Here is a 57,671-nt window from a genome sequence, read left to right as displayed (position 1 = left end):
ATTAAATTAGGCCCTTAAACCTGTGATGTCCCGAGGAACAAACCGCGCCCATGAGCTACATCGAAGCGACCGATACCGCATTGCGTAAGACCGGCCAGATCAAGCTGCACGGCGCTGCCGGTTTTGCCGGGATGCGCAAGGCCGGCCGGCTGGTGTCCAAATGCCTCGATGAGCTCACCGACATCGTCAAGCCGGGCATCCCGACCTCGCGCATCGACGAATTCGTCCGCGACTTCGCCTTCAGCCATGGCGCCTATCCCGCCACGCTGATGTATCGCGGCTACCGCTATTCCACCTGCACCTCGATCAACCATGTGGTCTGCCATGGCATGCCCGGCGACCGCCCGATGAAGGAAGGCGACATCATCAATATCGACGTCACCTTCATCGTCGACGGCTGGTATGGCGACTCGAGCCGCATGTATGCGATCGGCGCCATCTCGCGCAAAGCGGAGCGGCTGATCGAGGTCACCTATGAATCGATGATGCGCGGTATCGCCGCGGTCCGCCCCGGTGCCACCACCGGCGACATCGGGCATGCGATCCAGAGCTTTGTCGAGCCGCAGGGCATGAGCGTGGTGCGCGATTTCTGCGGCCACGGTCTCGGCCGGCTGTTCCACGATGAGCCGAACATCATCCATGTCGGCCGGCCCGGCGAAGGCGTGTTGCTCAAGCCCGGCATGTTCTTCACGATCGAGCCGATGATCAATCTCGGCAAGCCGCATGTGAAGATCCTCTCGGACGGCTGGACCGCAGTGACCCGCGACCGCTCGCTCTCGGCGCAATTCGAGCACTCGGTTGGCGTGACCAATGACGGCGTCGAGATCTTCACGCTGTCCGAGCGCCATGGCGAGAAGCCGTTGGTCCAGGTCTGACCGGCCACACGGATTCGTCAAACCGCCGGTCCGATTGTTGCCATTCCGCGCTGCTGGAGTGTTGAAGCTCCATTGCCGAGGGAGGCACGCTTGAACGACGCAACACGCCGGAGATTTCTCGGCCTCGCCTCTGCCGGGGCAGCGAGCCTGCTGCCGTCCGCCCCCGGGCGCGCCGATGCGCCGGCTATGGCCGAGCCGGGCGCCGGCGACGCCTGCATCCTGACCCCGCAATCGGAAGAGGGCCCCTATTATCTCGATCCCAAGCTGGTGCGCGCCGATATTACCGAAGGTCGGCCCGGGGTGCCGCTGTCGTTTCGGTTGCGCGTGATCGAGGCCGGCGCCTGCACGCCGATCGCCGGCGCGCGGGTCGACATCTGGCACTGCGACGCGCGGGGACTTTATTCGGCCTTTCGCGACCAGGGCGACGGCCACAATATCGACCAGACCGGCAAGACATTTCTGCGCGGCACTCAGCGCGCCGATCAATCCGGCTGGGCTGCATTCAACACGATCTATCCCGGCTGGTATGCCGGCCGCGCCACCCATGTCCACTTCAAGGTGTTTCTCGAGGACAGGACGGTGTTGACCGGACAGACGTTCTTTCCGGAAGCATTGAACGAATTCATCTACAACAATGTCCCCGACTACACCGGACGGCCGAAACAGCGGCTGGTGATCAACGTCAATGACCGCGTGGCGACGGAGGCTGATCCGGACCACCGCGCCTACTGCGCAGTGAAAGAAGAGCGTGACCGCTATGTCGCGATGCTGACGCTCGCCGTCGACCGCAATGGCAAGCCAAACGCCGAGATCATGCCGAGCGGCCCGCCATCGCGCGCGCCGTGGATCAAGGATCGGCTGGCCGCCCTGGTGCCAGGATTGAAGCGCAGCCCATTCTGACGCACAATTCGGCCTCGGCGCGCCCGGACGTCGGAAGACAGATTCCTCTGTCAGTTCACATTGCGATGCCGCTCACGTGACAGAGTGACGCCTCGACTCGCCAGCCGGCGGCAATTGTGTAGTTGCCCCGCGGGTCGTTGGAGCGCCACATTCTGCCCGTCGCCGGTTACAGCAGTAGCTATCCGCCCCCCGATCGAAATTCTTCGGTAGCCCGAATTGCCGAGCTTCGTGGCACTCGGGCCACGTGCGTTCTGCGTTTCGGGCGCAGCACGTTGCACGGGATCATCCGCCTGGCAATCACGGAGCCGATCCATCGTGCCGTACAATTTCCTGCTCATATCCTGGGGAACTTCAGGCAACCTGAATCCGCTGCTTACCGCCGGCCGTCAGCTCCGCCAGCACGGTCATGATGTAAGGGTCATGGCCGATCCCGCGATGCGCGACGAGGTCGTGGCCGCCGGTTTTGATTTCGTGACTTGGCGTCGAGGGCCCACCGGGCTTGCGGCCGATCCCACCGATTTCAGCGACATGGCGGATTGGCTTCGCCGCGCGCTGTTCAATCCCGCCGCCGCCTATGCCGCCGACGTCAGAGACGAACTCAGCAGATCTGCGACCGACGCCGTGCTCTGCCTCGACGTTCTGTTCGGTGCAGTGATCGGCGCCGATGCAGCCGGCGTCCCGGTCGCGATGCTGTCGCCTCACATCAGCATTCGCCCCCTGGCAGGCGTGCCGACCGCCACCAGCGGCCTTCAGGCGCCGAGAACGGCCGCACAGCGGGCCGAGGTCCAGGCGGCCAATGAGCAATTCGCGAACTTCATGAACGGCTTCCTGCCGGAGCTGAACGCAGCCTGCGCCAGGCTCGGCGTGCCCGGCGTGTCGCATGTGCTGGACATCTTCGACCGGCCCGCGCGGGTGTTGATGGGCGTGAGCGAGGCCTTCGATTTCAAAGCCGATTGGCTGCCGGACAATGTTCGCTATATCGGGCCGCTGCTCGACCAGCCGAGCTGGTCCGAGCCGTGGCAGGCACCATGGCGATCTGAGCGACCGCGGGTGTTGGTGGCGTGCAGCACCGGCGCACAGGGTCAGGGCGAACTGGTTCAACGCGTCCTCGACGCGGTGAGCGCGCTCGACATTGAGGTTGTCGCCACCGCCGGCCCCAATCTGGCGGTCCACACGCTCAGCGCTCCGGACAATGTGCATCTGTTGCGCAGCGCTCCTCACAACGCCGTCATGCCCGAGGTCTCGGCTGTGATCACTCAAGGTGGACATGGCACCGTCAACCGCGCCCTGATCAATGGGCGGCCGCTGCTGGTGCTCCCGATGGGCCGCGACCAGGGCGGCAATGCCGCCCGTATCGAAGCCAATGGCGCCGGTCTTCGGCTGCCGCCGACCGCCTCGGCGGCGGAGATTGCCACCGCGGTCAGCCGCCTGATCGAGGAGCCGCACTTCCGCGCAGCCGCAACCCAGCTGGGCAACGCCATCAAGGCCGACATCGATGACGGCCGACTGGTGCAGGAGATGATGGCGGTCGTGCAAGCGCAGGCGGGGCAGCGATCGGCAGCAGCCCGCACCAGACGCGGCGAGAGCCGTCGCGTCGCGTTCTAGCGAACGAAATTGGCTTGGCGGGATCGGCCGAGGGCAAGCGCGCCACCTGCCCGCCATGACCAACACTTCCCGGTTGCAAAAACCGGTGATCACGGCACATTTGGGCCATGGATGACAAAAGCACCCAGCCCAAGACGCCGCCGGCGGCGCAGGAGCCGCCGCACTATCACGGCCACCGGCAGCGGCTGCGCGAGCGCTTCCATGCCGCGGGTCCCGACGCACTGAGCGACTATGAGCTGCTCGAGATGATCCTGTTCGCGGCGCAGCCGCGGCGCGACATGAAGCCGCTTGCAAAAGCGCTGTTGAAGAAGTTCGGCTCGTTCGCCGAGGTGATCCACGCACCCGAACTGCTGCTCCGCGAGGTCGACGGCGTCGGCGACGCCGTGGTCACCCAGCTCAAGCTGATCGCGGCCGCTGCAAGCCGGATCGCCAAGGGCGAGCTGAAGCAGCGTCACGCGCTGTCATCATGGCAGGACGTCATCACCTATTGCCGCACCAGCATGGCCTTTGCGGAGAAGGAGCAGTTCCGGCTCTTGTTTCTCGACAAGCGCAACCAGCTGATCGCCGACGAGGTGCAGCAGACGGGCACGGTCGATCATACCCCTGTCTATCCACGTGAGGTCATCAAGCGCGCGCTCGAACTTTCCGCGACCGCAATCATCCTGGTGCACAACCATCCCAGCGGCGATCCGAGCCCGTCGCAGGCCGACATCCGTATGACCAAGGCGATCGTCGACATTGCCAAGCCGCTCGGGATCACCGTGCACGACCACATCATCGTCGGCAAAAACGGACACGCGAGTCTGAAAGGCTTGCAGCTGATCTAGGATTGCAACGACGCGATCCGGTCGAGCTGTGCGAGGTCATGGAAGACGAGCATGCCATCGCTGAGCGTGAGCAGGCCTCGATCGCGAAACGAGGTCAGCACCCGACTGACATGAACGGGCGTAAGCCCCACCGCGTCCGCTACATGCTGCTGCCGCAGCGGAAATGGATATCGTCGGTCGACGGCCAGAGCCTGCTGACTCACCCGTCGCATTAGGCTGAGCAGCAGATGCGCGATGCGCCCCTCCGCGGCATGCTGACCAAGGACGGTTACAAGCTCGTAGGCGGTGCGGACATCCTCCGTAAGCATTTGGAGCAGCGTCTGCGCCGCGATCTCATAAGAACGGCATTTTTCGCGCAGTTCTCCTGCCGAGAAGCTGCACAGCTGGATGTCTGTCAAGGCCTTCGCGGAGTAGCTCGGGTGGGACGCCTCCGCCTGCGAAAGCAAAGTCTCGCTGAAAACGACGTCGCCGGGGAACAGAAACTTGAGGATCTGTCTGCCACCGTTTGAGAGCTGGACGTGGCGGAATGCCCATCCGCTACAGAGCACGAGCAATTCGTCTCCTGATTTGCTGCGGGGCCGGATTTCGCGTCCAGCAGCGACTGTGAAGAAGATCTGACCAAGTGCGCTCAAGTCGCCTTGGTTACTACAAGTGGAAAAGAGAGCTCCGCAAAATCCAACGTCGTTACAAGGACAGCCGACGCATCTCGGCGACAGCATTTTATGTGATCGTGCGGTCACCACTCATACGGTTCCATGAGCGTGCCGCTTCGTATGACGATCGACACGCCATCAATCTAAGCCCAATGGATTTCGATAACAATTATCAACGTCACCCTGCGAAACGTTAAGAACGCTCCGTTACATATGACGCCAACAGTTTAAGTCAATTGCCAGAGATTCTTCGCGGCAAGGCATCTGCACTTCATGAACAGCAGTCGCTCCGTGGCTTGATTGGCGCGAGACGCCGGCGGGTTCAAAAGCACGATCGCACCACGTGTCGACACAGTCAGGGTCAGTCCGACTGCAGTCTGGAGGACATTCTTGATGTTTGCCTTGAAGCCAAAGGGAGAGGCCGAAGCTCAGTTGTCGGCAATCGGTCGTTCGCAGGCCGTGATCGAGTTTGATTTGAGCGGTATGATCATAGCCGCCAACAAGAACTTCCTTGATGCATTCGGGTACCGCTTGGAGGACGTAAAGGGCAAGCACCATTCCATGTTTGTGCCCGTCGACGACCGCGATACGCCCGAGTATCGCGCGCTCTGGGCGTCCTTGAATCGGGGTGAGTTTCGCGCTGGCGAGTTCCGCCGACTCGGCAAAGACGGCAGAGAAGTCTGGATCGAGGCCTCTTACAATCCAGTGCTGGACAGCAGCGGCAAGCCGTTCAAGGTGGTCAAGCTCGCCACGGATATAAGCGCGAAGAAGCTGCAGAATCTAAAGGACACGGGAAAGATCGCCGCGATCGACCGTTCGCAAGCGGTGATCGAATTCAACATGGACGGCACGATCGTCACGGCGAACGACAATTTCCTGAACACGATGGGCTACGCCTTGCACGAAATTGTAGGCAAGCATCACGTCATGTTCGTCGACCCCTCCGAACGCAGCAGCGCCGCGTACCGGGAATTCTGGGCCGCGTTGAATCGCGGGGAATATCAGACTGCCGAGTACAAACGGATCGGCAAGGGCGGCAAGGAGGTCTGGATTCTCGCCTCCTACAATCCGGTCCTGGACGAGAAGGGCAAGCCGTTCGCCGTGGTGAAGTTCGCCACCGACGTCACCGCGCAAAAGCTGAAGAACGCCGATCTCGCGGGCCAGATCGATGCCATCGGCAAGTCGCAGGCCGTGATCGAGTTCAACATGGACGGAACGATCATCACGGCGAACGCAAACTTCCTGAACACGCTGGGCTACGCCCTGAATGAGATTCAGGGCAAGCATCACAGCATGTTTGTCGAGCCGGCGGAGCGCGACGGCTCGGCCTATCGCGAGTTCTGGGCCCGGCTCGATCGCGGGGAATATCAGGCGGCCGAATACAAACGGATCGGAAAGGGCGGCAAGGAGGTCTACATCCAGGCCTCCTACAATCCTATTCTCGATCTGAACGGCAAGCCGTTCAAGGTCGTGAAATATGCCACCGATGTCACCAGGCAGGTTCTGGTCCGGATGGGCAACGAACGCGTCCGCAGCATGATGGATTCGGTTGCGGCCGGCGCCGAGGAGCTCAACACGTCCGTGCGGGAAATCTCCGAAGCCATGACCAAGTCACGGGAGACGGCCTCCGGGGCCGTCGAACGCGTCGCCTCGGCAGATGCGCGGGCACAACGGCTTTCCGAAGCCGCTCAGGCGATGAGCGGCATCGTCGACCTCATCAACAACATCACCGGCCAGATCAACCTGCTTGCGCTCAACGCCACGATCGAGTCGGCCCGTGCGGGCGAGGCCGGACGGGGCTTTGCGGTGGTTGCCTCGGAGGTCAAGAGCCTCGCCAACCAGGCCAAGCAGGCCACCGACAAGATCGGCCAGGAGATCGGAAGCCTCAACGTCATATCAGGCGACGTGGTCACCGCTCTCGGTGAGATCAAGCAGGCCATCGATCATGTGAGCGAGTACGTCACCTCGACCGCCGCTGCGGTGGAAGAACAGAGTACGGTCACCAGCGAGATGTCCACCAGCATGCAACGCGCTGCGGCGGAGGCTGCCAAGATCGCAGCCGGTTGACGATCCGTCGCAGGCCGCATTGCACGGGCCGTCATCGCGATCAACTCGCAATTGCAGAACGACTCCAATCCGCGCCCGGTCCGACAGGTCAGTTGTCAGCGGCGCGCATCGCCGCTATACAATTTGAAGATGTATTTATGAATTTTGTCCGGCGGCGACGCGCCCCGTGGATTGACGTGCGCGCCCGAAGACGAGGTATTTGCCATGCGCCGCAGCGCTTCATTTGACGCTTTCGCTTTCTCGGCCCTGATCTTATCCAGCCTGTCAGTATTTGCGGGGCCGCTGCTCGCCGGCGAGCTACCTGCACCGCCCGTCCTTGCGGCCAAGAAGGGGCCGCTCGAGATCCTGCTGGTTGCGCGCGAGCAGCAGTTGAAGGAGTTGCCGGGTTCTCCGGTCGGCTGGGTCTACGAAGCGTGCCTGCAAAAGGACGCCGGGAAAAATGCTCGGCGGTGCCCCGGTCCGAACGTCACCAGTGACAATCGAACGACGTGCCCGACTGCCGCCGATGCTGCGGTCAGTCCTTACGGCGGTGTCCGGTTGCAGCTTGCGCGAACGCAGCGGCTGAAAATCCGCTTCGTGAATTGCTTGCCGGCGGTCACGAACAACGTGCCTCCCGGCGAGTTCAAGCATGTCGGTGAGAACGGCGAGACTTTGTTGCAATACAATCCGACCAATCTGCATACCCATGGGCTCATCGTCGAGCCACGTCGGGCTGACGATCCGGGTGACAGCTACGGCGATTATATCTTCGTGCTCGGAATCAATCCGGCCAATCACCCGCCGCGCGAACTCGCCCACAGGGCGGCCGCATCAGACGCGTCAATGCATCATGGCGGCGACCATGCCAGCCAATTCGACATCACCCCGGACGGCGTGATCAATTACGACATCGACCTCATCAACCATCCCGAGGGCTTGTTCTGGTTTCATCCGCATGCCCATGGACTGGCGCTCAACCAGATCACAGCCGGCCTTGCCGGCATCATCACGGTCGGCGATATCTCGCAATATCGCTGCGGCGCCAAGCCCTGCGACGCGGACAAGGTGAAGGTTCGCCATCTGGTGTTCAAGGATACCCAGCTCCGCGCCGACGGCACGTTGAAGCTGCAGGAAGACACGCAGTTCTGTGGCAGCCTCGATCCGCAGTCCACCGCGGTGCTCGGCAAGGGCTTCTGCAGTGGCGCCCAGCAGCCGACCGATTATAGCGGCGGCAAATGGTTCTTCACGATCAACGGTGCCATCGATCCCACGCTGTCGGTCGACCCGTCCGGCGAGATCTGGCGGATCGCAAATACATCGGGCAGCGCAACCTATCTGCTTGGATTGCAGGATGACGCCAGCAGTCGCGACCTTCAGTTTCAGATCCTGTCGATCGACGGCGTCAGCACCGATATCAGCCCGCAGATGCCGGCCGCGCGGCTGCAGTCGCTGTTTGCCGGCAAGCTGAGGATCGCCGAATGCAGCACGTCGGCTGAGACGCCGACGGTCGGCACGCAGAGCAAGCCGGTGTGTGCCGATCGGATCCGAATGATGCCGAGCTCGCGGGTCGATGTGTGGGTCTCGCGCAAGAGCACGGGTATCGGCACCGGGACAGCCAGCGCGGCCTTGCGGACATTCAACTTCAATACCGGCGACAAGGGCGACACCTGGCCCGGTGTCGAGCTCGCCCATGTTGATTTTGCGCCGGCCATGGCCAGCAAAAGCCCCTCGCCCTATCTCGGGATCGAGGGACAGGCAAAGACGATGTTTGCCCCCGCAGGCGCGTTGGGACAGACCGCGAAGACCCGCGTCAGCGGGATCGAGGAGCCGATGCCGATTTCACATCTGGCTGAGCCACCCGGCGGCACGTCACAGAAGGCGGCGTTCGCAGCACGCCTGGCCGAACTCAGCATGCCCCGAAAATATGGACCATGTTCGGCCCTTGCAGCCGATCGGGTGCGGCAAGTGGTGTTCGGGCTCCCGAACGAAGATCCGAACAGCGCGTCCTTTGGATTGGGCTATCGCGAGGCCGCGAAAGATCAGCCGTTGGCGCCGCCGGCCGACGATCTCAAGATCAAGGTGTTCGATCACGCCGCGCCTCCGACCGTGTGCCTGCCGCTGGGAGACCACGGCAAGGGCGTGACCGAGCGTTGGGAGCTCATCAATATCGCCGGCGAGGATCATAATTTCCACGTCCACCAGAGCCGCTTCGCCGTGATCGCAACGCAGCCGCCGGGCCAGACTGATCAGCCCGCAAACTCTGGCGCGTCCCCATCTGCCGGGCCGGCGGTCCTGCACGACAATGTCCCGCTGCCGAGCGGCGCCGGCTGCGACGGCACCGTCAAGGCCTGGAAGGAGGGCAGCTGCCGGCCGAGCCGCGTGATCGTCGAGATCACCTTCAAAGAGGCTGGCGACTTCGTCTTCCACTGCCACATTCTCGAGCATGAGGATGGGGGCATGATGGCCAAGATCAGCGTCGTGCCGCCATCGCACTGAAGCGCGCGGCCGAAGACGGAGTCAGCGCGAGCGATTTGAACCAGGCACGCTCCTGCCGCAACCTAGCTTCCGTGGCGCGAATCGCGCACGGAGATCTCGGATGCAAGTTAAGTTGATCGGTCTGGCCTTGATCCTGAACCTGGGTGCGGCACTCGCAGCAGTCTCGGCTTCGGCCGAGACCGCGAACCCGAACGACTGTCTTGGCGTCGACTGGGATGACAAGCGCCCGCTCACGGTGGCAAAGGTCATCGCGCAGCCGCGGGTCAACTTCATCAAGTCTCCTTATGACGACGACTTCAAGGCGACGACCTGCCCTGCCGCCACGGAGGCGTGCCGGAGGACGGCCTATCTCGTCACCAATGATCTCGTGCTGGTCGGCAAGACCTCCGGCGATTTCACCTGCGTCATCTATCAATCGCCAACAGCGAAAAAGCAGATCTGGGCCAGAGGCTGGCTGCCAAGCGCGGCGCTGAGCAGGGTCGAGCCGATGACCGCGCCGGCGCCGTCGGAGTGGCTCGGCAGTTGGGAGCACCCTGGCGGCGGCATGACGATCGCCAAGGGCGAGGGCGGCAAGTTGAAGATCGACGGCGAGCAGGTCGTGCCGGCCGGACGAGACTTCCACAACGGCGCCATCGAAGCGATCGCCACACCGAAAGACGGCACCATTGCGTTCGTAAACGACGGCAGCACACCGTTTGAGCGCCCCAACGAAGGGGACGAATGCCGCGTCCGCATGCAGCGGATCGGCCCCTGGCTACTGGTCGAGGACAATAATGATTGCGGCGGCTCCGGCGTCACCTTCAGCGGCCTCTATCACCGCAAATAGCCGCCCAGCCAGCACCTCTGAGAGCGGAGCGCTCCATCCGCTACAGGTGTAACCATCTCAGCCGCTCTCGTCATCACGTCGAAACTTCGCGTGCTCATCACCTTGAGCTTCGCAAGCGCCGTCGCGGTGCAGGCGCGACTTGAGGAGGACGAGATGGTTGCAGCACAGTCCATGACGGCGCGCAGGCTTGATGCGCGCGGATCGACCGAAACCACTTCCCACGACGCGGCGCAGCTGCTCGCAGCCATCCGCGATCTCGCACCAAGCTTCGCCGCACGCTCCGATGAAATCGAATCGGCACGTCGGGTTCCTGGCGACATCATCGACAGCCTCAGACGAATTGGCCTGTTCAAATCGCTGGTCCCGCGCAGCCATGGCGGCCTGGAGCTGAGCGTTCCCGACGTCGTCACTGCGATCGAGCTCCTATCGGCGGCGGACAGTTCGGTCGGCTGGGTTGCCATGATCGCCACAGGCTCGCAGCTGTTCTGCACGCGCCTTGCGCCGGAGATCTACGGCCGTGTCTTTGCGGACGGCGCCGATCCGATGGTGGTTGGCGTCGGGACGCCGGCGGGCCGCGCGGAAATGACGGACGGCGGGTTCCGCGTCAGTGGCCGCTGGCCTTTTTCCAGCGGCTGTCAGAATGCACAATGGATCGTCGGTCACTGCGTGATCACCCGAGATGGCGAGCCGGTCATGACCGATCATGGTCCGCTGACCCGATTCGTGATCCTGCCTGCAGAGCGCTGGCGGATCGAAGAGACGTGGCAGGCCTCGGGCTTGACCGGCACCGGCAGCCATCATGTCGTGCTCGAACATGCCCTGGTACCGGCTGAAATGGTCTTTGATGCGCTGACCGGGCCGTCGAATGTGGCCGGACCGTTCGAAGCTGCGCTGGCACCTTTCGTTTCCAGTCTGCACGGAGCGGTCGCTGTCGGCATCGCGTCCGCTGCTGTCGAGGATCTTGCCGCGCTTGCCAAACAGGGCCGGCGCCAGCTGTTCGCAAACGCCGACCTGAAAGATGCGCCTGTGTTCCAGCACGCCTTCGGCAGGCTCGGCGCATCACTGCGTGCGGCGCGGGCGTTGCTGCGGGTCCAGGTCGTCGATCAATGGGTCCGCGCGCTGGCGGGACAATTGGACGCCGAGGCCGACTTCGTGGAAGGCCTTCAGGGCAGCGCCTGGATCCACGCCACCTGCAGCGACGTCGTCAGCGGCTGTTACACGCTGGGAGGTGCGAGCGTCATTTTCAGCAGCTCACCCCTGCAGCGCCGTCTGCGCGACATCCACGCCGCGCGTCAGCACGTCTTCGCCCAGGAGCGATTCTATACGCAGGCCGGCGCGATTGCGCTCGGCTTCCCGCCGGTCAATCCGTTCTTCGGTCACTGATCTTGGGGCCACTGATTTTGGGTCACTGACCGCAGCAGGCGGAGCATGCGTTCGCGAGCTCCGCCTGACACACCTCACTCTGAGCCGCGAAAAATCAGACGCGCGAGGAGACTTGATCAGTAGCAGTAGCGCGGATGGACACGGACCCAGGCGCCGTCACCGCGCTGCAGATAGCAGCCATTGTGATAGTAGTAATAGCCGGCGCGACGGCGCTCGCCTTCCGCTGCAATCGCAGCTCCAGTGCCGGCGCCAAGCACGGCGCCGATGGCAGCGCCGCGGCCGCCGCCAAGAGCGCCACCGATGATTGCGCCGCCGGCGCCACCGAGGATGGCGCCTCCCAGCGCATCCTGTGCCGCGGCCTCATGAAGCGGCGCGGCGAGTGCGAGCCCCAGCACAGCCAGAGTCCCGAAGCGACTTGCGATTGATCGGATCATGTTACCCCTCCATTTTCATTCGGCTTGCGGCTTGCTACACTGCCCATGGCCGCGGTTCTTTGGCGCAGATCAAGGCAGGTTCAAGGCACCCGCCGCAAGCCGCGGCTCGATCATCATTGCCGCAGCATCATCAGCGGATTGGCACTGTCGGGAACCAGGCGCCACTGCGCATTGTCGTCGGCCTCGAAGCGCCAGGCCTCGCCGCGATCCGACATCAGGATCATCTGGCCATGCTCTAGTCGCCATTGCGTCGGCGCAAAAGCCGTGACGCTGGCATCGCATTTCGGCTTGAGAAACACCTGGAAATTATCGTTGCCGGCGTCGTTGTTGGTGAGGGTGAGGCCGCAGATCGTGTCGCCGTTGCCGCGGACCATCGCCCAGTCACCGATCATCTGATCCATCGACTTTGCCAGCGAACGGGCCGCAGCGAGATTCTGCAGGATGTAGACACCCTCGCCCTGCCGCAGCCCTTCGAAAATACCGGTCTCGACCTCGGTGAAGTCGATCACGGCTTCACCGGTCGCATCCTGCAGCCGCACGATGTCGAGCCCCTTTACGTTCCAGCCCACGATATCCTTGGTGAAGGGTAGCGCCGCGGCGCAATTCGGCTCGAGTTCGAGCTTCAGCCCGCGCGGCGAGGAATCAGGCTTCATCGTCACAACGCAGGTCTTGCTGCGATCGGTGGTCGCAAGCTCCCATTGTCCCACCATCGCCTTCTTCAGGCTGGCGGCATCCTGCGCCGCGACGGGCGCGGCCGCCGCGCAGCCGACCAGCAGCGCGACCGACAACAGGAGATGACGAATCATCAGCGACCTTTCACGGGCGTTTCCGCAACGGGCGTCAGCGGCGGCTTGCCGGCAAACCAGGCCGTCAGATTGTCGACCACGAGCTGATCCATCGCGTTGCGGGTTACGATGGCGGCCGAGCCGATGTGTGGCAGCAGCACGACATTTTGCATGCTCTTCAGTTCGTCCGGAACGTTCGGCTCCTTCTCGAACACATCGAGGCCTGCAGCCAGGATGCCGCCGGACTTCAAGGCCGCGATCAGCGCCTGCTCGTCGATCACAGAACCGCGTGCGACGTTGACGACGACGCCACGCGGACCCAGCGCCTGCAGCACCTCGGCATTGATCATCTTGTTGGTGCCGGCGCCGCCGGGCACGATGACGACCAGCGTGTCCACGGCCTTCGCCATTTCGATCAGGTCCGGATAGTGCTGATAGGCGACGCCGGCCGCCGGCCTGCGCGAGTGATAGACCACCGGCACCTTGGACGCGTCAAGCCGGCGCGCGATCGCCTGGCCGATGCGGCCCATGCCGATCATGCCTACGGTGCGGTCGCGCAGCGAGCCGACGGACAGCGGATAGGGCTGCGTCTGCCACTGGCCGGACCGGACGTAGCGATCGGCCTTGATGAATTCGCGCAAGGTGGCGATGAGCAGGCCAAGCGCGACGTCCGCGACCTCCTCGCTCAGCACGTCGGGGGTGTTGGTGACGATAATCCCGTTCTGGCCGGCATGCGCCGCGGCGATGTTGTCGTAGCCGACGCCGAAGCTCGCGATGATCTCGAGCTCCGGAAAGCGCGCCATGACCGCAGCATCGGCCGCGACCGTATGGAAAGTCATGGCGATGCCGCGGATCGATTCCATGACGCTGGCCGGCAGCCGTTCGAGATCGCCGCGCGTCTCGGCGAAGTGCAGATTGAAATTGTCCGGAAAGCCCTTTTCGAGGATCGGCCGCAGCGGCCCGTAGATCAGCAAATCGATCTTGTCAGACGAAACAGCCGCCATCAGGTGTCCTTTCCAAGCGCGCTTTCATGCCAGCGCCGCAACACGAGGTACGAAAATAACGCCAGCACGGCGTAGATGACAATCCCGGCCACCGACAACAGCAACAGCGCGGCGAACATGCGGGGTATGTTGAGACGATAGCCGGATTCCGCAATGCGATAAGCCAGTCCCGAGCCGGCGCCGGCGCTGCCCGCCGCGATTTCCGCGACCACGGCGCCGATCAGCGACAGGCCGCCGGCAATGCGCAGACCACCGAGGATATAGGGCAACGCCGCGGGCAGCTTCAGATAACGCAAGGTCTGCAGCTTCGAGGCACGATAGAGCTGGAACAGGCCGAGCAGATTGCGATCGACCGACTTCAGGCCCAGCGCCGTGTTCGACAACACCGGAAAGAAGCCGACGATCCAGGCGCAGACGACCACTGCCGTCTGCTGCGGCAGATAGATCAGAAGCAAGGGCGCAATCGCAATGACGGGTGTGACCTGCAGCACGATGGCATAGGGGAACAAAGCGTATTCCAGCCATTTCGACTGGTTGAACACCAGCGCCAGCGCGACGCCGCCGAACGCCGCGGCGACAAAGCCTTCCGCGGTCGTGATCAGCGTGGTGAGCAGCGATTGCGACAGTACGTCCCAATCAGAAAACAGCGTCTCCAGCACCAGCACCGGGCCAGGCAGGACGTAAGGCGGGATGGCGTTGAGTTGCACCACCAGTTCCCACACGCCAAGACCGGCCGCCAGCACCAGCACCGGCAGCACAAGTCTGAGCGCCGGCCGCGTTTCCGGTCGCGCAGGGACGGAAACTTTCTGGCGACCCGACGTGCTCACAGGGCCGACGCTCCCGCATAGGCCGGCGCCAGCGCATCCGACACGCGGCGGCAATAATCGGCATAGGCGATCGAGGTCCGGAACGCTTCGCCACGCGGCTCTTCGGTCTCGACGCGGATCTCCGCGCTCAAGCGCCCTGGTCGCGCCGTCATCACCAGCACGCGTTGGGAGAGATAGACGGACTCGAAAACCGAATGAGTGACGAAGATGACGGTCATGCGCAAGCTGCGCCACAGCTCCAACAGATCGTTGTTGAGGCGGAAGCGGGTGATCTCGTCGAGCGCCGCGAACGGCTCGTCCATCAGGAGGATGTCCGGGCTCGTCACCAGCGCGCGCGCCAGCGATACCCGCATCTTCATGCCGCCGGACAGTTCACGCGGAAAGCGCTCGGCAAAATCGGACAGGCCGACCTGCGCCAGCGCCGCATCGATCTTGGTTTGCGCCTCGGCCGCAGGTATGTGCGCCAGCTTCAGCGGCAATCCGACATTCTCACGCACGCTGGTCCAGGGCATCAGGGTCGGCTCCTGGAACACGAAGCCGATGCGGTGATCCGAGCGCGACACGCCTGTGCTCTGCGCCACGGCAATACTGCCGCTGGTCGGCGCAGCCAGCCCGGCGATCAATCGCAGCACTGTCGACTTGCCGCAGCCTGAGGGCCCAAGCAGCGAAATGAACTCGCCCCGCGCGACATCAAGGTCGAGCGGTCCCACCGCCGTCACGCCGCTGTCATAGATCTTGGTGACGCCATCGAGCGTCACGGCCGCATCGGGCGCAGCACTGGACAGATCGGACAAAACGGAATCGACCATGTCTGGTTCGGCTTCTTGCGCCCGTCAGTTCTTCGGCCGCAGATCAAGTCCGACGCCCTTGTTCACAAAGCGCAGCGTATAGGACTTGCGATAGTCGATACTGGGCTTGACCACGCCGGCCCGCACCATCTTGTCGAAGAAGCTGGTGACGCGCTCGTCGCTCATCGCGCCGATTCCATCGCGCAAGGAATCTCCGGAATCGACGATCCCATATTCCTTCATCTTGGCCACCGAATAGGCCAGGAGATCGTCGGTCATCTCGGGGTTGAGCTTCTTGATCATCGCATTCCCAGCGGAATTGTCGCCGTAGATATAATGATACCAGCCGACGATCGAGGCGTCGACGAAGCGCTGCACCAGATCAGGCTTCTTCTCGATCAGGTCGCGGCGGGTCTCGATCAGGGTCGAATAGGTATTGAAACCGTAGTCGGCGAGCAGGATCACGCCGGGCTTGAAGCCGGCGGCGCGCTCGACCGCGAACGGCTCGGACGTCACATAGCCCTGCATCGCGCTTTGCGGCGTGGCGACGAAGGGCTGGGAGTTGAACGTGTAGGGACGGACATTCTTTTCGGAGAAGCCGTATTCGCTCTTGAGCCATTGATAATAGCTCGAGATCCCCTCCTTGGAGACGAACAGGGTCAGCGGCTTCAGGTCTTCGAGCTTGGCGACCTTCTGCTCCGGGTGGGTCAGGAACACCTGCGGATCCTTCTGGAACATCGCCGCGACCGACACGACGGGCACGTTGTTGGCGACCGCATCGAACGACATCAGCGTGTTCGCGGCCATGAAGAAATCGAGCTTGCCCGCGATCAAAAGCATGCGATTGTTATCGTTAGGCCCACCCGGCACGATGGTGACGTCGAGCCCATATTGCTTGTAGGTGCCGTCGGCGAGCGCCTGGAAGAAGCCGCCATGCTCGGCTTCGGCCACCCAATTGGTGCCGAACGACACCTTGTCGAGCGTCTGGGCGCTCGCAGGCGCAAACGCGACGGTAACGGCCAGCCAAGCCGCCGTTAACATTCGCAACAGAAGCGCCTGCGTCATGATTGGACTCCCGCTCATTCTGGCCCATGATGGTTGGAGAGATTACTAACCCGACCTCCGGCCGAAAGAAACCACGCTTGCGATGACCATCCCGCCCCGCGACTGGACCTCCATTTGCTGGCCCGAGCTCGACACGTCCGATGCAGGCGGCTGGATCGCCGTGCTGCCGCTGGCGGCCACCGAGCAGCATGGGCCGCATCTGCCTCTCGGCACCGATGTGCTGATTGCGGAGGCCTATCTCGCTGCGGTCCGCGCGCTCCTGCCCGACCATCTGCCGGTGACATTTCTGCCGGTGCAGCCGATCGGGATTTCGACCGAGCATGTCGATTTCCCGGGTACGCTGACCTTGCCGACTGAGGTCGCGCTGAAAAGCTGGTTCGCCATCAGCGAAAGCGTGGCGCGGGCCGGCATCAGGAAGCTCGTGATCGTCACCAGCCATGGTGGCAACAGCGCCGCGATGACCCTGGTGGCGCAGGATCTCCGTGCCACCTTCGGCATGCTTGTCGTCACCACGTCGTGGTCGCGCTTCGGCACGCCGGGCGGCCTGTTTGCCGAGGACGAATTGCGCCACGGCATTCATGGCGGTGCGGTCGAAACCTCGATCATGCTGGCGCGCTACCCGGATCTTGTGCGCATGGACGCGGCAGCCAATTTTGCATCCGCAGGCGCCGAGATGGAATCCCGCTATCGCTGGCTGTCGACGCAACGGCCGGCGCCGCTGGCGTGGCAGACACAGGATCTCAATGCGAGCGGTGCCGTAGGCGACGCGACGCAAGCAAGCGCTGAGAAGGGCGAGCGGCTGATCGCCCACGGCGCACATGCGTTCTGCGAGCTGCTCGAGGACGTCGATAAATTCGACGTGAAGACGCTCGGCAATGGCCCTGGCGCGCGTCGCTGAATCGATCATAACGCTCTGCGCGTTAACGCTATTTTAGTAGCGCGTAGCTCTCCGAAACATCGATTCGAACCGCTTTCGAAAAGGCCCCGTCCAACTTGGCAAGCGGCCACGACAGGCCGCCGCAAATCCAAGAGGAGCCTTCACCGTGTCCATCAAGACCAAGCTTGCCGCCATTACCCTTGCTGCGCTCGCCGTCACCGGGAGCATCGCCGCGACCGCCACGCCCGCCGAAGCCCATGGCTTCCATCATCACTGGGGCTGGGGCGTCGGGGCCGGCCTGATTGGCGCGGCTGTCGTCGGCAGCGCGATCGCCGCCGAAGATGGCTACTACTACACCGGCTACCGCCACTGCCGCTGGGTGCCGCAGTATGATGCGTTCGGCCGCTACATCGGCCGGGTCCGCGCCTGCGCCTACTGAGCCGCATCCGCTCCGCTGACGCATGCGCTGGCATGCGTGCGAGAACCGATTCAGGCGTTCGATGCGCGCTGCCCCTCATCCGCGCAAGCGCGTGTCGCACCAACCCGCCCGGTCCCATCCCAACCGGGCGGGTTCAGTTTATGCGGCTATGGCATGAGCGCCATGTTGCACGGACGTCACAGAACCATGCCAACCACGCACCTGCGGCGTTCTGCGTGTTGAACTTGCGAATTATTCGCAATAACAGTTTCAAGCGCGCGTGGCGTGGTGCTGGGATCGGATGTGCATATCCGGCAGAGAAACGAGCGGGACTCGTTTTCCTGGTGACAGGGTACGGGCAAATCAGCTGTGACTGAAATCGCTATTTTAATGCCCGCCCTGATGCATCGCTTGGACCAGTCCGCTCAATGATCCGTTGGCCCACAAGGGACTTCACCATGGCTTGTGCCGCGCTCGGCACAATCATGCTGGCGGATTCGGCGCTTGCCGCCGATCTGCCGCTGAAGGCCAGAGCAGCGGCGCTCAAGACCGCCTATGACTGGACCGGCTTCTATGTCGGCGGTCAATTCGGCTATGGCGGCGGCAGACTCGGGGCAGGTAGCAATCCCATTCCCTTGCAGGGCGCGCTGCTTCCGCACAGCACGACCGGCCTGATCGGCGGCTATCAGGTCGGCTACAATCATGAGCTGGCCAATCGGATTGTCCTTGGTGTCGAAGCGGACGCGACATTCCCGAGCCCGATCGACCAAACCGCGGTTGCGCGGTTCGCGCCGACCCCGTTCAACACGACCATCGATTACGTCGGTACGCTGCGCGGCCGCCTCGGCTACGCTTTCGACCGCTGGATGCCTTATGTGACCGGCGGCTTCGCCTGGGGCCACCCGCATGTCGACATCAACGACGGCAGTGGCGCGGTCGTCTCACACTATCAAGCCGGCTGGACGGCAGGTGTCGGCCTCGAATTCGCGGTGAGCGGCAATTGGACCGCCAAGCTCGAATATGACTATGTCGACCTGGCGCGCCGCAGCTATGATCTCTCGGGCTTCCGCCTGGCGCCGGTCACGGTCGACCCGCAGCTGCACCTCGTCAAGCTCGGCCTGAACTATCAATTCGGTGACAGCCTTTGGTCGCCGAAGGCTTCCACGACCCCCAAGCTGCCAGAGTCCGACAACTGGAACGTCCACGCACAGACGACCTTCCTGCCGCAGGGTTATCCCAGCTTCTCATCGCCCTATAGCGGCGCGAACAGCCTGCCCGGCCGCGGCCAGGTGCAGGCGACCTGGACCACGACCGCGTTCGTCGGCGCGCGGCTCTGGGACGGCGGCGAGTTCTATTTGAACCCGGAGCTAGCGCAGGGTTTCGGCCTCAACGGAACGCTCGGCATTGCCGGCTTCCCCAATGGCGAGGCGCAGAAGGCCGGAGCGGCCTATCCGCGCATCCGCGCGCAGCGCTATTACTTCAAGCAGACCTTCGGCCTCGGTGGCGAGCAGGAGGAGGTCGCCGATGGTCCCAATCAGCTGCCCGGCAAGCGCGACATCGACCGCGTGACCGTGATCGTCGGCCGCTTTGCCGTCGGTGATTTCTTCGACAACAACGCCTATGCCCACGACCCGCGCGCCGATTTCATGAACTGGGCGCTGTGGGAATCTGCCGCCTATGACTTCCCGGCCGATCTGCCGGGCTATACCCGCGGCGCCGTGGTCGAGCTCAACCGCAAGGACTGGGCGATCCGCGGCGCCGTGCTGCAGGTGCCGACACAGCCGAACAGCGACAAGCTCAGCCTCAAGGGCGGCGGCGCCGTCGTGGAGTTCGAGGAGCGCCACAACATCTTCAGCCAGCCCGGCAAACTGCGCATCGGTGCGTTCGGCAATCAGGGCATCACCGGCAACTATCGCCAGGCGCTGGCGATCGAGGCGGCCGACCCGACGCTCGACATCAACAACGTCATGGCGAGCATCCGTCACGTCAATCCGAAATACGGCTTCTACGCCAATCTCGAGCAGCAGGTCGTTCCAGATGTCGGCGTGTTCGCGCGGCTGAGCTGGAACGACGGCCAGAACGAGATCCTGTCATTCACCGATATCGATCGCAGCGCCTCCGGCGGCGTCTCGATCAAGGGCAGCTTCTGGGGCCGCGCGAACGATACGGTCGGCATCGGCGGCGCCGTCAACGGGCTGTCATCGGCGCATCGCGACTTCCTCGCCGCCGGCGGCACCGGACTGCTGATCGGCGATGGCCGGCTCAATTATCGGCCTGAGCAGATTTTCGAGGCCTATTACGCCTATCAGGTCACCAAGAACTTCACCGCCACGGCCGACTACCAGTTCATCGCCAACCCCGCCTACAACGCCGATCGCGGGCCGGTGTCGATCTTCTCCGCCCGCCTGCACGCGGAATTCTGATCCGATCGCGACTTGGCCGCGGATGAGCCAGCCCGCGCAGTCTTCGGTCCCGGGCATTTGGGAGCGAAGCGGCGTCTGCGATCTTATATAAGGGAGCTCGTATCCATTCCTGCCCTCCGGCGCAACACAGGCCCATATGCTCTCGGTTGAACTTGCGATCGTCCTCGTCCTGATCGTTGTAAACGGCCTGCTGTCGATGTCGGAGCTGGCGATCGTCTCATCGCGCCCGGCGCGGCTGGCCCTGCTGGCCGAAAAAGGCGTCGGAGGTGCGCGCAGCGCGCTCGCGCTGGCCTCCGACCCCGGCAAGTTCCTGTCCACTGTCCAGATCGGCATCACGCTGGTCGGCGTGCTCTCGGGCGCTTTTTCGGGAGCGACGCTCGGCCAGCGCCTGACGCAATGGCTGCTGGATCTCGGCCTCTCGCCTTCGATTGCCGACTTCGCCGGGGTCGGCCTCGTCGTGACCGCAATCACCTATGCGACGTTGATCGTCGGCGAACTGGTGCCGAAGCAGCTCGCGTTGCGCGACCCCGAAGCCGTGGCTGTCAAGGTCGCGCCTTCGATGCAGCTGCTCGCGAAGATCTCGCTGCCGCTGGTCATGCTGCTCGATATCTCCGGCAAACTGATCCTCCGCCTGCTGGGCCGGGGCGGCGACGCCGAAGGCAAGGTGTCGGAAGAAGAGATCCATCACCTGGTGCGGGAGGCGGAAACTGCTGGTGTGCTCGAGCCCGGCGAGAAGGAGATGATTGCCGGCGTGATGCGGCTTGGCGACCGCCCCGTGGGCGCGATCATGACGCCGCGCCCCGAAGTCGACGTCATCGATCTCAACGACGATCCCAAGGCGATCCGCGAGCTACTGGCGAAAAGCCCGCATTCGCGGCTGCCGGTCTCCGACGGCGAACGCGATCGCCCGATCGGCGTGCTGCAGGCCAAGGATTTGCTCGCCGCCTATCTGCGCGACGAAACACCCGATCTGCGCAGCCTGGTGCGCGAGGTGCCGATCATTCCTTCCAGCGTCGATGCCCGTGACGTGATCGCGATCCTGAAGGGCTCGCCGGTGCATATGGGACTGGTGCATGACGAATACGGTGCGTTCGAAGGTGTCGTGAGCGCGGCCGACATTCTGGAATCGATCGTCGGCGCGTTCACCTCCGAAGCGGGACCACCGGAACCCGCCTATGTCCGCCGCGCCGACGACTCCTATTTGATCTCGGGCTGGATGCCGCTCGACGAATTCGCCGACCTGCTGTCGATCGAGATCCCGCCGCATCGCTTCTATCACACCGTGGCCGGCCTCGTGCTGCAGCATTTCGGCAGCGTTCCAGACGTTGGACAGAGCTTCGATCTCAATGGCTGGCGCTTCGAGATCGTCGACCTCGACGGCCGCCGCATCGACAAGATCCTGGCGATGCGGCTGGCGCAGGACGAGGACGCCGGACCGGCGGGCTGAAGCGCGCGCCGCGCCTACTCCGCCGGCTCGACCTTCAGCACGCCGCGCCGGATCTGATCCTCCTCGATCGATTCAAACAGCGCCTTGAAATTGCCCTCGCCGAAGCCGTCGTCGCCCTTGCGCTGGATGAACTCGAAGAAGATCGGCCCGATCGCGTTTGCCGAGAAGATCTGCAGGAGCACCTTGGTGTGGCCGCCGTCCACCACGCCTTCGCCGTCGATCAGGATGCCATTCTTCTGCAGGCGCGCGAGATCCTCGCCATGCTTCGGCAGACGCGCGTCGATCTTCTCGAAATAAGTATCGGGCGGTGACGGCATGAACGGCAGGCCGGCTGCGCGCAGATCTTCGACCGTGCCATAGATATCACGCGCACCACAGGCGATGTGCTGGATGCCCTCGCCGTGGTAGAGCTTCAGATATTCCTCGATCTGCCCGGAATCGCCGGCATCCTCGTTGATCGGAATCCGGATCTTGCCGTCAGGACTGGTCAGCGCGCGCGAGAACAGGCCGGACGCGCGGCCCTCGATGTCGAAGAAACGGATCTGGCGGAAGTTGAACAGCTTCTCATAGAAGCCCGCCCACACATCCATGCGGCCGCGATGCACGTTGTGAGTGAGGTGATCGATATAATAGAGGCCTGATCCCGCTGGCTGCGGGTTGCGCGCGCCGAGCCAGTCGAATTCGAGATCGTAAGCCGAGCCCTTGGCGCCGTAGCGATCGACGAAATACAAGAGGCTTCCACCGATGCCCTTGATGGCGGGCACGTCGAGCGTCTTCTGACGAGACGGCAGATCGGCCGGCTCGGCGCCGAGCGAGATCGCGCGCGCATAGGTTGCCTCAGCGTCGACCACCCGGAACGCCATCGACGGCGCGCATGGACCGTGTTCGGCGACGAAGCTATGGCCGTGGCTCCCCGGCTCCTCGTTGACGAGGTAGTTGATATCGCCCTGGCGGTAGAGCGTGATCGCCTTGGTCTTGTGCAGCGCGACCGCGGAAAATCCCATCAGCGCGAACAGCGCGTGCAGCTTTTCCGGCTCCGGATGCGCATACTCGACGAACTCGAATCCATCCGTGCCCATCGGATTGTCGGCTGAGACGGTGGCGGGCGGCGCATCATGCGGAAACGGACCCATCGGCGATTCTCCCAGATCATGTCCGTCGATCCTCGCTCATGCGGCCTGCACGGGGCATGCAAATGATTGCCATTTCCGGCCGGATGTGCACGATCCGTGCATCGAATATGGATTTCATGCATGATTTCAGTCGACGCCTTCGACCTCAAGATCCTGGCCGCCCTGCAGGACGACGGCCGCCTCACCAACCAGGAGCTGGCCGACATCGCCGGCCTCTCCGCCTCGCAATGCTCGCGACGGCGGATGCGGCTGGAGGAGGAGGGCGTGATTGCGGGCTACCGTGCCGAGCTCGCCGGCGCTGCGCTCGGCTTCGAGCTGATCGCCTTCATCCAGATCACGCTGGCTACGCATTCGCCCGACAATGCCAAGAAATTCCGCGCACTGGTCACCCGCGTCGAAGAGATCCAGGAAGCCTATGCGCTCACAGGGGACGCGGATTACCTGCTCAAGGCCGTGCTGCGCGACCTCAAGAGCCTGTCGGACATCGTCAACAATGTGCTGATGCCGCATCAGAGCGTGGCGCATGTGCGCTCATCGATCGTGCTCGACCGGCTGAAGGAAAGCGCGAAACTGCCGCTGCGGTCGATCGCGCGTTGACCGCGCGCATCCGCGGCAAGCTACTTCCTTCGTCATTCCGGGCTCACTCGCTTCGCGAGTGCCCCGGAATGAAGCGTCTATTGGCGTTTATTCTGCCGCCAGAATCGTCCCCTCGACCTTGCCGAAGCCGATGCGATAACCGCTGCCTTGGCACCAGCCGCGAATGGCGAGCGAGTCGCCATCCTCCAGGAAGGAGCGCTTAACACCGTCCGCAAGCTCGACCGGCTCCGTTCCGTTCCAGCTCAGCTCCAGCAGGCTCCCACGCTGATGCGTCTCGGGACCGGAAATCGTGCCGGACCCCAGGAGATCACCAACGCTCATCGCGCATCCGGATGAGGCATGGTGCATCAGCTGCTGGACACTCGACCAGTACATGTATTTGAAATTTGTCCGGGAGATCGTCTGCGCTGCATCCGCGCCATGCGCACGCAACGACACATCGAGCTCGATGTCGTAGTTCTGGACGCCCTTCTGCTGCAGATAAGCCAGCGGCACCGGCTGCTGCTCCGGACCCCGCACGCGAAACGGCTCCAGCGCCTCTCGGGTGACGACCCACGGGCTGATCGACGTCGCAAAGGCCTTGGCCTGGAATGGCCCGAGCGGCACATACTCCCATTGCTGGATATCGCGCGCGCTCCAGTCGTTGAGCAGCACGAAACCGAAGATCATGGTCTCGGCCTGCGCCTCGGTCAGCATCTCGCCCATTGCCGAGGGTTGACCGATGACGACGCCCATCTCCAGCTCGAAGTCGAGCCGCTGACACGGACCGAAGCTCGGCGTGTCCACATTCAGCGGCTTCAATTGACCGCGCGGCCGCCGCACCTCGGTGCCCGACACCACAACGGTCGAGGCGCGGCCGTTATAACCGATCGGCATGTGCAGCCAGTTCGGCTGCAGCGCATTGTCCTTGCCGCGGAACATGACGCCGACATTGGTGGCGTGCTCTTTCGATGAGTAGAAGTCGGTGTAACCTGCGACGCGAAACGGGAGGTGCAGCGTCACGTCGGCCCGCGGCAGCAGCGCGCGGCTGCGCAGCGCCTTGTTGTCGCGGAGCTCCGGATTGTCATGGCGCAACAGCTCACTGATGCGGGCGCGGGTCTTCGACCAGATGTGTGGTCCGAGCGCCATGAAGGTGTTGAGCGAGGCTTGCGCGAACACCTCGTAGGCCAGTGCGAGATCGAGCAAGCCCTCGCTTTCGAGCACGGCGAGGTCGACGACGACATCGCCGATCGCGACGCCGACACGGAGTTGCGGCGAATCGGTTGCGGAGAACACACCATAAGGCAGGTTCTGGATCGGAAAGTCGGAAGCCGGATCGACCGGGATGAAGGAGCGGAGCGAGGGATCGTTGGGGTGGGGCAATATCTTTATCCTATCGACACTCTCTCCTCCGTCATTCCGGGATGGCCCGACAGGGCCAGGCCCGGAATCCATACTCACGATTGTGGTTATGGATTCCGGGGCTCGCCGCGGACGCGGCGCCCCGGAATGACGGCGAGAGTTCTAATTACGGCCTATTCGGATCGAACCGCTTCTCCAGGCCGTTCCAGCAGTCGGCATAATCCTGCTGCATCGTCCCTGACTCCGCGGCGTGCTTGGTGATCCGTTGCGGAAAGCGCGTCTCGAACATGAAGGCCATGGTGCCCGTCAGCTTGACCGGCTTGAGTTCGCCATTGCTGGCATGGTCGAACGCCTCGCGATCCGGCCCATGCGGCAGCATGCAATTGTGCAGGCTCATGCCGCCAGGCACGAAGCCCTGCGGCTTGGCGTCATAGACGCCGTAGATGAGGCCCATGAACTCCGACATGATGTTCATGTGGTACCAGGGCGGACGGAAGGTATTGTCCGCCACCATCCAGCGCTCCGGGAAGATGACGAAGTCGATGTTGGCCGTACCCGCCGTCTCCGATGGCGAGGTCAGCACGGTGAAGATCGACGGATCGGGATGATCGAAGCCGATCGCGCCGACCGGCGAGAAGGTGCGCAGATCATATTTGTACGGTGCATAGTTGCCGTGCCAGGCCACCACGTCGATCGGCGAATAGGGCAGGTCAGTCTTGAACAGCGCCCCGCCCCATTTGACGTAGAGCTCGGTCGGCGTGTCCTTGTCCTCATAGGACGCCACGGGTGTCAGGAAGTCGCGCGCGTTGGCGAGGCAATTGGCCCCGATCGGTCCGCGCTCCGGCAGAGTGAAGGCGCCACCATAGTTCTCACAGAGATAGCCGCGTGCCGGGCCTGATGCTAGTTCGACTCTGAACTTGACCCCGCGCGGGATCACCACGATCTCGCCCGGCTCGGCGTCGATGCGGCCGAACTCGGTGACGAACAGGAGATTGCCCTGCTGCAGGACGAACATCATCTCGCCGTCAGCATTGTAGAAATGCTGATCAACCATCGATTTGGTGATGAGATAGATATGTGCGGCCATGCCGGCTTGCGTGGCTGCGTCGCCGGCGGTGGTCATGGTCTGCACGCCCTGCAGGAAGGTCACCTCGCCAGAAGGAAGCGGCGTCGGATCCCAGCGCAGCTGCTGCACCGTGATTTCCTGCTCATGACAGGGCGCGGTGCGCCACAGCCCGGCATCGACGCGGGCGAAGCGGCCGGAGTGCTTCACCGACGGACGGATGCGATAGAGCCAGGAGCGCTCATTGGAGCCGCGCGGCGCCGTGAAGGGCGAGCCGGACAGCTGCTCGGCATAGAGGCCATAGGCGCAGCGTTGCGGGGAGTTTCGGCCGATTGGCAGCGCGCCGGGCAATGCCTCGGTCTCGAACGAATTACGAAATCCGGACATGTAGCCCGGCGTGACCTGCGACGAAGCCCGGTTCAGTCTGTCAGGCGCGGTGTTGATGTTCATGATGCTTCTCCTTGCAGGCGGGCCCACATCTCGCGATCGCGCTCCGCCGTCCAGATCACGGGCTCGTCGATGCCGCTGGCCTCGTCATAGGCGCGCGACACGTTGAACGGCAGGCAGTGCTCGTAGATCGCGAAGCTCGAAAATTTCGGATCCATCACCTCGCGCGTCGCGGCCATCGACTCCTTCAGGCTGTGTCCCTTGGCCACCGACATCTCCGCGGCGCCATAGAGCGAGCCGACGAAGTCGCGCGTCATCGCGATCGCCTCGCGCACGGTGGAGGTGCCCTTGAGCGCATCGCCGCGGCCCGGCGCGATCGCCTTCGGATTGAACGACAGGATCTCGTTCAAGGTCGACGGCCATTCGCGAAGATACGCGTCGCCGCAATAGCAGGCCGAGTGGTATTCGATCAGGTCGCCCGAGAACATCACCTCGGCATCCGGGACCCAGGCGACGATGTCACCCGACGTATGCCCGGCGCCGATCTGGATCAGCTGAACCTCGCGCTTGCCGAGATAGATCGACATCTCGCCTTCGAAGGTCAGGGTCGGCCAGGTCAGGCCGGGGATGCTTTGGGCGTCCTGGAACAGGCGGGGAAACCGGCCATATTCGGAATCCCAGTCCTGCTGGCCACGCTCGACGATCAACCGATGCGTCTCCTGCGAGGCGACAATGCCTTGCGCGTGATAGGCCGAAGCGCCGAGCACGCGGACCGCGTGATAATGCGACAGCACGACATATTTGATCGGCTTGTCGGTCACGGCCTTGACGCGCTCGATCACCTTGTTCGCCATCGCCGGCGTTGCCTGCGCGTCGAACACGATGCAGCCGTCGTCGCCAACGATGACGGCCGAGTTCGGATCGCCTTCGGCGGTGAAGGCGTAGAGATCGGGACCGATCTCGGAGAAGGTGACCTTTTTCTCCGCGAGGTCCCCAGTTGACGCAAAACCTTTCGCCATCGTGCATTCCCTATTTTTGCAGGCCTGAAGCAGCCGTCTGCTGCTGATGAGCTTCCATCATGCGCCGTTTGGCGAGCGCAATCGCGTCGCGCAACACATCGATGTCGCCGACGTGATTGGCGAGGATGAGCACCAGCGCCGCGTCGAGATCGGCGCTCTCGAGGTCCGACAGCCCGCGATGCGCTTCCACGATGGCGCGAAAGGCATCGTCGGGCTTGCTGAAATTCGAACTGGTCGACAGCGTCATGGCACTCACTCAGTTCAACCCGGCGGCGCGCGCCATTGCGGCCTCGATCGCAGCCCGCGTCGGATGCCGGAAGCGGGCCGCCACGTAGCCGTCGGGCCGCAGCAGGTAGGACGTGCCGGGCTCGGCGCCATAGCGTAGATGCGCGAGGCCTTCGGCATCGGCCAGGCCGTGTTCGCCCCCGATCCTGATCATCCCGACGCCGTCGGGCATATCGGGCGCCGCTCCATTCTCGAATGACAGCAGCGTGAAGCACTTGCCTTGCGCGGCGAATGCGTCGGTCAAAAACTGCGCCCCGCCATCGCGCTTCAGCAGCGGCGCATCCGGCATCGAGGTCCCCGGACATGGCCCGCTCTGCCAGGTCTCGGCGTCGGTCGTGGACAGCGGCGTAGCGTAGACCGATGGCACCGAAAGCCGGCCACCATTGACCATGCGCTTTGCGAATTCGGTCTCCTTTGCCAGCGCCAGCACCACCTTGCGCAGCCGCGCTTCCTGATGCGAGTTCGGCGCCATGAAGTCGGTAGCGCGGGTGGATTCGCGGATGTTCTCGTCTGCCGCCGCGCTTCGCTCCAAATCATAGGTTTCGAGCAGAGCCGCCGGCGACGCGCCGCGCAGCACGCGATCGAGTTTCCAGGCCAGATTCTCGGCGTCCTCCAGGCCCGAATTCGCACCGCGCGCCCCGAACGGCGAGACCTGGTGCGCGGCGTCGCCCGCGAAGATGACCCGGCCATGGATGAACCGTTCCATCCGCCGGCACTGGAATTTGTAGAGCGAGATCCACTCGAACTCGAACTGATCATGGCCGAGCATGCGCGCGATCCGCGGCCGCACGTTGTCCGGCTGCTTTTCGACATTGGGATCGGCGTAGCGGCTGAGCTGCAGATCGATGCGCCAGACGTCGTCCGGCTGGCGGTGCAACAGCGCCGAGCGCCCCGCATGAAACGGCGGATCGAACCAGAACCAGCGCTCGGTCGGAAAATCGGCCGCCATCTTGACGTCGGCGATCAGGAACTGATCCTCGAACACCTTGCCGGAAAAATCCGCGCCGACCATCTGGCGCAGCGTCGAACGCGCGCCGTCGCAGGCAATCACGTATTGCGCCGACAGCCTGTATGGACCGTCCGGCGTCTCGATGGTCAGCAGCACGCGATCGTTGCGCTGCTCGAGCGCGGTGACCTTGTTGCGCCAGCGCAGCGAGATGGCTGGCAGCTCGTCGACGCAATCGACCAGATAGGCTTCCGCGTAGAACTGCTGCAGATTGATGAAGGCTGGACGCTTGTGGCCCGGTTCGGGCAGCAGATTGAACTGATACAGTTCGGCGGGACCGTGGAAAATGCGGCCCACGTTCCACACCACGCCCTTCGCGACCATGCGGTCGCCGACGCCGAGCCGATCCCAATATTCCAGCGCCCGCTTGGAAAAGCAGATCGCGCGCGAGCCCTCGCCGATGCGATCGGCATCGTCGAGCAGCACCACGGCATGGCCGCGCTGCGCGAGATCAATGGCAAAGGACAACCCCACCGGCCCCGCGCCGACCACCACGACCGGATGCTCGGTCGGCTCAGGACGCTCCTGGTCCGGATGGCGACAATAGCCGAACTGAACCTTGGCCCTGCTCGTGGTCTCTGCCGGATTGGCCTGCACCATGGCTTGCCCTGCTTGTTTCATGTCCCGCTGCTGCGGTTCGTTGTTGGCGTTTCCCACCGATGCGCAATCGGCATCTTGCCAGATAGTCGCATCTGCAACTATCTTACACCCGACGGCCTCGGCCGCGTCAACTCAAAAATCGGAGCCCCGCCTTGGCACCTGTCCTGGCAAACATGTCCGCGACCGCCATCCGCCGACAGGCGAAAGCTGGCCAGAGCGCACGGGAGATCGCGGCGCCGCAACAAGCGGAACGGCTCGACCTGTTCAAATTCACGCCGTTCCGGCTCAACCGGCTGGCGGCCGAGGTCAGCGCAGCGCTCGCATCCGAATATCGCGAGCGCTACGGCCTCGACATTCCGGAATGGCGCGTGCTGGCGACGCTCGGCTTTCGCCGCGACGCCTGCAGCGCGCAATATGTCGCCCACTGCACACGCACGCATAAGTCGACGATCAGTCGCGCCGTCACCACATTGCTGGAACGACGACTGATCGAGCGGGTCGAGAATGCGGACGACCGCCGCGAGTTCCGGCTACGGCTGACCCGCAAGGGCAAGACACTGTATGAGGAACTCATCCCGCGCCTGCAGCATAAGGAACGCGAGATCATGTCATGCCTGTCGGATCAGGAGCGCAAGACCTTCGATCGCCTGGTCGGCAAGATCGAAGCCGGCCTCGGCCTGATCCGGACCAGCGAAGAGGCCGACGCGAAGGAGGCGTATTGAGCCTATCTTCATCACGAGGCCAGGTTTCGCTGGGTGTGGGGTCGGTCGAATTTACCGGTTGAACAGGCGCCGCAGCACATCATTCATAGGCTGACTATCCTGCGCATCGTCATGCGACACATCCGGCATGGCGTCTTGGCCCTGAGGGACTTGTGCCGCTGGAGGCTGAACGGACGGATTGGCTGGCTGCGGCGGCGCAATGGCGCGCCCGCGGCTGTTCAGCCCCTGCTGCAGCCCTTGCTGGATCAGATTGCCGAGAGTGGCACCAAGCTCACCACCGAGCGCATCCGATGGTCTCGGCGAATCCGGCGCAGAGGGCGAATTCCCTTGTCCATCCGGCGCACTGGAGGTCGCGTGACCGATCAGGCCACCGATGCCGTTGATCAGGTCGCCCAGACCGGCACCGTCCCTGCCGAACAGCCCCTGCCCCATCTGCTTCAGCTTCGCGTAGGCGGCGTCGGGGTTATCGAGGATTCCAGTGACATCGGGATAGATCCGCGGCTGGCTCCAGGAGCCATCGATCACCACGGGTATGCCGAGGCCGACCGGATCCGACCTGCGCCCCTGTCCCTCGGTGGTCATGACGAGCTTCGGCTCGACCCGCAGTGCCAAGGACTTGTTGCCGATATCGATCGTGCCAGCACCGGTGACCTTGACCAGCGGCCCGATCAGGTTGAGGTCGCCGGTGGTGGCCTGCCCACGCTCGACGTTGAACGATGCCGAAAGCTGGCTCAGATCCGTCGACAACTCCTTCGAATCCTGCCAGCCCGCGAGCGGATTCGAGGTGAGCGAGCGGATCATCTGCGCGACATTGATGCCGCGGATCGCGCCATCCTGAAACACCAGGAATGCCGAACCCGCGACGTTCGACAGGATCGCCTGCTGGCTGGCGCCGCTCGACCGCAGTGCAAGCTTCGCCTGCATCCTGGCATCGATCTTGTCGAAATCGACCAGGTTCTGCAGCAGCGGCAGCGCCCGCGCACCGACGATATCCCAATGCATAGCATAGGCCGGATGGTCGCCGGACGCATCGACGATGAGTTCGCCGTTGGCCTGTCCATCGTAGAGCGAGAGCTTGTCGACGGTCGCCTTCAGCACGCCCCCGGCGAGCGAGGCGTCGACCGCGGCCGGCCCGAGCCGCGCGCCGGCAACATCGAGCTCGGTGACGGAGAGCTTGGCCTGGACATCGATGTAGTTCAGTCCCCTGAAGTCGATCGAGGCCGTGCTCCACCCCTGCTGGGGGACCACCGCTGTCCTGTTCGAATCCGCGATCGCAAGCCGCTGCAGGTCGAGATCGAGCTTCACGAGCGGCTTGCTGGCGATGTCGATCGAGGTCCAGCCATTGAAGGCACCGTCGTCGAGCGTGCCGCCGACGTTGCTGATCGTCACGAGCTTTCCGTTTAGCCGCACCTCTGCGCGGCCCGATAGTGGCGAGCGTAGAACACCTGGCACCTCGATCTTGAAATCGACCGGAACCGCCTGGCGATCGATCGGCGTCGGGTGCGCGTCCGCCGCGACGTCAAACGTCAGCGGATGCTCGCCCGCCCGTGCACGGCCGATGATTGTCATCTTGTTGTCGGCTGATATCGCCGCTGTTGCCTGGATGGCGTCGATGCGCTGTTCCACCCGGTCGCGCACATTGGATAGAACGACCGCGCCATCACTCACCGTGACCTTGTCGATCAGGATCGGATTGGCCGTGGCGGAGCTTGCGGGTCCAGCATTGCGCGACGGAGCATCGCGCAGCCGCTCCCGCAGCAAGGGCAGATAGAGCGTAGGATTTTCGATGGTGAGGCCGCTGAGCTCCGGTCGGTCCGACCATAGGCTCGACCATGCCGCCTCGGCCTCCACCTTACCGATCGTCAGCCGGTTGTTGCCGTCCCGATCCTTGGGATCCTGCAGCGTGATCTCGGTCAAACTGGCCTTGAACCTTGGCCACAGAGTGATCCTGCCGGCTCCCGCACTGCTCAGCCGATAGCCGGTCTCGCGCTCGACCCGATCCCGGATGGCCGGCATAAGCACGCTCGCCGGCACGCCGAACGCGAGCAAAGCCGCGAGGATCACAACAAAGAGACCAATCGCGGCACTCGCGATTTTCAATGCTTTCATGCCGATATCTCACTGCACGCGCGGGCGAGACAGAACAGCTCCGGTCCAACAAGAGGACCGCCTACTCCAATTCAAGCCAACGACTGACTTCGCCAAGACGCTCGTCAAGAGCGCCGAAAATAATAAGGATCGGCCGCAACTTTATGTGACCCATGACACACTTCCGCCGAAGCGGCTTCAGTAACTGGTGCTTTCAAGCTGTTTGCAAAGGTATAGTGATGAGCAAGCAGGCCGAATTTGCGATCATCCTGAAAACGAACCCCATGTTCGCGGATCTCGGGACCGACGAACTGCAGCGTCTTTCCAATTTATATCATACCCAGCATCTCGCAGCCGGCGAGATGCTGTTCCAGAAAGGCGATCCCGGCAATGCCTTGTTCGGGGTCCGGCACGGCCAGATCCGCATCGAGACCGGCGCGACCGACGGCACACGGTCGACCCCGAACTTCATGGGGCCGGGCGACCTGTTCGGAGAGGACGCCGTGCTCGATGGTCAGGAGCGGATCGCCGACGCTGCGGCAGGAGAAGCGACCGAATTGTTCGTGCTCCGGCGCGAGGAGTTCCTCAATTTCCTGGAACGCGAGCCCAAAGTGGCAATCAAGCTCATTCAGCTGCTCTGCCGGCGTATCCGCTGGCAGAGCGAACGGATGGAAGAATCCGTGCTGCAGCCGCTGCCGATCCGGCTGGCGCGGCGGCTCTGCGCCTTGGCCGACGATTTCGGCTCGGAGGTGCACATCTCGCAGGAGCAGCTCGGCATTTTCATTGGGGCGGCGCGAGAAAGCGTCAACCGGCAGCTGCAGGCCTGGCGCCGGAATGGCATTCTCGATCTGCAGCGTGGCCGTATCCTGCTCCAGGATATGACCAAGCTCAACGCGATCGCCCGCAACGATTAGCAACACAGACAACCACTTGGCTGACGCCAAGGTGCCGCGATTTCTTCAAGCTTTGGACAGTGCTGCGCGCGAATGGAGCGCCTTTTGCTTCCACAGCCGCGCAAATCGGCCTTTTCCAAGTCGCCGAGGTGACCCAAAGCGTCCAACGCGCATCATTTCGTATCTAGGCCGACCAAACATGATCGCAATTGGGCCACTACTCCTCACAATTTGCGACATGAACTCTTTTTAATGGTTCTAAAGAAGTAATCCGGCAGCGGTGATGTCCTTCTCCCGCGTGTGCATGCGCGTGGGTCGGGCTTCGTGCGCCCTGCCATAACGGCGAGTAACCAGTGCGATGTGTGTTGGGTTGTCGGCGATCGTGGTGCGTTCGGAATATGGCCATCGCGCCTGGTCCTCGGGAACGACCTGGCGAGGAGCATTTCTGCTCTGGATAGACGGCGTCGAAGAAGGATGGGGCATTCCGCTCCTGATCGCGGGTCTTGTCGCGCTCTCCATGGCCTATTTCGCGGTGGCGTACATCCAGGGCGATCTGCATCAGGACGTGATCGAGACATGGTCGCTCGGCCGAAGCTTCGAGTGGGGCTCGTCCAAACATCCGCCGCTCATGGCCTGGGCTGCGCGGGCCTGGACCACGGTGTTTCCGCTCACAAACTGGTCGTTCAACCTGCTGGCGATGACCAACTCCGCGATCGGGCTGTGGTTCACCGATCGCATCGCGCGCCAATTCGTGCGCGGCGACAAGCGGCTGACTGTCTTATTGCTGCTGCTGGTCCTGCCGATCTATCAGCTGCATGCGCAGCGCTTCAATGCCAACGCGGTGCTGCTGTCGACATGGCCGTTGGCCACCTTCTGCTTCCTGCGCTCGTTCCAGACGCGTCGTACGCGTTGGGCCATAGCCGCCGGCGCGACCGCAGCGCTCGCCATGCTGGGCAAGTACTATTCGATCTTCTTGATCGGAAGCTTCGCCGTGGCTGCCCTATGCCATGGGCAGCGTAAGGATTACTTCTCCTCGCGAGCCCCGTGGATCGCGGCGGCGACGGGTCTCGCCGTGTTGACCCCCCATATCTATTGGCTGGCAACGACCGGCGCACAGCCGTTCTCCTATGCGCTCGAGCGACATTCCGGGAAAGCGCCCGTGGCGGCGCTGGTCGAGGCGATCGGCTTCGTTCTCGCGATGGGCGGTCTCATTGCGATTCCGGGTCTGATTTGGCTGATGATGGCTCGGCCTCGTCCGAGCCGGTTGCTGGACGACATCTTCGGCCTCGACGCCAGATTGCGGCTGCTGCTCAGCATCGGTATCGGAACCGTCGCCTTTCCCGCCCTGACCTCGGCCATCTTTGGCACGGACATGCCGCCGCTCTGGGGCCTGCAGGGCATATTCCTGTTCGTGATCGTGATCGTATGCGGCGCAACCTACCGGGTTCCGCGCGAACGGACAGTCAATCTCGCCGCGACCGTCGTCGCTATAGGAGCGCTCGCCACATTGGTGGTCGCGCCGCTGCATGCTGTGTACCGCAACTCCTTTCCTCTGCATGAAGGCCGCAATTTCTACCAGCCAGCCGTCGCGGAGCTGACCCGGCAATGGCATGCGACATCGGATACTGCCCTGCCCGCGGTCGGCGGCGACGAAGGACTGGCCTTTGCTGCCGCGTTCTATAGTCCCGACCATCCGGTCTTTCAGACGGAGCTGGTGCATCCCAACGAACTGAAGCTGCCGGACGGTGCAGGCTTCAGCGAGGGGTGGGCTGCTCTTTGCTACGACAATGACGCGTCGTGCATCTCTGGCATGGACGCGGCTGCAGCGCGGACGAAGCATGCGATCCGTTCGACATTCTCGCTGACCACCAGTCTGTTCGGCTGGGAGGGCGCAAGCCAGGGCTTCGTCGCGCTGATCGTGCCTCCGGCAACGGACGAGGCACCTCAGCCTGAGGCGAGCCACGGCATTGCGGAGGATCTCAGCTCTCAGCGTCGAAGCCGGCCCATGCTCAACTGATCGACCTGTTCACACGGACCTCACTCGGCCGCCGGCGAGATTCGCGTCGGCGGCTTCTTAGTCTGTGTACCGTTCGATTGACGTCCTGACGCAGCATCCCCAGCCGCGTCATCCGCCGCTGACGAGACAATCAGCCGCCGGCCCATGCGCCAGAACAGCGCGCCGATGTCGTCCATGACCATGAACATCGCCGGCACGAAGACTAGCGACAGCACGGTCGAGAAGATCAAACCGCCAATCACGGCGAGCGCCATCGGCGAGCGAAACTCGCCGCCGGCCCCGACCGCGAGCGCACTCGGCATCATGCCGGCCACCATCGCGATCGTCGTCATCACGATCGGCCGCGCCCGCTTCATGCCGGCGTCGATCATCGCCTCCTCGCGCTGACGGCCTGCATGGATCGATTCGATGGCAAATTCCACCAGCATGATCGCGTTCTTGGTGACGATGCCCATCAGCATCAGGATGCCAATCCAGACCGGCGTCGTCAGCTGCTTGCCGGTCAGAAGCAGCGCAGCGATTGCACCACCGATCGACAGCGGCAGCGAGAACAGGATCGTGATCGGCTGCAGAAAGGTGCCGAACAACAACACCAGCACCGCATAGACCATCATCAGGCCCGAGGTGATCGCAGTGGCGAAGCCCTCGGACAGCTCGTTGAGACTTTCGGCATCGCCCGACGGACTGACCCTGACGATCTTCGGCAGCGTCTTCATGACCGGCAGCTCGTTGATCTGCCGGGTCGCATCGCCAAGCGCCGCGAAGCCAACGAGGTCGGCCGCCACCGTCGCCTGCCGCTCGCGGTCATAGCGGTTGATGCTGGTTGGCCCTTGATCGAGCTTGATGTCGGCGACCACCGAGAGCGGCACGCCACCTTTCTCGCCGTGCATTCCGAGCGGTACGCGCAGCTGCTCCAATGTCTGCACATTGCCGCGCGCGCCGTCCTCGAGCTGGACCCGGATCGGAATCAGGCGATCACCGGCGTCGAATTTTGCGAGCGCCGGCCCGACATCGCCGATCGTCGCAACGCGAATGGTCTGGGACAGGCTTTCAGTCGAGACGCCAAGCCGGGCGGCAAGATCGGCACGCGGCTGAATCCGCAGTTCCGGCCGGTCGAGCGCAGTTTCCGAGACGACGTTGGAGATGATTGGGATGCGCTTCATCTGCGAGGCGAGCTCGCTTGCGACATTGTCGACGATCTTGCTGTCTGAGCCGGTTACGACCAGCGAGATCGCGCGCAGGCCGTTTTCGTCCAGGAACCAGAAGCGGATGTCGGGGACGCCGTGGAGCTCCTCGCTGATGTCGCGCTCGAGCTCCTTCTGGGTGATCTTCCGCTCCGTCTTCGGCGTATAATTGATGATCAGCGCGGCACGGCGCACCTCCATGATGCCTGGCGGCGAGCGGCCGCCATCCACGAACACGCTGCGGACCTCCGGCCGTTTGCGCAGCCGCGCGACGATGCCTTCGGTGACCTGCTCGGTGAAGGCGAGCTGCGAGCCGGGCGGCAGCTCCATTGCCAACAGCGAGCGCGCGGTGTCCTGCGCGGGCAAGAAGCCCTGCGGCAGCAGCTTGATACTCAAGATCGAGGCCGCAAAAACCGCGAGACCGATGACGACGGTGATGAAATAGTGTTTCACCGACCAGCTGACGACCCGATGATAGGCGCGCAGAATGCGGCCGGGCGGCGGCTCCTCATGCGCCTGGTGCCTGAGAAAATAGGCCGCCAGCATCGGGGTCACAAAACGCGCGGCCAGCAGCGAGAAGAACACCTGCACCGAAACGGTGATGCCGAACTGCTTGAAGAACTGCCCGGCCACGCCCGACATGAAGCTTGCCGGCGTGAAGATCGCGATGATGGTGAGGCTGATCGCGATCACGGCGAGCCCGATCTCGTCAGCCGCCTCCAGCGCCGCGCGATAGGGCGTCTTCCCCATGCGCATGTGGCGCACGATGTTCTCGATCTCGACGATGGCGTCGTCGACGAGAATGCCGGTCGACAGCGTGATCGCCAGGAACGAGACGAGATTGAGCGAGAAGCCGAGGATATCCATCGCCCAGAACGCGGGGAAAATCGAGAGCGGCAGCGAGATCGCCGCGATCACGGTGGCCCTGATATCGCGCAGGAACAAGAGCACGATGACCACGGCGAGAATCGCGCCCTCGAACAGGGTCGAGATCGCGGCCTCATAATTTCCCTTGGTGAAATCGACCGAGGTGTCGATCAGCTTCAGGTCGACGTCGGGATAGGCGAGTTTCAGCGCATCGATCCGCTTCTGCACGGCGGCAGCGACCACGACGTCGCTCGCGCCCTTGGCCCGCCTGATACCGAGCGCCACCACCGGGTCGCCGTTGAAGCGCGCGAAGGTCCGCCGGTCCGCGATCGTGTCCGTGACGGTGCCGAGGTCGTCGAGCCGGACCTCACCGCCGCCGAACAAAGGGATCATGGTGCCGGCGAGATCGTTCAGCGTCTTGGCGCCGGCCAGCGTGCGGATCGCCTGATCGTTCTTGCCGATCTCGGCGCGGCCGCCGGCGAGATCGACATTGGTTCCGCGCAGACTCTGGCTGACATTGACTGCGGTCAGCCCCATTGCTTGCAGCCGGTCCGGATCGAGCGAGACCAGGATCTCGCGCTCGACACCGCCGATACGCTCGACCTGGCTGACACCGCGCACACCCTGCAGCGCGCGCTTGACCACGTCGTCAACGAAGAAGGACAGCTGCTCCGGGGTCTTGCCTGGCGAAATCGCCGCATAGGTCAGGATCGGCAAGCCGATCACGTCGACACGCTGGATCAAGGGCTCGGTGACGTTCTGCGGCAGGTTCGCACGCACACGTGTCACTGCGTCCTTGACGTCGTTGAGCGCGCGGTCGGTGTTGGTCTCCAGCGCGAACTGGATGGTGGTCACCGACAATCCGTCGGTGATCGACGAGGAGATGTGGCGGACACCTTCGACGCCGGAGACGCCATCCTCGATGGTCTTGGCGACCTGCGATTCGAGCTCCGCGGGCGCCGCGCCGAACTGCGAGACCGCAACCGAGATCACGGGAATGTCGGCGTTCGGCAGCCGCGTCACCGCAAGTTTGGTGAAGCTGATCCAGCCCAGCAGCAGCAGGATGATGGAGAAGACGACTGACGGCAGCGGGTGCCGGATCGACCATGCGGAGATGTTAAGAGCCATCAGCGTACCCGCGTGCGATCGAGATCGTCGGCGAACATGGTCTTGATCTGGTCGCCGTCATGTAGCGAGCTGCCGGCGTCAGCCACCACGATCTCGTCGACGTCGAGCCCCTCCAGGATCTCGGTTTGGGAGTCCGACACCAGCCCAACGCGGACCCTGCGGGTCTCGATCGTGTTGCCCTTGACCACCTGGATGGTGAGATGATCGATCGCCGTGTTGGGAACGGCGACGCCGCAGCTGCGCTTGGCGTCGATGCTGGCGCGCGCGAACATTCCGACCCTTACGGACGGATTGCCGGTCAGCGCGATCCTGACACGGCCGAGCTGAGTGGTTCGATCGATCTGCGGCGAGACGGTCCGCACGAGCCCGATAATATCGGGCTGGTCGTCGCGGCTGATCCGAACGGTTGCCCCGGGGTTGAGCTTCAGGAGATGCACGCCCGGCACCTCGGCCTCGAGCTCGAGCTCGTTCTTGACGGCGATGCGGAACATCGGTCCGGCCTGCGGCGAGGCGGGCGCGCCGACCATGGTGCGAACCTCGGTGACGAGGCCGGCCGCCGGCGCCCGCAGCGACACCGGCCGGCCGGCGTTCGCAGCCGGCGCACCCGGCTGTGGCGGTGGCGGCGTCAGCCGCGCAAGCTCCTGGTTCTCGGTGACGACATCACCTTCCTTGACCAGCACATCGGTCACCCGCGAGCCTTCCTGATCGACGCCGACCACGGCTTCGCGGCGGGGCACGACAAAGCCGGTGACCCGTACCAGGTCGGAAAAGCAGGCATTGGCCGCTTTGGTGACGACCACTTGCGCCTGCATGCGCGGCTCCTCTTCGACCCGGTGTGAGCGATGTTCGAACCAGTAATAGCCGCCCAACAGAGCGGCGACGAGCACGGCGCCAGCCACGGGCTTGGTCAACTCAGAAAGCTTCATCAATGGCTCAATCGCCTCATGGCACGCGTTCCGCCGCCGGACACTATTTCGCCGCGGTCGTCTTGCTCTCCGTGTTCACGACCTGCACGCGGCGGTTCACGCCGGACAGCGGCTGGCCCGGATCCTTCAGCTTGCTCTTGCCGTAGCCGACGGTCACCAGCTCCGCGCCGGCAATGCCGAATTTTCCGACCAGATACTGCTTGATCGCTTCGGCGCGCCGTTCCGACAGGTCCTGGTTATAGGCGTCGGTACCGGCGGCGTCGGTATGACCGGCCAGCACAAAGGTAGACCCCTTCAGATCCGCGCTGGTCAGCGCGCGGCCGAGCGCCTGCACGGAAGCCAGCGACTTCTGGCTGATAATGGCCGAGTTGTAGTCGAAATTGATCTCGAGATCGATGTTCGGCTTCGTCTGAGCGATCGTTGCAATCTCGTCGCGCTCCACCCTGGACAGCGAACGGGCGGTCCGGCCGCGAACGCTCTGCAGGAACTTGGCCTGCTCGGGCGAGGCTGCCGGCGCTTCCTCCTGCGGGGGCGCCATCGACAGGCCGCGGGTCAAGGGCTTCTTCGGCCCGGCCAGTGCGCGGACGATCTGATCCTCGGTGACGTCGTCGGCCAAAGCCCGGGTGAGCCCGAACGACAATGCCCCTGTGATCGCGACCATCGCGAGCATCGTCGTCATAAGAGTTGGTCTCGTCATCTGGCAATCCTCCTGGCAAGACGCGCGGCGCTGGGGCTGTCGGTCAGCCGCCTGTCCCACCCGCTGTCATGGCTGTTCGCCTTTTTGTCATTCCAGGCCATCCGCGGGTTCGAACGCGCCGGTGTGGCGATTGCGAAATCCCGCTAGCGGACGCCGTAGTTGTCGAATTCCTGGACGATATTGGGGTCCATGGCCTTGGCATTGGCGATATCGAGCGCGCCATCCTGAGCTGCGCCGTTGCGCTGCTTGGCGAGCCCGCGCCCGTACAGCGATGAGGTCAGCCGCGGATTGATCTTCAGCGCCGCGTCAAAATCGGCGATCGCGTTCTTGTTGGCACCACTCTTGAGATTGAGAAGGCCGCGACTGTCGAGCGCGTCGACGAAAGTCGGCCGCAGCCGCAGCGCCTCGTTGCAATCCCGCAGCGCCGCCTGCAACTCGCCGATCACGGTGCGCGCCCAGCAGCGGTTGTTCAGCGCCTCGACATCCTTCGGATTGATCCGGATGGTGTCGTCGAAATCCTTGATCGCGAGGCTGTAGGCGCCCTTGCTGGCATAGACCTGGCCGCGGCGATACAGCGCACTGGCATCATCCGGATTGGCCGCGATCTTGGCGCTCAAGCTCTTGATGTTCGGATCATCGGCAAGCGCGATCTGGGTGTTTGCTTGGGTGTTTGCCTGCGTACTTGTCTGGGTGCCGGCCGGCGCGCCGAGCTTGGCCGCCGGGCTCGGGTCGGGACCGGGCGGGTTGCCGGCCGCAGCCGGCGACGCTGTCGGCGCAGGCGATACAGCTTTCGGCGCCGCGGCGGGTGTCGGTGTCGCTGCCGGCGCAGGCGTCTCGACCTTCTGCACTGGAGCAGGCACCGGGCTCGGCGACGGCGGAGCGGATGGCGCGGGGGACGGAGCCGGCGGCGCCACCGCGACATGCGTTGGGCTTGGGGCCGGTGCCGGGGCGGGCGGCGGCGTCACATTGCTCTCGGTCGCGTTGCCGGCCGGGCGGTTCGCTGCAGGACCTGACACGAAGGTGAAGTCCTCGGCGAGCGAGGACGAGATCCACGGCACCTGCTCGTTGCGCGAGGCGCGGGTGACACCGACCCGGGTATGATTCAGCGTCTCCTCCGCGGAGAGATCGGGAACCCGAATCTCCTTCAACAGCTCCTGCACGAACAGGCTATGGTCGCGCCCGCTGTCCGACACGACCGAGGACAATGCGGCCGAATACATCACCAGCGTCCCGGTCGGTGCGATGACAGGCGCGAGCCCGGCGGAAGCGGTCCGGAACCGTCGCTCATAAGGATTGCGGCGCGACGCGTCGATCAGCGCGATCTTGACGCCGGCGCCGCGGCTGTTCATCTCGCCCAGCACGGTTTCCAGGCTGAAACCGTCGCGCCGCACGTCGGCCTCCTGCCAGATCTGCGCGTCGACCGGCATCAGATAGCTCTGCCGGTTCGACTGGATGCCGTAGCCCGAGAAGAACACCAGCGCCACCGTGCCAGGCTTCACCTTGCCATACAGGCGCTCCAGCGCGCGGCGCATCGCCTCCCCGCTCGCGTTCTCCAGAATATCGACGCTGAAACCGTCGCGCTTCAGCTCGTCGGCAACGTCGCGCGCATCATTGACCGGCTCCTTGAGCGGCACATCGGCGTCGGGATATTTGGCATTGCCGATCACGAGCGCGACGCGGTCAGTGGCGGCGAGGCACGGCACCGAGGCAGCGACAGACACGATCAAGCCGAGCAGAAAGAGCAGGCGAAGCATCATCACTATGGCGGTCCAGAACTGTGTCGGTCCAGACTTTGGGCGGTCCAGAGGGCAGCAGAAGGCGCGATACCCCACTTGCGCCGCAAGCGACCTTACCCCACGCAACACGCATTATCAAATCGCGGTGAGCATACGTCAACCGCTTGGCGCATCAGCAGAAACGTCACGATCAGCGTGTCGCGCAAGCTGACATCTGCCTCCTGCATCGAGACCTCTCCTGCAATCCTGTCGCATGAGCCCGCGTCCACCATGCCGGCTTGGCGCGATAACGGATGGGACCGGTCGCAGATCGCGACGAGCCTGGCGACGAGCCCGCGGCTTGCGAGCGGTATGATTGACGTCGGCCGCCGGTAATGGCTTGCTCGGCCGCGACCGAAACCATCAAGACAAGAGAGACGACAGCATGGGGAACGCCTACCAGATTTACGCCTTGCGCTACGCGACGATGTCGCCGCGCACGCCGCAGATGAACTATCTGCAGCCGGATCCGCACGAGACCACGGCGCAGGACCTCGACTATTTCGTCTGGCTGATCCGCGGTGACGGCCGCGACATCCTGGTCGACACCGGGTTCAACGCCGAGGAGGCGCGGCTTCGCAACCGCCGGCTGACGCGCGATCCGGTCGAGGCACTGGCCGGCTTCGGCGTGGCGGCTGCGCAGATTCGCGATGTCATCGTCACCCATCTGCACTATGACCATGCCGGCAACCTCGATCGCTTTCCGCATGCGCGCTTCCATCTGCAGGAGCGCGAGATGAGCTATGCCACCGGCCGCTGCATGTGCAACGGGCTGTTGCGCCATCCGTTCTCGGTCGACCACGTCACGACCATGGTGCGGCACGTCTACAGCGAGCGTGTCAGCTTCCATTCGGGCGAGGGCGAGATCGCACCGGGTGTCACGGCTCACAGGGTCGGCGGACATTCCGACGGGTTGCAGGTGGTGCGGGTGGAGACCGCGCGCGGTCCGGTCGTGCTCGCCTCGGACGCCGCGCATTACTACGCCAATCTGCACAAGCGCAGCCCGTTTCCGATCGTCTACAATATCGGCGACATGGCGCAGGGCTGGGAGACCGTGGAGCGGCTGGCCGGTCATCCCGATCGCGTCATCCCCGGCCATGATCCGATCGTCGCCGAGCTCTATCCGCGCGTGCCCGAGGCGGTGGATGTGTTCGCCCTTCACCTGGCACCATCGCGCTCGTTTGCGAGATAGAGGCTGCAGCTTTTCGACGGTGGTGACGGCGTGTCCCATATTGCTCTCGGCTGCGCCATTGCGTCGCGCATTCTCGCACCTCTGTCATCGCCCGGCTCGACCGGGCGATCCAGTATTCCGAAGCGGTTCGGTTCAATCACGGCGGCTGCGGCGTACTGGATGCCCCGCCTGCGCGGGGCATGACGACACATCGCGTTCTCGCGGCGTATGAGGCGCCCGAGCTATGCTGATCGCTTGCCCTCGACAAACGAGAGGGCGCCGGGAAGGCCGGACCTCGACTGAGGCCCGTGGCCCGCCTGCGAAAAAAAATGCAGGCGGCAGGTACCACAGGTCCAGCCGGACGACCCGGCCTTCCCCGCGCGATGGTTTTAACGGCTGCTTCGCGATCTCCCCGGTGCGCCGGGCTTTCTGGCCACCGTCACCCGCGTGATGCGAAATGCATCATCGCAAGCTTGATACTAGCGTCGGAGTATCAGGACCACGCGACTTGACCGTCCGCGCCGGAGTTGTACGTCGGCTCTGCACATGCAAAGCCCCAACCCCAACGCGTCCACCGCTCCCCGCTGCTACGCCTCGTGACGATCGGCCGAAACGCCCCTCTTCATCGCGAACGGGATGGCCGAGATCATCGTTGTGATTTGCCCGACGAGGCAAGCCGACAGGCGTGCGACAGAGTGGCACGACGGGCAATTGGTGCATGACGGGGTTGCGGGGGCTGCCCGTCGGGTGCACGGCGCCTTCCTGAGCCATCGGAGTTCGCGGCAGCTACTTGCCCGTGCGATCCGCAGCCGCAGCATGATTTCGGAACGATAGCCGGCATTGCCGGTTATCTTGAATGCGCGAAGTTGAAATCACAGAACCGCTCGTTCGAGCGATGAAGATCTATCGCCGCGTGGCCAGACACGATCTGGACCAGGGAACGCGGCGCGAGCTCGCGCGGCATATTCGTGGTCTGGCTGAGCAAGGAGTGCGGGATCCCGGCCGACTGACCGTGTGCGGCCTCAGCTACCTGCGCCAATTGGAACGACAGCGGGCGCCCGAACGATCCTAGTTGCGTAGCTCGTAGGTCGGGTTCGTCCTACTTGTGGAGTGCTGGATTGCTTCGCGGAGCCTGTTATCCGGCCGCGCTTCGCGCGAACCGCGTGGCTCGCAATGACGGATGAGACGCGATCTCGTCTCATCACGTCGAGATTCCGGGTTCGGTCGCTTTGCGACCGCCCCGGAATGACGGAGTGCGACGAGAGAATCCGCGTTCAATGCAGCTCGACGGTGGCGCGCTTCTTGATGTGATCGCCGAGGAAGCGGGCATCCCAATTGGTCAGGCGGATGCAGCCGTGCGATTCGGTCTTGCCGACCTTCGAGGGCTCAGGCGTGCCGTGAATGCCGTAACCCTGGCCAACGGATAGCTCGATCCAATAGGAGCCGACCGGATTGTTCGGCCCGGGTTTGATCGTGAACGGCTTTCGCGCCTTCACGCCCTTGAATTCATAATCCGGATTGTAGCGATAGGTCGGATCGGGATCGGCCGAGGTGACCTTGAAACTGCCGACCGGCGTCGGCTTCTCCTCGCTGCCGACGGTGGCTGGGAAGACCGCGACCAGATGATTGTCCGCGTCAAACGCCTGCACCGAGCCTTCATCCTTGTTGATATCGAGCTTGACGATCGGCGGCACCTTCTCGTCCGGCTTTAGTACATTGGCGACGAAAATTTCGTCGTCAGCCTTGTCGAAGGATTTGCCGGGATTGAGCCCGGCGAGCAGACCCTCGCTCATGTGGAATTTCTCGGCCACCTCTTCGCGCGGCGAGGTGTAGCCGAGCGCCGGCAGATCCTTCATGTCCTCCATCTTCTTCGGCAGCTTTTTGAGGAAGGGACCTTTCAAATCCTGCTTGCTGATCTTGTAGGTCACGATGGCTGGCGCCTGATCCTGTTGCATCAGCGCGGCCCAGAGCTCCGGGGTCAGCTTCGCGCCGCTGGTCAGCCCCTTCGACACCGCAAACGCCGCGAGCGCCTGCTTTGCATTGTCGCCGAACCTGCCGTCGATTTCGCCGGGCGAGAAATGCGCGCGGTCGAGAATGATCTGGGCCCGGATCGCGACCGGGTCCATCCGGTCCTCGCCCGGCGCGCGCTTGCGCAACTCGGCGGAATTGACGTCATCGGGCTTGAGCCTGGCGGCGCCCGCAGGCGCGACCGCACCGATGGCAAGAACAAGCGCGATCCAAAACCGAACCATCAGGTGCATCCGTGAAAGGGAAACTCAAAGCCGCTGTCACGGCTTCAACGTGATCATGGCCGGAAAGTTCGGCATTTCTCTGCCGCGGGCTGAACGTTGCGCGCGAGCGACGCGACTGAGCACTACGGGACGGCGCGGCTGGCCCTATCAACGCACCTCTGCTATCGGTCGGCAGCGACGACGGGATCAAGGACGGATGAACCTTTTGCGCATGTCTTCGATAGTGGTCAGCCGGGCGGCGGGCGCGGTGCGCCGCGCCATGGTCCGCCCTGCCCGCGTGCTCGTCGCCATCGGCCTGTTCGCGGCGCCCGCTTCCGCCTGGGCCGAGGCAAGCGATGCGCCAAAGGGCGCGGCCGTCACCGTGTTGAAAGCCACCAAATCCTGCTTCGACGATACCGTCGAGGTCTCGGGCCTGATCCTCGCCCGCGATGAGACCGCCGTGCGACCGGATCGGCCCGGCCTCAAGGTCGCCGAGGTGCTGGTCGACCCCGGCGACGCGGTCAAGGCCGGTCAGAACCTCGCCCGGCTCAATTTGCCCGAGGGCGGCTCGACCATGATCCAGGCGCCGGTTGCCGGCACCATCGCCTCTTCCAGCGCGACCATCGGCGCCTTCGCCTCGGGCCGCGGCGAAGCCTTGTTCACGATCATCGCCCGCAACGAATATGACCTGGTCGGACTGGTGCCGAGCGCCGAGATCGGCAAGCTCGCGGCCAACCAGAGCGCCCGGATTCACGTCGTCGGCGCCGGCGATTTCGACGGCGGCATCCGCCGCGTCGCGCCGACGGTCGAGCCCAACAGCCAGCTCGGCCAGGCCTTCATCGGCATTCACGGTGACCACAGACTGCTGATCAATTCGTTCGGCCGCGCGGTGATCAAGATCGGACAGAGCTGCGGCGTCGCGGTGCCCTTGACTGCGGTGCTCTATGATCCCGCGGGCACCGTGGTGCAGGTGGTCAGGCAGCAGCGCGTCGAAACCAAGCGGGTCGAGATCGGGCTGATGTCCGGCGGACTGATCGAAATCCGCGGCGGGCTCAACGAGGGTGACGCCGTGGTCGCGCGCGCCGGCGCGCTGTTGCGCGAGGGTGATCCGGTCAGGCCGGTGATGGCGAGCACGGATACCCCGGCGACGAAATAAGCGGGCCTGCTCGCACCCCGCCCCGGATCGTGATCAGGCCGCGCGCACCGAATTCAGGAAGCTGCCGACCTCCTGCTTGAGCCGGCCGCTGTCGTGCGACAGCGATTTGGCCGCCGACAGCACCTCGGAGGAGGCCGTGCCGGTCTTCGCCGCATCCTGTTGCACATCGCTGATGTTGCTGGACACCTGGTGCGTGCCTTCGGCGGCCTGCTGCACATTGCGCGAGATCTCTTGCGTCGCGGCGCCCTGCTGCTCGACCGCCGCGGCAATGGTGGACGAGATCTCCGACAGCCGCTCGATGGTGCCGGTGATGGCCCGGATGGCGCCGACCGACTCCTGGGTTGCGGCCTGGATGCCCGCGATCTGCTGGCTGATGTCGCCGGTGGCTTTCGCGGTCTGCTCGGCCAGCGCCTTGACCTCGGTTGCGACCACGGCAAAGCCGCGCCCGGCCTCGCCGGCGCGCGCCGCCTCGATGGTCGCATTCAGCGCCAGCAGATTGGTCTGGCCGGCGATGCTGCTGATCAGTTCGACGACGTCGCCGATCCGCGCAGCGGCCTGCGACAGCTCGCCCACCCGATCATTGGTCCGGCGCGCCTGATCGACGGCTTCGCCCGACATCCGTGCCGATTCCTGCACCTGGCGGCTGATCTCGTTGACGGAGGTCGACAGCTCTTCGCTCGCGGACGCGACCGACTGCACATTGGCGGACGCCTCTTCCGACGATGCCGCCACCACGCGGGTCAATTGCTGCGAGCGGCCGGCGGTCTCATTGAGCACGCCGGCGGAGGCCTCGAGCTGGCCCGCCGCTGAAGACACGGTATTGACGATCTCGCCAACCGCGGCCTCGAACTGATCGGCCAGCTGCTGCATGTCGGCGCGGCGCTGCGATGCGACGCGGCGGTCGTTCTCGGCCGCGGCGTCGCGGTCGGCGGCAAGCTTCGCCTGCATGGCCTGCACCCCGCGGGTGAGCTGCCCGAGCTCGTCGTCACGCATGACCTCGATGCGATTGTCGAAGATGCCACCGCCGATCTTCTCCATCACAGCGTTGAGCAGATTGATGGGCCCGGTGACGGCGCGGATCGCAGAGAAGCTCATGACCGCGCCCAGCGCAATGCCGGCCGCCAGCAGCAGGCAAACGGCGATCAGCACGACCGTGTAGCGATGTTCAGCCGTCTCGTGAAGATTGTTGGCCTCGGTAAGCTGAATCTTGATCAAGCTGTCGAGGTGCTTCTTGATATCGGCCAGGGTCTGCCTGCCCGAGCCGAGGATGATCTGGGCTGCCGCGTCCGACTTTTGCTCGTCGATAAGTTTCAATGACGGCCGGATCACCTGATCGCGCAATTCATTCCTGAAACGCTGGAAGTTGTCGGCGGCGACTTTTTCCTCTGACGTGAGATATGTCGAGATGTAGTCGGCCCAGACCTTGTCGATCGCCGCGACATTGGCTTCGACCCGCCCGCGAATCTGCGCAAGCGATTGCCCTGCGCGGGCGAGGTGACCCGCTTCCAGGATCGCCGCGACATTGTCCTTCAGGCGCTCGTTGATCTCGAACAGCTGGCCGAGACAGACCACGCGATCCTCATACATGGATCGCATCGAGGAATTGCTGTCGCGTGTTGCCAGCAGGCCGGCAACACCGATCACGAGCATCGCGACCAGCAGGGTTGCCGCCAAGGTGATCAGGCGTGCGCGCACCGTCCCGGTGAAGATGGAAAGCAGACTTGATGAGGACGCGTTGCGGGGCGCGTCAGCGCGATGGGTCGAAGCAATGTGGGCCATGCTGGAACACTTTCAGAATATGCGCGACAACGGCTTCTATGGGCACGGAGAAGCTAGGCGTCGTTGGCCAGCTGCGCGCGAGCGGCACGTCGCACGAGATGTCAAACGGCACTCAGAACAATTCGTCGTGGGTGCAGACAAATCGCCCACGCTCTTTGCACAAGGTTTCAGCAAAGTCAGAACGAGACGTTAATCACTGAGACGAAGCTTCTGCTCATTAGCTCGGCAGCCTGATCAATCAGGACGCTGCGCGAACTCACAAAATGAATCGAGGCGCGCTTTTCCGCGATTTCCCGCCACTTTTTCGGAGTCCGTCGGGAGACGCGAATATGCGACGCCGAAAATCCCGTATGATTCCGGAGTTGTTAGAAAATTTGTCGAAACGCGCCCGGAGAGGCTCGCCGAACTACAAGAATACCAAGATGGATTGGGAATTGCGCTTGCTGATCAGCACATGAGAACTATTAGCAGGCGCTTAGGTGCCGGCGTCCGGATCGGTCCCCAAGCGGACCTCTTCGAGCAGCGAGGAGGAAACCGAGGGCACCTGTTCGCCATCGGAAACCCGGGAGACCGCAACGCGGGTCTTGTTGAACACGGCCTCTGCTCCGGCGGACGAGCCATCAAGGTTGGACAGCAGCTCGGTGATCAGCACACTGTTCTGCCCGTTGGAATCATCAACCACCTTGCCGGGCGTCGCCGACGACAGGACCAGCGCATTGGCCGGCGCACTGATCGGCGCTAGACCGTGGGAGTAGGCGCGGAAGCGGCGCTCATAGGGATTGCGGCGGGAGGCATCGATCACGGCGAGCTTGGCGCGCGCGCCCCGCTCGGCCATGGTGTCGAGCACCTTCTCGATGCTGACGCCTTCGCGCCGCACGTCCCGCTCGTTCCAGATCTTGGCGTCGACCGGGATCATGTAGCTCTCGCGGCCGGCCTGGATGGCGTAGCCGCCGAAGAACAGCATCACCACCGCATCCGGCTTGATCCTGGCCTTCAACCGCTCGACGGCGCGACCCAGATCGTCCTTGTTGGCGTCCTCGATCACGTCGACATCGAAGCCGTCGCGGCGCAACGCGTGAGTGAGCGCACGCGCGTCGTTGATCGACTGCGTCAAGGGGGCGTTGGCGTCGGGATAATGACCGTTGCCGATGACGAGGGCGAGCCGCGTCCCCTTGCTGACGGACTCCACAGGCTCGGTCACGGCCGACTTGGCCTCCAGTGGCCGCATATTCAGGGCAGCGTGCGCGCCGATCGCGAGCGACACCGTGCCGGCAAGCACGGCGGCAATCGCGATCGAACGGCGAGAGAAGGAAGGCTGCCTTGCTGTCATCACGTCTTTCCTGGTCAGGGCCGACTCGGCCGGCGGCAAACCCGATCGGTACCAATGGTGCGCACGCATTGGTCGCGCCAAGTCCATCGAGGTTTATGAGGTTGCGGGACGATGTGTCGTCGGATTGCGCGCAATTTGCGGCGCCGCAGCGAGGACAGCCTTAGCTGGATCGGTCCGCGCCGGCAACCTGCAATTCCCCTTGATTTTACAACTAGTTGAAAGTTCATGAGAAATTAACCATCTTCGCACCTCTGCCGCGCCCTCCCGAGGATGCTTGCGGTGCCATGCTGCCGCCCAACCCTCGGCCTCGAATGTGACATTCATCACATTTGTTTTTCCGTCGGGGCCGTGTCAGGCTCGCGCCATGCGTTCCGGCCGACGGACTGATTCTGCGGATGGCCTGTCCACCCGACGGCCAGCCCCAGAAGAAGCCCATAATGAACCTGCACGCCTTCGCCGGTGCCGCCTATCGCGCCCTGACGGCCCGCAAGGACGGGCCATCGCTCTATGAGGTCTGCGACCCCATTCTGAACCAGCCGCAACGCGGCAATCCGCACATCGCGAACTTCTACCGCACAGCACTCGGCAATCCGGCGCTGCGCACGCTGTTGCGACGCGCCGGCCTGCCTGAACTGAACGACTCAACGCGCCTCAATGCGCTACGCCAGGCATTGTTTCAGGCCCGCGACGATGCGTCGCCGGATTGGGAGGCGATCGGCCGGCCGGTGGCCGCCCTGATCGACAGTTTCGCGCTGCGCCATCCGCAGCCCGCGCCCGCGCCGCTCCCGCGGCGGCCGCCTGCCTTGGCCGACATCGCCCGCGTGATCCGCGCCTGCGGCGCCGATCTGCTCGGCTCGTTCGCCCGCAACGGCTTCATCCCGACCTACGCCGCGTTCAACCTGATCGGCGATCCCGACCTCACGGGCCGCGAATTCCTGATGGCACTGACCGGCCTCAACTCGCGCGGCTACAAGAACTCGACGCTGCTGTTCAACCTCGCCCGCGTCTTCATCGCCCGCTCCCCGGCCGCCGGCATCGTCAATCCGTCCTGGAGCGGGATTGCCGAGCCTATGTGGGCGCCGGTGCAGATCCGCCACCGCTCGGCCTATTACGATGCGTTCTTCATCGAGGCCCTGCTCGCCTTCGTCGAGACCGGGCTGGCCTCGCCGGGGGAGACGACCGCCGCGCGCGGCGCCATCTCGGCCATGGTGGAGTTCTGCCTGAAAACCAGCCGAGAACAGGTCCGCGGCGCCGATGGAACGGTCTACAATGTCGTAACGGCGCTCGCGCCGGCGCCGCATCCGCGCTTCTCCCGCTTCTTCGCGCAGATCAAGCAGGATCTCGGCTTCGGCATCTATGTGCCGGATTGCGACACGACGGCCTGCTCATTCTCGGCGGCAACGCAGGCCGGCGCCGACGATCCGATGCTCGATCAGCCGCTGGTCGATTTCTACGCTGGCTATCAGGTGCGCGCAGGCGTCAACGAGCCGCGCGTCACCGTGCCGATCAACGACAATATCGATTATGAAGGTGGCATCGCCACCTGGATCGACAGCCTGGCCGGCGAGCGCCCGTTCGGCAATGATCTCGACCCTACCCTCAATCTCGACGTCCTCGAGGTCTCGTTCCGCAATCTGTCGCGCTGGAAGATTCTGGAGACGCGCGAGCGGCTCGAGACCATCAAGCAGATCATCGCCTTCCAGCTGCGCCTCGCCGTCAGTGGCGCCTTCGCCGATCCGCGCTCGCATATCTACTATCTGCCGGAGCTCTATTGCGCCTATTTCGGCCGCTGCTACGCCGCGTTCATGGCATTGCCGCCGCCGGCGCGCGAAGCCATCGATCCTGGCGGCGCTTTCGGCCGGATCCGCGCGCGGGTGCTCGCCTTTGTCGAGGATGACCTGATCAGCCGCGAGATGAACGTATTCGACGCGGCGCTGGCGCTGATCGCACTCGGCCATCTCGGCGGCGAGACCGCGAGCTTCATCCCCGCTTTGCACTGCATCGTCACCCGGTTCGGCGAAGGTGGCCGGCGCCACCCCTATTGCGCCTATGAGTGGAATAAGATGAAGACGCCGACCCGGATCCTGGTCGGCGGCCCGGAGGTGACCTCGGCCTTCGTGCTGATGGGGCTCGCTTTGGCGCGGCGCGCAATGGCGCGGTGACGGCCCCCCGGCGATCCAGCATCGCGCGAAGTTGAGGGGCGGCGCCGACAACAGGCTGGTGTACCGGGCGGAACCGCATCACAATTGGGGCTCCGCAAGACCATTCAGGATGCACGGCGCCCGTTCATGTTGATGAAGACCATTATTGCTTTGCTGCTTGTTCTATTTCCCTCGCTGGCCATCGCCGCCGATATCACCGGCGTGCCAAAGATCCGCCAGGCCGACCTGGTCCAGATCGGCAATACCCGCATCCGTCTCGGCGGCATCGACGCCCCCTCCGTCGATCAGCTCTGCATCAACACCCATAGCGAGCGCTGGACCTGTGGCGCTGCCGCCCGCGACGAGCTGATCAAGCATGTCGGCGACAAGAGCTGGACCTGCCATCCGCGCTCGATCGACCGCCGGGGACGCCAGATCGCGCGTTGCGAGGTCGACGGCGAGGATATCCAGAAATGGCTGGTCGCGAACGGCTGGGCGCTGGCCTATGCGCGCCTTTCCAAGGACTATGAGGCGGACGAGCAGGCCGCGCGCGAGGCCAAGGCCGGCATGTGGCAGGGCGCCTTCATCGCGCCTTGGGACTGGCGCGTACGCAACAAGAAGACGACCATCCTCGGTGCCACCAAGCCGCCGGAAAATGCCAGCGCCGTGTTGCTCGCCTCCGCCTCCGGGCCTGTCGCGCCGTCGCCCGACTGCACCATCAAGGGCAATGTCAACAGCGCCGGCGAATGCATCTATCACACGCCGACGAGTCGCTGGTATTCGCAGATCAAGATGCGGATCGCCAAGGGCACGCGCTGGTTCTGCTCGGTCGAGGAGGCGGAAGCCGCCGGTTGCCGCGAGACGCGGCGCTAGCGCGCGATCGAATGCCAGCCCCCCGGCATCTCCGGCTTTTCTTGGCGCGCTGCACCACGTAAAACCCTCCCGGCCCTGCCGGGTTTGAAGGGCCCTACAGATCCGTCACCAAAGTTCCAAGGACACTCGCAATGACCGTTCGCGCGGGCCGGGAGTTTCTGGCCATCCCCGGACCCACCACGATGCCCGACGAGGTGCTGCAGGCCATGCACCGTCCGGCGCTCGACATCTATTCGAAGCAGATGGTCGATCTGACCGACAGCCTGATGGCTGATCTGGGAAAACTGTTCGCCACCAAGGGCAAGACCTACATCTACATCGCCAACGGCCACGGCGCCTGGGAGGCGGTGCTCTCCAACGTGCTGTCGCGGGGCGACAAGCTCCTGGTGCTGGAGAGCGGCCGCTTTGCGATCGGCTGGGGCCAGGCGGCGCGCGCCATGGGCGCCAAGGTCGAAGTGCTGCGCGGTGACTGGCGGCGCGCGGTGCGGCCCGCCGAAGTGGAAGCGCGGCTGCGCGCCGACCGCGAGCACACCATCAAGGCGATCGTGGTCGCGCAGGTCGACACCGCCTCGGGCGTCGCCAATGACATCGAGGCGATCGGCAAGGCGATCAAGGCGACCGGCCATCCGGCGCTGTACATGGTGGATACGGTGGCGTCGCTCGGCTGCATGCCGTTCGAGATGGACAAATGGGGCATCGACGTCGCGATGTCCGGTTCGCAGAAGGGGCTGATGACGCCGCCGGGCCTCGGCTTCGTCGCCGCCAACGCCCGCGCGCTCGAAGCGCACAAAACGGCCGGCCTGCGCACGCCCTATTGGGACTGGAGCGAGCGCGAGGGTGTCGAGCATTACCGCAAATATGGCGGCACCGCGCCGGTGCATCTGTTGTTCGCGCTGCGCCAGGCGATCGACATGTTGTTTGCCGAAGGGCTGGAACATGCGTTCCGCCGCCACCGCCTGCTCGGCGAAGCCGTGCGGCGCGCCGTCAATGTCTGGAGCGAAGGCCAGGTGCTGGGCTTCAATATCGCCGAACCCTCCGAGCGGTCCAATACCGTGACCACTGTGCTGGTCGGCGGCGGCCATGATCCCGCGGTGCTGCAGCGCTATTGCAAGGAACAGTGCGGCGTCGTGCTCGGTGTCGGCATCGGTGACCTGCAGGGGAAGGCCTTCCGCATCGCCCATATGGGTCATGTCAACGCGCCGATGGTGTTGGGAACGCTCGGCGTGATCGAAATGGCGCTGATCGCGTTGAAGATGCCGCATGGCAGAGGCGGCCTCGATGCCGCGATCCAATGGCTCGGCGAAAATGTCGGCCCGTCGGACGAAAGCCCGCTGTAAAGGGAACAGATGAGCACCAAGACCGAACAGGCGCCGGTGGCGCCACGCCGCCCGCATTCCTTCACCCGCCACGGCATCACCGTCCAGGATGACTATGCCTGGCTGAAGGACGAGAACTGGCAGGAGGTGCTGCACGATCCTTCGAAGCTCGATGCTGATATCCGCAGCTATCTCGAGGCGGAAAACGCCTATGCGGAGGGCGTGCTCGGTCACACCGCGGCGTTGCAAAAGACGCTGGTCGCGGAGATGCGCGGCCGCATCAAGGAGGACGACTCCTCGGTGCCGTCGCCCGATGGCGCTTACGCCTATTTCCGTAAATACCGCGAAGGCGGCCAGCACGAATTGTTCTGCCGCATGCCGCGCAATGGCGGGACAGAGACGATCGGGCTCGACGGCGATGAGCTCGCCAAGGGCCACGACTATTTCAAATTCGGCGGCAGCCGCCACTCCTATGACCACAAGCTCGTGGCCTGGAGCGCGGACACCAAGGGCTCGGAATATTTTGCGATCCGGATCCGCGACTGGGAGTCGGCCACGGATCACAAAGACATCGTCGAGGAGACCGATGGCGGCGTGGTCTGGGCGCTGGACTGCAAGAGCTTCTTCTACGTCAAGCTCGACGACAATCATCGTCCGATGCAGGTATGGCGCCATCGGCTCGGCACGCCGCAGGACCAGGACGTTCTCGTCTATGAGGAGCACGACACCGGCTGGTTCACCCATGTGCATGAATCGACCTCCGGCCGTTTCTGCGTGATCGCCGGCGGCGATCACGAGACCTCCGAGCAGCGGCTGATCGATCTTGCCAACCCCGATGCGCCGCCGCGCCTGATCGCCGCGCGCCAGGACGGCGTGCAATATTCGATCGCCGATCGCGGCGACGAGCTGTTCATCCTGACCAATGCCGACGATGCGATCGACTTCAAGATCGTCACGGCGCCGCTTGCCTCGCCCGAGCGGAGCAACTGGCGTGACCTGATCCCGCATCGCGCCGGCGTCTACGTGCTCGATCACGATCTTTATGCCGGACATCTGGTGCGGCTGGAGCGGGCCAACGCGCTGCCGTCGATCGTGATCCGCGATCTCACAAGCGGCGAGGAGCACGCGATCGCCTTCGATGAAGCGGCCTATTCGCTCGATGCGATGGGCTCCTACGAGTTCGACACCACCACGCTCCGCTTCTCCTATTCGTCGATGACGACGCCGTCGGAGGTCTACGACTATGACATGGTCACGCGCGAGCGCAGCTTGCGCAAGCGCCAGGAGATCCCGTCGGGGCACAATCCGGCCAACTACGTCACCACGCGGATCATGGCGAAGGCGCCTGACGGCGCCGAAGTGCCGATCTCGCTGTTGCATCGGCGCGATTTCGTGCAGGACGGCAAGGCGCCGCTGCTGCTGTACGGCTACGGCTCCTATGGCCACGCGATTCCGGCATCCTTCAATGCCAACCGTCTCTCGCTGGTCGATCGCGGCTTCGTCTATGCGATTGCCCACATCCGCGGCGGCACCGACAAGGGCTGGGGCTGGTATCTCGACGGCAAGCGCGAGAAGAAGACCAACAGCTTCGACGATTTTGCCGCCTGTGCCCGCGCGCTGATCGCAACAAATTACACCGGCGAGAAGCGCATCGTCGGCCATGGCGGCAGCGCTGGCGGCATGCTGATGGGCGCGGTCGCCAACCGCGCCGGCGAGCTGTTCGCCGGCATCGTCGCCGAGGTGCCGTTCGTCGACGTGCTCAACACCATGCTCGACGACACCCTGCCGCTGACCCCGCCCGAATGGCCGGAATGGGGCAACCCGATCGAGAGCGAACAGGACTTCCGCACCATCCTGTCCTATTCGCCTTACGACAAGGTCGCCGCAAAACCTTATCCCGCCATTCTCGCCATGGCCGGCCTCACCGATCCCCGCGTCACCTATTGGGAGCCGGCGAAATGGATCGCGCGATTGCGCGCCAACATGACATCAGGCGGCCCGGTGCTGTTGCGCACCAATATGGGTGCCGGTCATGGCGGCGCGTCCGGCCGCTTCAACCGGCTCGATGAGGTCGCGATCGTCTACGCTTTCGCATTGTGGGCGGTGGGATTGACCGACCGCAACGCCTGACGCGCGGAGGGACCATGGACATCCGCATCGACAGCCTGCTTGGCGGTGCCGAACGCGCGCAAGGTGCTGTCATCATCATCGACGTGTTCCGCGCCTTCACCACGGCTGCCGTGGCGCTGGCGCGAGGCGCTGCGAAGATCATCATGGTCGGTACCGTCGAGGAAGCGCTCAGGTTACGCGACGCCGGCCTCGGCCAGATCTGCATGGGCGAAGTCGGTGGCCATAAGCCCGACGGCTTCGATCTCGGCAATTCACCGTTCGATGCCTCGCAGGCGCTGCTCGATGGAACAACAGTCATCCAGCGCACCAGTGCCGGCACGCAAGGAATCGTCGCGGCCCGGCAGGCGACGCAGCTCTATGCGGGATCATTGGTCACGGCGAAGGCAACCGCGCGAGCCGTCTCGAAACATACGCCGGCGCAAGTCTCGCTGGTGGCAATGGGCCTGAACGGCGAGACCCGGACCGACGAGGACGAGCTCTGCGCCATCCATCTGCGCAACCTGCTGCTGGGCAGGCCAGGCTGCATCGCCGGCACGCGCAATGTCATTCTGGCGGGCCCGCAGATCCCGGACTTTCGCGATCCGTCCAAGCCGCACCTGCATCCCGAAGATCTCGACATCGCCATCGACATCGACCGCTACGATTTCGCGGTGCGCATCACGAAGGAAGACGGCCGGCTGGTGGCGCGGAGAGAACTTTCACACTCAGCAGGTTGATGAGGTTTTCGCTGCCTGCGGAGGGTTGAGGCGCGAAAAATAGATCGCATGTCGCCCTATCGCAAAGCTGATTTCCCAGTTCACAATGTGCGGCGCTTCCTCGAGCCCGGACCGATCGTGCTGGTCAGTTCGGCCCATAGGGAGCAGATCAACATCATGACCATGGGCTGGCACATGATGATGGAATTTCAACCGTCACTGATCGGCTGCTGCATTTCGTCGGCCAATTACAGCTTTGACCTTGTGCGCAAGAGCCGGCAATGCGTAATCAACCTGCCGACGACCGATCTTGCCGAGAAGGTTGTCCGCATCGGCAATTCGTCCGGCCGAGACATCGACAAGTTCACTGCGTTCGATTTGACCGCCGAGCGCGCTCAGACGGTCGCCGCACCGCTGATCGCGGAATGCTACGCCAATTTCGAATGCCGATTGGTCGATACGAGCTGGGTCACGAAGTACAATGTCTTCGTGTTCGAGGTGGTGAAGGCGCATGTCGCGACCAAGCCCAAAACGCCGAAGACGATCCACTATCGCGGCGACGGCGAGTTCATGATCTCGGGCAAGGAGACGCGGAAGTTCCGCAAGCTGTTCCGACCGGAGATGTTGTGAGCGACGCCGGGTGCGCCCAAGTTAATACCAGCACCGCTGTCGTCCCCGCGAAAGCGGGGACCCATAACCACCGTCGGCGATGGTTGAGCGAGATGGAGCGACGCTCTTCGCGACAAAGAGGTCCTGTGGTTATGGGTCCCGGGTCTGCGCGCGCAAGGGCGCGCTTGCCCGGGACGACAGGGAACGTGTGGCGAGCTATCGTCCGTTCTTCTTCCGCCACGCTGCAAAGTCAGTCGGCGTCTGCGGACCGCCGGAGATGTTGTGAGCGCACTGCTGGGGCGCACCCAAGCCAACACCAGCAGCGCTGTCGTCCCCGCGAAAGCGGGGACCCATAACCACCGTCGGCTGTGATTGAGCGAGATGGAGCGGCGTTCTTCGCAACAACAAAGTCCCGTGGTTATGGGTCCCGGGTCTGCGCGCGCAAGAGCGCGCTTGCCCGGGACGACGGTGGAATGTGTGGCGAGCTACGGACCTTCTTCTTCCGCCACTGCTGGGGCGCACCCAAGCTAACACCAGCACCGCTGTCGTCCCCGCGAAAGCGGGGACCCATAGCCACCGTCGGCTGTGATTGAGCGAGATGGAGCGACGTTCTTCGCAACAACAAAGTCCTGTGGTTATGGGTCCCGGGTCTGCGCGCGCAAGGGCGCGCTTGCCCGGGACGACAGGGAATGTTTGGCGAGCTACGGACCTTCTTCTTCCGCCACTGCTGGGGCGCACCCAAGCTAACACCAGCAGCGCTGTCGTCCCCGCGAAAGCGGGGACCCATAGCCACCGTCGGCTGTGATTGAGCGAGATGGAGCGACGTTCTTCGC

Annotated in this window: 46 protein-coding genes; 25 read left to right on the top strand and 21 right to left on the bottom strand. The window is 63.8% G+C overall.

The genetic code is table 11. From position 1 onward, the window contains the following. Positions 1-50 precede the first annotated feature (50 nt). The 4 genes from map (at position 51) to radC (ending at position 4,207) form a co-directional block, all read left to right on the top strand. On the top strand, positions 51-875 hold the full coding sequence (map, locus tag ACQR1W_RS04910; RefSeq protein ID WP_008969366.1) for a type I methionyl aminopeptidase: 825 nt from the start codon (positions 51-53) through the stop codon (positions 873-875). Between the two features lie 90 nt (positions 876-965). Continuing rightward, positions 966-1,775: an intradiol ring-cleavage dioxygenase gene (locus tag ACQR1W_RS04905; protein ID WP_434849769.1), complete on the top strand. Its 810-nt coding sequence runs from the start codon at positions 966-968 to the stop codon at positions 1,773-1,775. Positions 1,776-2,195: 420 nt separating this feature from the next. Next, positions 2,196-3,380 (top strand): glycosyltransferase, encoded by a 1,185-nt coding sequence (locus ACQR1W_RS04900; RefSeq protein ID WP_434849768.1) that lies wholly within the window; start codon positions 2,196-2,198, stop codon positions 3,378-3,380. Between the two features lie 107 nt (positions 3,381-3,487). Continuing rightward, positions 3,488-4,207: a RadC family protein gene (gene radC, locus ACQR1W_RS04895; RefSeq protein ID WP_434849767.1), complete on the top strand. Its 720-nt coding sequence runs from the start codon at positions 3,488-3,490 to the stop codon at positions 4,205-4,207. Here radC and ACQR1W_RS04890 read toward each other — a convergent pair. Beyond that, complete coding sequence (locus ACQR1W_RS04890) at positions 4,204-4,839, bottom strand: Crp/Fnr family transcriptional regulator (RefSeq protein ID WP_434849766.1); 636 nt, start codon at positions 4,837-4,839, stop codon at positions 4,204-4,206. The genes radC and ACQR1W_RS04890 overlap by 4 nt on opposite strands. A gap of 414 nt (positions 4,840-5,253) precedes the next feature. Here ACQR1W_RS04890 and ACQR1W_RS04885 point away from each other — a divergent pair, with 414 nt between their 5' ends. The 4 genes from ACQR1W_RS04885 (at position 5,254) to ACQR1W_RS04870 (ending at position 11,611) form a co-directional block, all read left to right on the top strand. Beyond that, positions 5,254-6,927, top strand: a complete 1,674-nt coding sequence (locus tag ACQR1W_RS04885; RefSeq protein WP_434849765.1) for a methyl-accepting chemotaxis protein — start codon at positions 5,254-5,256, stop codon at positions 6,925-6,927. Between the two features lie 204 nt (positions 6,928-7,131). Then, the gene (locus ACQR1W_RS04880; RefSeq protein ID WP_434849764.1) at positions 7,132-9,402 is read left to right on the top strand and encodes a multicopper oxidase family protein; all 2,271 of its coding nucleotides are present in this window, start codon (positions 7,132-7,134) and stop codon (positions 9,400-9,402) included. Between the two features lie 100 nt (positions 9,403-9,502). Continuing rightward, positions 9,503-10,228 (top strand): hypothetical protein, encoded by a 726-nt coding sequence (locus ACQR1W_RS04875; protein ID WP_434849763.1) that lies wholly within the window; start codon positions 9,503-9,505, stop codon positions 10,226-10,228. 90 nt (positions 10,229-10,318) lie between these two features. Then, positions 10,319-11,611 (top strand): acyl-CoA dehydrogenase family protein, encoded by a 1,293-nt coding sequence (locus tag ACQR1W_RS04870; RefSeq protein WP_434849762.1) that lies wholly within the window; start codon positions 10,319-10,321, stop codon positions 11,609-11,611. A 116-nt stretch (positions 11,612-11,727) separates the two neighbouring features. Here ACQR1W_RS04870 and ACQR1W_RS04865 read toward each other — a convergent pair whose 3' ends face one another. The 6 genes from ACQR1W_RS04865 to ACQR1W_RS04840 all read right to left on the bottom strand — a co-directional run bounded on the left by ACQR1W_RS04865 (position 11,728) and on the right by ACQR1W_RS04840 (position 16,514). Continuing rightward, positions 11,728-12,045, bottom strand: a complete 318-nt coding sequence (locus tag ACQR1W_RS04865; RefSeq protein ID WP_008969377.1) for a hypothetical protein — start codon at positions 12,043-12,045, stop codon at positions 11,728-11,730. A gap of 113 nt (positions 12,046-12,158) precedes the next feature. Beyond that, positions 12,159-12,851 carry an AprI/Inh family metalloprotease inhibitor gene (locus ACQR1W_RS04860; RefSeq protein ID WP_050886429.1) on the bottom strand — a complete coding sequence of 231 codons (693 nt, stop codon included), beginning with the start codon at positions 12,849-12,851 and terminating at the stop codon, positions 12,159-12,161. Next, positions 12,851-13,834, bottom strand: coding sequence for a 2-hydroxyacid dehydrogenase (locus ACQR1W_RS04855; protein ID WP_434849761.1), 984 nt, complete (start codon positions 13,832-13,834; stop codon positions 12,851-12,853). The genes ACQR1W_RS04860 and ACQR1W_RS04855 overlap by 1 nt, the downstream gene beginning before the upstream one ends. Beyond that, positions 13,834-14,592 carry an ABC transporter permease gene (locus ACQR1W_RS04850; protein WP_434850424.1) on the bottom strand — a complete coding sequence of 253 codons (759 nt, stop codon included), beginning with the start codon at positions 14,590-14,592 and terminating at the stop codon, positions 13,834-13,836. The genes ACQR1W_RS04855 and ACQR1W_RS04850 overlap by 1 nt, the downstream gene beginning before the upstream one ends. 65 nt (positions 14,593-14,657) lie before the next feature. Further along, the gene (locus ACQR1W_RS04845; protein WP_434849760.1) at positions 14,658-15,470 is read right to left on the bottom strand and encodes an ABC transporter ATP-binding protein; all 813 of its coding nucleotides are present in this window, start codon (positions 15,468-15,470) and stop codon (positions 14,658-14,660) included. Positions 15,471-15,494: 24 nt separating this feature from the next. Beyond that, the gene (locus ACQR1W_RS04840) at positions 15,495-16,514 is read right to left on the bottom strand and encodes an ABC transporter substrate-binding protein (protein WP_434849759.1); all 1,020 of its coding nucleotides are present in this window, start codon (positions 16,512-16,514) and stop codon (positions 15,495-15,497) included. Positions 16,515-16,596: 82 nt separating this feature from the next. On the opposite strand from ACQR1W_RS04840, the gene ACQR1W_RS04835 reads away from it, so the two are divergent. From ACQR1W_RS04835 to ACQR1W_RS04820, 4 genes are all read left to right on the top strand, one after another. Further along, on the top strand, positions 16,597-17,412 hold the full coding sequence (locus tag ACQR1W_RS04835) for a creatininase family protein (protein ID WP_434849758.1): 816 nt from the start codon (positions 16,597-16,599) through the stop codon (positions 17,410-17,412). A 145-nt stretch (positions 17,413-17,557) separates the two neighbouring features. Beyond that, positions 17,558-17,830 carry a hypothetical protein gene (locus ACQR1W_RS04830; RefSeq protein ID WP_434849757.1) on the top strand — a complete coding sequence of 91 codons (273 nt, stop codon included), beginning with the start codon at positions 17,558-17,560 and terminating at the stop codon, positions 17,828-17,830. 437 nt (positions 17,831-18,267) lie between these two features. Next, positions 18,268-20,232, top strand: a complete 1,965-nt coding sequence (locus ACQR1W_RS04825; protein WP_434849756.1) for a carbohydrate porin — start codon at positions 18,268-18,270, stop codon at positions 20,230-20,232. Between the two features lie 136 nt (positions 20,233-20,368). Further along, positions 20,369-21,679 carry a hemolysin family protein gene (locus ACQR1W_RS04820; protein ID WP_434849755.1) on the top strand — a complete coding sequence of 437 codons (1,311 nt, stop codon included), beginning with the start codon at positions 20,369-20,371 and terminating at the stop codon, positions 21,677-21,679. A 14-nt stretch (positions 21,680-21,693) separates the two neighbouring features. On the opposite strand, the gene hppD is transcribed toward ACQR1W_RS04820, so the two are convergent. Next, positions 21,694-22,812: a 4-hydroxyphenylpyruvate dioxygenase gene (gene hppD / locus ACQR1W_RS04815; RefSeq protein ID WP_434849754.1), complete on the bottom strand. Its 1,119-nt coding sequence runs from the start codon at positions 22,810-22,812 to the stop codon at positions 21,694-21,696. A 120-nt stretch (positions 22,813-22,932) separates the two neighbouring features. Between hppD and ACQR1W_RS04810 the strand changes: the two genes are divergently transcribed. Continuing rightward, on the top strand, positions 22,933-23,409 hold the full coding sequence (locus ACQR1W_RS04810) for an Lrp/AsnC family transcriptional regulator (protein WP_434849753.1): 477 nt from the start codon (positions 22,933-22,935) through the stop codon (positions 23,407-23,409). An 87-nt stretch (positions 23,410-23,496) separates the two neighbouring features. On the opposite strand, the gene fahA is transcribed toward ACQR1W_RS04810, so the two are convergent. From fahA to ACQR1W_RS04785, 5 genes are all read right to left on the bottom strand, one after another. Continuing rightward, on the bottom strand, positions 23,497-24,771 hold the full coding sequence (fahA, locus tag ACQR1W_RS04805; protein ID WP_434849752.1) for a fumarylacetoacetase: 1,275 nt from the start codon (positions 24,769-24,771) through the stop codon (positions 23,497-23,499). Between the two features lie 145 nt (positions 24,772-24,916). Further along, positions 24,917-26,263, bottom strand: coding sequence for a homogentisate 1,2-dioxygenase (gene hmgA, locus ACQR1W_RS04800; protein WP_434849751.1), 1,347 nt, complete (start codon positions 26,261-26,263; stop codon positions 24,917-24,919). Next, on the bottom strand, positions 26,260-27,219 hold the full coding sequence (locus ACQR1W_RS04795) for an MBL fold metallo-hydrolase (protein ID WP_434849750.1): 960 nt from the start codon (positions 27,217-27,219) through the stop codon (positions 26,260-26,262). The genes hmgA and ACQR1W_RS04795 overlap by 4 nt, the downstream gene beginning before the upstream one ends. 10 nt (positions 27,220-27,229) lie before the next feature. Next, complete coding sequence (locus ACQR1W_RS04790; RefSeq protein WP_434849749.1) at positions 27,230-27,466, bottom strand: DUF2783 domain-containing protein; 237 nt, start codon at positions 27,464-27,466, stop codon at positions 27,230-27,232. Positions 27,467-27,475: 9 nt separating this feature from the next. Beyond that, entirely contained in the window at positions 27,476-29,110 is a 1,635-nt protein-coding gene (locus tag ACQR1W_RS04785; protein WP_434850423.1) for an FAD-dependent oxidoreductase, read from the bottom strand. Positions 29,111-29,283: 173 nt separating this feature from the next. Between ACQR1W_RS04785 and ACQR1W_RS04780 the strand changes: the two genes are divergently transcribed. Then, positions 29,284-29,832, top strand: coding sequence for a MarR family winged helix-turn-helix transcriptional regulator (locus ACQR1W_RS04780; RefSeq protein WP_434850422.1), 549 nt, complete (start codon positions 29,284-29,286; stop codon positions 29,830-29,832). A gap of 51 nt (positions 29,833-29,883) precedes the next feature. On the opposite strand, the gene ACQR1W_RS04775 is transcribed toward ACQR1W_RS04780, so the two are convergent. Further along, on the bottom strand, positions 29,884-31,941 hold the full coding sequence (locus ACQR1W_RS04775; protein ID WP_434849748.1) for an AsmA family protein: 2,058 nt from the start codon (positions 31,939-31,941) through the stop codon (positions 29,884-29,886). 218 nt (positions 31,942-32,159) lie between these two features. Here ACQR1W_RS04775 and ACQR1W_RS04770 point away from each other — a divergent pair, with 218 nt between their 5' ends. Beyond that, the gene (locus tag ACQR1W_RS04770) at positions 32,160-32,834 is read left to right on the top strand and encodes a Crp/Fnr family transcriptional regulator (protein WP_434849747.1); all 675 of its coding nucleotides are present in this window, start codon (positions 32,160-32,162) and stop codon (positions 32,832-32,834) included. 337 nt (positions 32,835-33,171) lie between these two features. Then, on the top strand, positions 33,172-34,830 hold the full coding sequence (locus ACQR1W_RS04765; protein ID WP_434849746.1) for a glycosyltransferase family 39 protein: 1,659 nt from the start codon (positions 33,172-33,174) through the stop codon (positions 34,828-34,830). 20 nt (positions 34,831-34,850) lie between these two features. Here the strand turns inward: ACQR1W_RS04765 and ACQR1W_RS04760 are convergent, their stop codons facing one another. From ACQR1W_RS04760 to ACQR1W_RS04745, 4 genes are all read right to left on the bottom strand, one after another. After that, entirely contained in the window at positions 34,851-38,009 is a 3,159-nt protein-coding gene (locus ACQR1W_RS04760; protein ID WP_434849745.1) for an efflux RND transporter permease subunit, read from the bottom strand. Next, positions 38,009-38,935: an efflux RND transporter periplasmic adaptor subunit gene (locus ACQR1W_RS04755; protein ID WP_434849744.1), complete on the bottom strand. Its 927-nt coding sequence runs from the start codon at positions 38,933-38,935 to the stop codon at positions 38,009-38,011. The genes ACQR1W_RS04760 and ACQR1W_RS04755 overlap by 1 nt, the downstream gene beginning before the upstream one ends. Before the next feature lie 43 nt (positions 38,936-38,978). Beyond that, entirely contained in the window at positions 38,979-39,614 is a 636-nt protein-coding gene (locus ACQR1W_RS04750; protein ID WP_434850421.1) for an OmpA family protein, read from the bottom strand. Positions 39,615-39,775: 161 nt separating this feature from the next. Further along, positions 39,776-41,389 (bottom strand): caspase family protein, encoded by a 1,614-nt coding sequence (locus ACQR1W_RS04745; RefSeq protein WP_434849743.1) that lies wholly within the window; start codon positions 41,387-41,389, stop codon positions 39,776-39,778. 403 nt (positions 41,390-41,792) lie between these two features. Here ACQR1W_RS04745 and ACQR1W_RS04740 point away from each other — a divergent pair, with 403 nt between their 5' ends. Beyond that, a complete protein-coding gene (locus tag ACQR1W_RS04740; RefSeq protein ID WP_434849742.1) occupies positions 41,793-42,599 on the top strand; it encodes an N-acyl homoserine lactonase family protein in 807 nt (268 codons plus the stop codon). A gap of 835 nt (positions 42,600-43,434) precedes the next feature. Continuing rightward, entirely contained in the window at positions 43,435-43,650 is a 216-nt protein-coding gene (locus ACQR1W_RS04735) for a hypothetical protein (protein WP_434849741.1), read from the top strand. A gap of 202 nt (positions 43,651-43,852) precedes the next feature. Here ACQR1W_RS04735 and ACQR1W_RS04730 read toward each other — a convergent pair whose 3' ends face one another. Continuing rightward, complete coding sequence (locus ACQR1W_RS04730; protein ID WP_434849740.1) at positions 43,853-44,830, bottom strand: L,D-transpeptidase family protein; 978 nt, start codon at positions 44,828-44,830, stop codon at positions 43,853-43,855. 211 nt (positions 44,831-45,041) lie between these two features. On the opposite strand from ACQR1W_RS04730, the gene ACQR1W_RS04725 reads away from it, so the two are divergent. Then, positions 45,042-45,965, top strand: coding sequence for an efflux RND transporter periplasmic adaptor subunit (locus ACQR1W_RS04725; RefSeq protein WP_434849739.1), 924 nt, complete (start codon positions 45,042-45,044; stop codon positions 45,963-45,965). A gap of 33 nt (positions 45,966-45,998) precedes the next feature. Here the strand turns inward: ACQR1W_RS04725 and ACQR1W_RS04720 are convergent, their stop codons facing one another. Then, positions 45,999-47,744 carry a methyl-accepting chemotaxis protein gene (locus ACQR1W_RS04720; protein ID WP_434849738.1) on the bottom strand — a complete coding sequence of 582 codons (1,746 nt, stop codon included), beginning with the start codon at positions 47,742-47,744 and terminating at the stop codon, positions 45,999-46,001. Positions 47,745-48,219: 475 nt separating this feature from the next. Further along, on the bottom strand, positions 48,220-49,074 hold the full coding sequence (locus tag ACQR1W_RS04715; protein WP_434849737.1) for a caspase family protein: 855 nt from the start codon (positions 49,072-49,074) through the stop codon (positions 48,220-48,222). Positions 49,075-49,511: 437 nt separating this feature from the next. On the opposite strand from ACQR1W_RS04715, the gene ACQR1W_RS04710 reads away from it, so the two are divergent. The 6 genes from ACQR1W_RS04710 to ACQR1W_RS04685 all read left to right on the top strand — a co-directional run bounded on the left by ACQR1W_RS04710 (position 49,512) and on the right by ACQR1W_RS04685 (position 56,859). Next, on the top strand, positions 49,512-51,236 hold the full coding sequence (locus ACQR1W_RS04710) for a hypothetical protein (RefSeq protein ID WP_434849736.1): 1,725 nt from the start codon (positions 49,512-49,514) through the stop codon (positions 51,234-51,236). Between the two features lie 126 nt (positions 51,237-51,362). After that, positions 51,363-52,088: a thermonuclease family protein gene (locus ACQR1W_RS04705; RefSeq protein WP_434849735.1), complete on the top strand. Its 726-nt coding sequence runs from the start codon at positions 51,363-51,365 to the stop codon at positions 52,086-52,088. A gap of 131 nt (positions 52,089-52,219) precedes the next feature. Then, complete coding sequence (locus tag ACQR1W_RS04700) at positions 52,220-53,425, top strand: pyridoxal-phosphate-dependent aminotransferase family protein (protein ID WP_434849734.1); 1,206 nt, start codon at positions 52,220-52,222, stop codon at positions 53,423-53,425. A gap of 9 nt (positions 53,426-53,434) precedes the next feature. Beyond that, positions 53,435-55,534: a S9 family peptidase gene (locus tag ACQR1W_RS04695; RefSeq protein WP_434849733.1), complete on the top strand. Its 2,100-nt coding sequence runs from the start codon at positions 53,435-53,437 to the stop codon at positions 55,532-55,534. Positions 55,535-55,548: 14 nt separating this feature from the next. Next, positions 55,549-56,250 carry a 2-phosphosulfolactate phosphatase gene (locus ACQR1W_RS04690; RefSeq protein ID WP_434849732.1) on the top strand — a complete coding sequence of 234 codons (702 nt, stop codon included), beginning with the start codon at positions 55,549-55,551 and terminating at the stop codon, positions 56,248-56,250. Between the two features lie 48 nt (positions 56,251-56,298). Next, on the top strand, positions 56,299-56,859 hold the full coding sequence (locus tag ACQR1W_RS04685; protein ID WP_434849731.1) for a flavin reductase family protein: 561 nt from the start codon (positions 56,299-56,301) through the stop codon (positions 56,857-56,859). Positions 56,860-57,671: the final 812 nt, after the last annotated feature.

Source organism: Bradyrhizobium sp. HKCCYLS1011, assembly GCF_051167795.1.
Classification (GTDB): Bacteria; Pseudomonadota; Alphaproteobacteria; order Rhizobiales; family Xanthobacteraceae; genus Bradyrhizobium.
This window is presented reverse-complemented; position numbering and strand designations above follow the sequence as displayed.

What these genes read in the sequence shown, in the direction of transcription:
- ACQR1W_RS04810 (WP_434849753.1), top strand. Translation starts at nt 22,933, where the DNA reads ATGATTTCAGTCGACGCCTTCGACCTCAAGATCCTGGCCGCCCTGCAG.
- ACQR1W_RS04760 (WP_434849745.1), bottom strand. Translation starts at nt 38,009, where the DNA reads ATGGCTCTTAACATCTCCGCATGGTCGATCCGGCACCCGCTGCCGTCA.
- ACQR1W_RS04900 (WP_434849768.1), top strand. Translation starts at nt 2,196, where the DNA reads ATGGCCGATCCCGCGATGCGCGACGAGGTCGTGGCCGCCGGTTTTGAT.
- ACQR1W_RS04745 (WP_434849743.1), bottom strand. Translation starts at nt 41,389, where the DNA reads ATGATGCTTCGCCTGCTCTTTCTGCTCGGCTTGATCGTGTCTGTCGCT.
- ACQR1W_RS04795 (WP_434849750.1), bottom strand. Translation starts at nt 27,219, where the DNA reads ATGGCGAAAGGTTTTGCGTCAACTGGGGACCTCGCGGAGAAAAAGGTC.
- ACQR1W_RS04685 (WP_434849731.1), top strand. Translation starts at nt 56,299, where the DNA reads ATGTCGCCCTATCGCAAAGCTGATTTCCCAGTTCACAATGTGCGGCGC.
- ACQR1W_RS04695 (WP_434849733.1), top strand. Translation starts at nt 53,435, where the DNA reads ATGAGCACCAAGACCGAACAGGCGCCGGTGGCGCCACGCCGCCCGCAT.
- ACQR1W_RS04820 (WP_434849755.1), top strand. Translation starts at nt 20,369, where the DNA reads ATGCTCTCGGTTGAACTTGCGATCGTCCTCGTCCTGATCGTTGTAAAC.
- ACQR1W_RS04735 (WP_434849741.1), top strand. Translation starts at nt 43,435, where the DNA reads ATGCGCGAAGTTGAAATCACAGAACCGCTCGTTCGAGCGATGAAGATC.
- map (WP_008969366.1), top strand. Translation starts at nt 51, where the DNA reads ATGAGCTACATCGAAGCGACCGATACCGCATTGCGTAAGACCGGCCAG.
- ACQR1W_RS04765 (WP_434849746.1), top strand. Translation starts at nt 33,172, where the DNA reads ATGTGTGTTGGGTTGTCGGCGATCGTGGTGCGTTCGGAATATGGCCAT.
- ACQR1W_RS04725 (WP_434849739.1), top strand. Translation starts at nt 45,042, where the DNA reads ATGTCTTCGATAGTGGTCAGCCGGGCGGCGGGCGCGGTGCGCCGCGCC.
- ACQR1W_RS04780 (WP_434850422.1), top strand. Translation starts at nt 29,284, where the DNA reads ATGTCCGCGACCGCCATCCGCCGACAGGCGAAAGCTGGCCAGAGCGCA.
- ACQR1W_RS04770 (WP_434849747.1), top strand. Translation starts at nt 32,160, where the DNA reads ATGAGCAAGCAGGCCGAATTTGCGATCATCCTGAAAACGAACCCCATG.
- ACQR1W_RS04880 (WP_434849764.1), top strand. Translation starts at nt 7,132, where the DNA reads ATGCGCCGCAGCGCTTCATTTGACGCTTTCGCTTTCTCGGCCCTGATC.
- ACQR1W_RS04775 (WP_434849748.1), bottom strand. Translation starts at nt 31,941, where the DNA reads ATGAAAGCATTGAAAATCGCGAGTGCCGCGATTGGTCTCTTTGTTGTG.
- ACQR1W_RS04710 (WP_434849736.1), top strand. Translation starts at nt 49,512, where the DNA reads ATGAACCTGCACGCCTTCGCCGGTGCCGCCTATCGCGCCCTGACGGCC.
- ACQR1W_RS04875 (WP_434849763.1), top strand. Translation starts at nt 9,503, where the DNA reads ATGCAAGTTAAGTTGATCGGTCTGGCCTTGATCCTGAACCTGGGTGCG.
- radC (WP_434849767.1), top strand. Translation starts at nt 3,488, where the DNA reads ATGGATGACAAAAGCACCCAGCCCAAGACGCCGCCGGCGGCGCAGGAG.
- ACQR1W_RS04730 (WP_434849740.1), bottom strand. Translation starts at nt 44,830, where the DNA reads ATGGTTCGGTTTTGGATCGCGCTTGTTCTTGCCATCGGTGCGGTCGCG.
- ACQR1W_RS04690 (WP_434849732.1), top strand. Translation starts at nt 55,549, where the DNA reads ATGGACATCCGCATCGACAGCCTGCTTGGCGGTGCCGAACGCGCGCAA.
- hmgA (WP_434849751.1), bottom strand. Translation starts at nt 26,263, where the DNA reads ATGAACATCAACACCGCGCCTGACAGACTGAACCGGGCTTCGTCGCAG.
- ACQR1W_RS04790 (WP_434849749.1), bottom strand. Translation starts at nt 27,466, where the DNA reads ATGACGCTGTCGACCAGTTCGAATTTCAGCAAGCCCGACGATGCCTTT.
- ACQR1W_RS04705 (WP_434849735.1), top strand. Translation starts at nt 51,363, where the DNA reads ATGTTGATGAAGACCATTATTGCTTTGCTGCTTGTTCTATTTCCCTCG.
- ACQR1W_RS04785 (WP_434850423.1), bottom strand. Translation starts at nt 29,110, where the DNA reads ATGGTGCAGGCCAATCCGGCAGAGACCACGAGCAGGGCCAAGGTTCAG.
- hppD (WP_434849754.1), bottom strand. Translation starts at nt 22,812, where the DNA reads ATGGGTCCGTTTCCGCATGATGCGCCGCCCGCCACCGTCTCAGCCGAC.
- ACQR1W_RS04865 (WP_008969377.1), bottom strand. Translation starts at nt 12,045, where the DNA reads ATGATCCGATCAATCGCAAGTCGCTTCGGGACTCTGGCTGTGCTGGGG.
- ACQR1W_RS04885 (WP_434849765.1), top strand. Translation starts at nt 5,254, where the DNA reads ATGTTTGCCTTGAAGCCAAAGGGAGAGGCCGAAGCTCAGTTGTCGGCA.
- ACQR1W_RS04860 (WP_050886429.1), bottom strand. Translation starts at nt 12,851, where the DNA reads ATGATTCGTCATCTCCTGTTGTCGGTCGCGCTGCTGGTCGGCTGCGCG.
- ACQR1W_RS04855 (WP_434849761.1), bottom strand. Translation starts at nt 13,834, where the DNA reads ATGGCGGCTGTTTCGTCTGACAAGATCGATTTGCTGATCTACGGGCCG.
- ACQR1W_RS04755 (WP_434849744.1), bottom strand. Translation starts at nt 38,935, where the DNA reads ATGAAGCTTTCTGAGTTGACCAAGCCCGTGGCTGGCGCCGTGCTCGTC.
- ACQR1W_RS04750 (WP_434850421.1), bottom strand. Translation starts at nt 39,614, where the DNA reads ATGACGACGATGCTCGCGATGGTCGCGATCACAGGGGCATTGTCGTTC.
- ACQR1W_RS04720 (WP_434849738.1), bottom strand. Translation starts at nt 47,744, where the DNA reads ATGGCCCACATTGCTTCGACCCATCGCGCTGACGCGCCCCGCAACGCG.
- ACQR1W_RS04700 (WP_434849734.1), top strand. Translation starts at nt 52,220, where the DNA reads ATGACCGTTCGCGCGGGCCGGGAGTTTCTGGCCATCCCCGGACCCACC.
- ACQR1W_RS04825 (WP_434849756.1), top strand. Translation starts at nt 18,268, where the DNA reads ATGGCTTGTGCCGCGCTCGGCACAATCATGCTGGCGGATTCGGCGCTT.
- ACQR1W_RS04715 (WP_434849737.1), bottom strand. Translation starts at nt 49,074, where the DNA reads ATGACAGCAAGGCAGCCTTCCTTCTCTCGCCGTTCGATCGCGATTGCC.
- ACQR1W_RS04845 (WP_434849760.1), bottom strand. Translation starts at nt 15,470, where the DNA reads ATGGTCGATTCCGTTTTGTCCGATCTGTCCAGTGCTGCGCCCGATGCG.
- ACQR1W_RS04835 (WP_434849758.1), top strand. Translation starts at nt 16,597, where the DNA reads ATGACCATCCCGCCCCGCGACTGGACCTCCATTTGCTGGCCCGAGCTC.
- ACQR1W_RS04740 (WP_434849742.1), top strand. Translation starts at nt 41,793, where the DNA reads ATGGGGAACGCCTACCAGATTTACGCCTTGCGCTACGCGACGATGTCG.
- ACQR1W_RS04840 (WP_434849759.1), bottom strand. Translation starts at nt 16,514, where the DNA reads ATGACGCAGGCGCTTCTGTTGCGAATGTTAACGGCGGCTTGGCTGGCC.